The 57671-nt window shown below is 30.1% G+C and carries 61 protein-coding genes (1 of these 61 running past the window's edge); 15 read left to right on the plus strand and 46 right to left on the minus strand.

Annotated elements, in window-relative coordinates; genetic code table 11:
- Together NL43_RS06190 and NL43_RS06195 are read right to left on the minus strand one after the other, a co-directional pair.
- Positions 1-642 (minus strand): restriction endonuclease subunit S (locus tag NL43_RS06190; protein WP_198923190.1); only part of this gene is annotated, 642 nt, incomplete at its 3' end.
- Between the two features lie 14 nt (positions 643-656).
- Entirely contained in the window at positions 657-2207 is a 1551-nt protein-coding gene (locus tag NL43_RS06195; RefSeq protein WP_069593187.1) for a type I restriction-modification system subunit M, read from the minus strand.
- Positions 2208-2373: 166 nt separating this feature from the next.
- On the opposite strand from NL43_RS06195, the gene NL43_RS06200 reads away from it, so the two are divergent.
- The 5 genes from NL43_RS06200 (at position 2374) to NL43_RS06220 (ending at position 9527) form a co-directional block, all read left to right on the plus strand.
- Complete coding sequence (locus NL43_RS06200; RefSeq protein WP_069593188.1) at positions 2374-5094, plus strand: type I restriction endonuclease subunit R; 2721 nt, start codon at positions 2374-2376, stop codon at positions 5092-5094.
- 598 nt (positions 5095-5692) lie between these two features.
- Positions 5693-6025 carry a hypothetical protein gene (locus tag NL43_RS06205; RefSeq protein ID WP_069593189.1) on the plus strand — a complete coding sequence of 111 codons (333 nt, stop codon included), beginning with the start codon at positions 5693-5695 and terminating at the stop codon, positions 6023-6025.
- A gap of 790 nt (positions 6026-6815) precedes the next feature.
- Positions 6816-7856 carry a restriction endonuclease subunit S gene (locus tag NL43_RS06210; protein ID WP_256365396.1) on the plus strand — a complete coding sequence of 347 codons (1041 nt, stop codon included), beginning with the start codon at positions 6816-6818 and terminating at the stop codon, positions 7854-7856.
- A 40-nt stretch (positions 7857-7896) separates the two neighbouring features.
- Positions 7897-8934 carry a phage integrase N-terminal SAM-like domain-containing protein gene (locus NL43_RS06215; protein ID WP_069593191.1) on the plus strand — a complete coding sequence of 346 codons (1038 nt, stop codon included), beginning with the start codon at positions 7897-7899 and terminating at the stop codon, positions 8932-8934.
- Entirely contained in the window at positions 8931-9527 is a 597-nt protein-coding gene (locus tag NL43_RS06220) for a restriction endonuclease subunit S (protein WP_241776230.1), read from the plus strand. Before NL43_RS06215 ends, NL43_RS06220 begins: the two co-directional genes overlap by 4 nt.
- Before the next feature lie 2 nt (positions 9528-9529).
- Here the strand turns inward: NL43_RS06220 and NL43_RS08360 are convergent, their stop codons facing one another.
- A complete protein-coding gene (locus tag NL43_RS08360) occupies positions 9530-10135 on the minus strand; it encodes a restriction endonuclease subunit S (RefSeq protein WP_069593192.1) in 606 nt (201 codons plus the stop codon).
- 704 nt (positions 10136-10839) lie between these two features.
- Here NL43_RS08360 and NL43_RS06230 point away from each other — a divergent pair.
- Positions 10840-11595 (plus strand): SseB family protein, encoded by a 756-nt coding sequence (locus NL43_RS06230; RefSeq protein WP_069593193.1) that lies wholly within the window; start codon positions 10840-10842, stop codon positions 11593-11595.
- A 459-nt stretch (positions 11596-12054) separates the two neighbouring features.
- Here NL43_RS06230 and NL43_RS06235 read toward each other — a convergent pair whose 3' ends face one another.
- From NL43_RS06235 to NL43_RS06390, 33 genes are all read right to left on the minus strand, one after another.
- On the minus strand, positions 12055-12615 hold the full coding sequence (locus NL43_RS06235; protein ID WP_069593194.1) for a flavodoxin family protein: 561 nt from the start codon (positions 12613-12615) through the stop codon (positions 12055-12057).
- 138 nt (positions 12616-12753) lie between these two features.
- Entirely contained in the window at positions 12754-12975 is a 222-nt protein-coding gene (locus tag NL43_RS06240; protein WP_069593195.1) for a 50S ribosomal protein L14e, read from the minus strand.
- A gap of 17 nt (positions 12976-12992) precedes the next feature.
- Positions 12993-13505, minus strand: a complete 513-nt coding sequence (cmk, locus tag NL43_RS06245; protein ID WP_069593196.1) for a (d)CMP kinase — start codon at positions 13503-13505, stop codon at positions 12993-12995.
- Positions 13502-13771 (minus strand): 50S ribosomal protein L34e, encoded by a 270-nt coding sequence (locus NL43_RS06250; protein ID WP_069593197.1) that lies wholly within the window; start codon positions 13769-13771, stop codon positions 13502-13504. Before NL43_RS06250 ends, cmk begins: the two co-directional genes overlap by 4 nt.
- 94 nt (positions 13772-13865) lie before the next feature.
- The gene (locus NL43_RS06255) at positions 13866-14402 is read right to left on the minus strand and encodes a DUF106 domain-containing protein (RefSeq protein ID WP_069593198.1); all 537 of its coding nucleotides are present in this window, start codon (positions 14400-14402) and stop codon (positions 13866-13868) included.
- Positions 14403-14416: 14 nt separating this feature from the next.
- A complete protein-coding gene (locus tag NL43_RS06260) occupies positions 14417-14974 on the minus strand; it encodes an adenylate kinase (RefSeq protein ID WP_069593199.1) in 558 nt (185 codons plus the stop codon).
- A gap of 103 nt (positions 14975-15077) precedes the next feature.
- Positions 15078-16427 (minus strand): preprotein translocase subunit SecY, encoded by a 1350-nt coding sequence (secY, locus tag NL43_RS06265; protein ID WP_069593200.1) that lies wholly within the window; start codon positions 16425-16427, stop codon positions 15078-15080.
- 58 nt (positions 16428-16485) lie between these two features.
- Positions 16486-16923, minus strand: a complete 438-nt coding sequence (locus NL43_RS06270; RefSeq protein ID WP_069593201.1) for an uL15m family ribosomal protein — start codon at positions 16921-16923, stop codon at positions 16486-16488.
- Positions 16924-16940: 17 nt separating this feature from the next.
- Positions 16941-17399, minus strand: a complete 459-nt coding sequence (gene rpmD / locus NL43_RS06275) for a 50S ribosomal protein L30 (protein WP_069593202.1) — start codon at positions 17397-17399, stop codon at positions 16941-16943.
- Positions 17400-17416: 17 nt separating this feature from the next.
- Positions 17417-18100 carry a 30S ribosomal protein S5 gene (locus tag NL43_RS06280; protein ID WP_069593203.1) on the minus strand — a complete coding sequence of 228 codons (684 nt, stop codon included), beginning with the start codon at positions 18098-18100 and terminating at the stop codon, positions 17417-17419.
- Positions 18097-18678: a 50S ribosomal protein L18 gene (locus tag NL43_RS06285; protein WP_069593204.1), complete on the minus strand. Its 582-nt coding sequence runs from the start codon at positions 18676-18678 to the stop codon at positions 18097-18099. Before NL43_RS06285 ends, NL43_RS06280 begins: the two co-directional genes overlap by 4 nt.
- Positions 18679-18681: 3 nt before the next feature.
- Positions 18682-19140, minus strand: a complete 459-nt coding sequence (locus NL43_RS06290) for a 50S ribosomal protein L19e (protein ID WP_069593205.1) — start codon at positions 19138-19140, stop codon at positions 18682-18684.
- An 88-nt stretch (positions 19141-19228) separates the two neighbouring features.
- A complete protein-coding gene (locus NL43_RS06295) occupies positions 19229-19558 on the minus strand; it encodes a 50S ribosomal protein L32e (protein WP_069593206.1) in 330 nt (109 codons plus the stop codon).
- 22 nt (positions 19559-19580) lie between these two features.
- A complete protein-coding gene (locus NL43_RS06300; RefSeq protein WP_069593207.1) occupies positions 19581-20135 on the minus strand; it encodes a 50S ribosomal protein L6 in 555 nt (184 codons plus the stop codon).
- 17 nt (positions 20136-20152) lie between these two features.
- Positions 20153-20545 (minus strand): 30S ribosomal protein S8, encoded by a 393-nt coding sequence (locus NL43_RS06305; RefSeq protein ID WP_069593208.1) that lies wholly within the window; start codon positions 20543-20545, stop codon positions 20153-20155.
- A gap of 20 nt (positions 20546-20565) precedes the next feature.
- A complete protein-coding gene (locus NL43_RS08180; RefSeq protein WP_198923191.1) occupies positions 20566-20718 on the minus strand; it encodes a 30S ribosomal protein S14 in 153 nt (50 codons plus the stop codon).
- A 3-nt stretch (positions 20719-20721) separates the two neighbouring features.
- Positions 20722-21231 carry a 50S ribosomal protein L5 gene (locus NL43_RS06310; RefSeq protein WP_069593209.1) on the minus strand — a complete coding sequence of 170 codons (510 nt, stop codon included), beginning with the start codon at positions 21229-21231 and terminating at the stop codon, positions 20722-20724.
- Between the two features lie 2 nt (positions 21232-21233).
- Positions 21234-21959: a 30S ribosomal protein S4e gene (locus NL43_RS06315; protein WP_069593210.1), complete on the minus strand. Its 726-nt coding sequence runs from the start codon at positions 21957-21959 to the stop codon at positions 21234-21236.
- Positions 21960-21961: 2 nt separating this feature from the next.
- Positions 21962-22315, minus strand: coding sequence for a 50S ribosomal protein L24 (gene rplX, locus NL43_RS06320; RefSeq protein ID WP_069593211.1), 354 nt, complete (start codon positions 22313-22315; stop codon positions 21962-21964).
- A gap of 9 nt (positions 22316-22324) precedes the next feature.
- The gene (locus NL43_RS06325) at positions 22325-22723 is read right to left on the minus strand and encodes a 50S ribosomal protein L14 (protein ID WP_069593212.1); all 399 of its coding nucleotides are present in this window, start codon (positions 22721-22723) and stop codon (positions 22325-22327) included.
- A 5-nt stretch (positions 22724-22728) separates the two neighbouring features.
- Positions 22729-23049: a 30S ribosomal protein S17 gene (locus tag NL43_RS06330; protein WP_069593213.1), complete on the minus strand. Its 321-nt coding sequence runs from the start codon at positions 23047-23049 to the stop codon at positions 22729-22731.
- A gap of 4 nt (positions 23050-23053) precedes the next feature.
- Positions 23054-23335: a ribonuclease P protein component 1 gene (rnp1, locus tag NL43_RS06335; protein WP_069593214.1), complete on the minus strand. Its 282-nt coding sequence runs from the start codon at positions 23333-23335 to the stop codon at positions 23054-23056.
- Between the two features lie 92 nt (positions 23336-23427).
- A complete protein-coding gene (gene yciH / locus NL43_RS06340; RefSeq protein WP_069593215.1) occupies positions 23428-23733 on the minus strand; it encodes a stress response translation initiation inhibitor YciH in 306 nt (101 codons plus the stop codon).
- Positions 23734-23740: 7 nt separating this feature from the next.
- The gene (rpmC, locus tag NL43_RS06345) at positions 23741-23947 is read right to left on the minus strand and encodes a 50S ribosomal protein L29 (protein ID WP_069593216.1); all 207 of its coding nucleotides are present in this window, start codon (positions 23945-23947) and stop codon (positions 23741-23743) included.
- A 13-nt stretch (positions 23948-23960) separates the two neighbouring features.
- Complete coding sequence (locus NL43_RS06350; protein ID WP_069593217.1) at positions 23961-24710, minus strand: 30S ribosomal protein S3; 750 nt, start codon at positions 24708-24710, stop codon at positions 23961-23963.
- A gap of 6 nt (positions 24711-24716) precedes the next feature.
- Positions 24717-25181, minus strand: a complete 465-nt coding sequence (locus tag NL43_RS06355) for a 50S ribosomal protein L22 (protein ID WP_069593218.1) — start codon at positions 25179-25181, stop codon at positions 24717-24719.
- 18 nt (positions 25182-25199) lie between these two features.
- Positions 25200-25610 carry a 30S ribosomal protein S19 gene (gene rpsS, locus NL43_RS06360; RefSeq protein WP_069593219.1) on the minus strand — a complete coding sequence of 137 codons (411 nt, stop codon included), beginning with the start codon at positions 25608-25610 and terminating at the stop codon, positions 25200-25202.
- A gap of 14 nt (positions 25611-25624) precedes the next feature.
- Positions 25625-26350, minus strand: coding sequence for a 50S ribosomal protein L2 (locus tag NL43_RS06365; RefSeq protein WP_069593220.1), 726 nt, complete (start codon positions 26348-26350; stop codon positions 25625-25627).
- A gap of 27 nt (positions 26351-26377) precedes the next feature.
- Positions 26378-26638 carry a 50S ribosomal protein L23 gene (locus NL43_RS06370; RefSeq protein ID WP_069593221.1) on the minus strand — a complete coding sequence of 87 codons (261 nt, stop codon included), beginning with the start codon at positions 26636-26638 and terminating at the stop codon, positions 26378-26380.
- A gap of 6 nt (positions 26639-26644) precedes the next feature.
- Positions 26645-27424, minus strand: coding sequence for a 50S ribosomal protein L4 (rpl4p, locus tag NL43_RS06375; protein ID WP_069593222.1), 780 nt, complete (start codon positions 27422-27424; stop codon positions 26645-26647).
- An 18-nt stretch (positions 27425-27442) separates the two neighbouring features.
- Positions 27443-28456 carry a 50S ribosomal protein L3 gene (gene rpl3p / locus NL43_RS06380; RefSeq protein ID WP_069593223.1) on the minus strand — a complete coding sequence of 338 codons (1014 nt, stop codon included), beginning with the start codon at positions 28454-28456 and terminating at the stop codon, positions 27443-27445.
- A gap of 84 nt (positions 28457-28540) precedes the next feature.
- A complete protein-coding gene (locus NL43_RS06385) occupies positions 28541-29353 on the minus strand; it encodes a putative RNA uridine N3 methyltransferase (protein ID WP_069593224.1) in 813 nt (270 codons plus the stop codon).
- A gap of 309 nt (positions 29354-29662) precedes the next feature.
- Positions 29663-31156, minus strand: coding sequence for an acetyl-CoA carboxylase biotin carboxylase subunit (locus tag NL43_RS06390; RefSeq protein WP_069593225.1), 1494 nt, complete (start codon positions 31154-31156; stop codon positions 29663-29665).
- A 358-nt stretch (positions 31157-31514) separates the two neighbouring features.
- On the opposite strand from NL43_RS06390, the gene NL43_RS06395 reads away from it, so the two are divergent.
- The gene (locus NL43_RS06395; protein WP_069593226.1) at positions 31515-32480 is read left to right on the plus strand and encodes a biotin--[acetyl-CoA-carboxylase] ligase; all 966 of its coding nucleotides are present in this window, start codon (positions 31515-31517) and stop codon (positions 32478-32480) included.
- A 174-nt stretch (positions 32481-32654) separates the two neighbouring features.
- Here the strand turns inward: NL43_RS06395 and NL43_RS06400 are convergent, their stop codons facing one another.
- Entirely contained in the window at positions 32655-33806 is a 1152-nt protein-coding gene (locus tag NL43_RS06400; RefSeq protein WP_069593227.1) for a TIGR03576 family pyridoxal phosphate-dependent enzyme, read from the minus strand.
- Positions 33807-34128: 322 nt separating this feature from the next.
- A complete protein-coding gene (locus NL43_RS06405) occupies positions 34129-34449 on the minus strand; it encodes a hypothetical protein (RefSeq protein ID WP_069593228.1) in 321 nt (106 codons plus the stop codon).
- 233 nt (positions 34450-34682) lie between these two features.
- Here NL43_RS06405 and NL43_RS06410 point away from each other — a divergent pair, with 233 nt between their 5' ends.
- Positions 34683-36239 (plus strand): flippase, encoded by a 1557-nt coding sequence (locus NL43_RS06410; protein ID WP_069593229.1) that lies wholly within the window; start codon positions 34683-34685, stop codon positions 36237-36239.
- 185 nt (positions 36240-36424) lie between these two features.
- Here the strand turns inward: NL43_RS06410 and acs are convergent, their stop codons facing one another.
- Both acs and NL43_RS06420 read right to left on the minus strand, forming a co-directional pair.
- Positions 36425-38524 (minus strand): acetate--CoA ligase alpha subunit, encoded by a 2100-nt coding sequence (gene acs / locus NL43_RS06415; protein WP_069593230.1) that lies wholly within the window; start codon positions 38522-38524, stop codon positions 36425-36427.
- 258 nt (positions 38525-38782) lie between these two features.
- On the minus strand, positions 38783-40936 hold the full coding sequence (locus NL43_RS06420) for a Tex family protein (RefSeq protein WP_084790445.1): 2154 nt from the start codon (positions 40934-40936) through the stop codon (positions 38783-38785).
- 153 nt (positions 40937-41089) lie between these two features.
- Between NL43_RS06420 and NL43_RS06425 the strand changes: the two genes are divergently transcribed.
- Positions 41090-41869, plus strand: a complete 780-nt coding sequence (locus NL43_RS06425) for a hypothetical protein (RefSeq protein WP_069593231.1) — start codon at positions 41090-41092, stop codon at positions 41867-41869.
- A gap of 162 nt (positions 41870-42031) precedes the next feature.
- On the opposite strand, the gene NL43_RS06430 is transcribed toward NL43_RS06425, so the two are convergent.
- The 3 genes from NL43_RS06430 to NL43_RS06440 all read right to left on the minus strand — a co-directional run bounded on the left by NL43_RS06430 (position 42032) and on the right by NL43_RS06440 (position 48148).
- Complete coding sequence (locus NL43_RS06430) at positions 42032-44905, minus strand: right-handed parallel beta-helix repeat-containing protein (RefSeq protein WP_069593232.1); 2874 nt, start codon at positions 44903-44905, stop codon at positions 42032-42034.
- 501 nt (positions 44906-45406) lie between these two features.
- Positions 45407-46537: a CapA family protein gene (locus tag NL43_RS06435; protein ID WP_069593233.1), complete on the minus strand. Its 1131-nt coding sequence runs from the start codon at positions 46535-46537 to the stop codon at positions 45407-45409.
- 135 nt (positions 46538-46672) lie between these two features.
- A complete protein-coding gene (locus NL43_RS06440) occupies positions 46673-48148 on the minus strand; it encodes a sodium-dependent transporter (RefSeq protein WP_069593234.1) in 1476 nt (491 codons plus the stop codon).
- 1504 nt (positions 48149-49652) lie between these two features.
- Between NL43_RS06440 and NL43_RS06450 the strand changes: the two genes are divergently transcribed.
- The 3 genes from NL43_RS06450 (at position 49653) to NL43_RS06460 (ending at position 52960) form a co-directional block, all read left to right on the plus strand.
- Positions 49653-51344: a glutamate--tRNA ligase gene (locus tag NL43_RS06450; RefSeq protein WP_069593236.1), complete on the plus strand. Its 1692-nt coding sequence runs from the start codon at positions 49653-49655 to the stop codon at positions 51342-51344.
- Positions 51345-51376: 32 nt separating this feature from the next.
- Positions 51377-52612: an LL-diaminopimelate aminotransferase gene (locus tag NL43_RS06455; RefSeq protein ID WP_069593237.1), complete on the plus strand. Its 1236-nt coding sequence runs from the start codon at positions 51377-51379 to the stop codon at positions 52610-52612.
- A gap of 141 nt (positions 52613-52753) precedes the next feature.
- Positions 52754-52960: a histone family protein gene (locus NL43_RS06460; protein ID WP_069593238.1), complete on the plus strand. Its 207-nt coding sequence runs from the start codon at positions 52754-52756 to the stop codon at positions 52958-52960.
- Between the two features lie 186 nt (positions 52961-53146).
- On the opposite strand, the gene NL43_RS06465 is transcribed toward NL43_RS06460, so the two are convergent.
- Positions 53147-54532, minus strand: coding sequence for an MFS transporter (locus tag NL43_RS06465; protein WP_069593239.1), 1386 nt, complete (start codon positions 54530-54532; stop codon positions 53147-53149).
- A gap of 123 nt (positions 54533-54655) precedes the next feature.
- On the opposite strand from NL43_RS06465, the gene NL43_RS06470 reads away from it, so the two are divergent.
- Positions 54656-55669 (plus strand): TMEM175 family protein, encoded by a 1014-nt coding sequence (locus tag NL43_RS06470; protein WP_069593240.1) that lies wholly within the window; start codon positions 54656-54658, stop codon positions 55667-55669.
- Positions 55670-55803: 134 nt separating this feature from the next.
- Here NL43_RS06470 and NL43_RS06475 read toward each other — a convergent pair whose 3' ends face one another.
- Together NL43_RS06475 and NL43_RS06480 are read right to left on the minus strand one after the other, a co-directional pair.
- Positions 55804-56073: a hypothetical protein gene (locus NL43_RS06475; protein ID WP_069593241.1), complete on the minus strand. Its 270-nt coding sequence runs from the start codon at positions 56071-56073 to the stop codon at positions 55804-55806.
- Entirely contained in the window at positions 56066-56593 is a 528-nt protein-coding gene (locus NL43_RS06480; RefSeq protein WP_069593242.1) for a hypothetical protein, read from the minus strand. The genes NL43_RS06475 and NL43_RS06480 overlap by 8 nt, the downstream gene beginning before the upstream one ends.
- 110 nt (positions 56594-56703) lie before the next feature.
- Here NL43_RS06480 and NL43_RS06485 point away from each other — a divergent pair, with 110 nt between their 5' ends.
- Positions 56704-56961, plus strand: a complete 258-nt coding sequence (locus NL43_RS06485) for a hypothetical protein (RefSeq protein ID WP_069593243.1) — start codon at positions 56704-56706, stop codon at positions 56959-56961.
- 441 nt (positions 56962-57402) lie between these two features.
- On the plus strand, positions 57403-57671 hold the 5' portion of the coding sequence (locus NL43_RS06490; protein ID WP_069593244.1) for a hypothetical protein. Its footprint extends 16 nt past the window's final position; the window shows 269 of its 285 coding nt (coding positions 1-269); the start codon lies at positions 57403-57405; its stop codon lies off the right edge, out of view.

The following is a 57671-nucleotide window of genomic DNA, read 5'->3' on the forward strand; positions in this document are numbered from 1 at the left end:
TGAATATTTCTTTTCCATTAAACTGATTTTTTGATCTACAGCGAATAAGAAAGAAGCAATTTTTTTCTGTTCATTTAAAGAAGGTATGTTAATTCGTATAGCTCTAAGTAATTTTAAATTTAAACCGCCTCTACCTCCATCAGAACTAGATAATCTTCTTAGTTTATCATATTTTGATTCTAAATAATAAAATAAAAATTCATAATATAACTTATTTGAATCAGGAATTATTGCTGCTATTGATTGATTAGTACATAATTCTATTTTATTTATAGCTACAGTTCCTCTAGTTTTACCTTGTCCTGCTAATGCAATTAAAATGGAATTAATAGGAATCATTTTAGTACTTGAATTATCATATCCTTTTTGTGTAATGAATTTATCCGTTGTTTTAACTAGTTTTTTATGAACTTCACCAGAAGACATCCAAGGTATTGTTCCATTTAACCAATAATCTTTTATTGATGTTTTTGGAGTAGCACCGGCTACTATATTTATAACTAATTCTCCAAGTTTATATTGTAACCATTCAGAATGGTCAGACAATATTAATGAAGGAAGTCTACTATTTAATTTCTGGTTATGTACATCTTTTTTTTCTGTGTTTCTTTGGGTAGAAACATCTGTTGTGTTTATTGTCATAATGTTCTACCTTCTTAGAATATTGGTGATTGTATTCCTAGTTCATCACAATATTTTTGGATTTCTTTATCTACTTCTTTCATTTCTTCATCTATTTTTTTTAGTTCGGAAATTACTTCATCTAAGTCTATAGGTTCTTCTTCTTCAAAGGTATCTACATATCGTGGAATGTTTAAGTTGTAGTCATTTTCTTCTATTTCTTCGAGTGTTGCTTTATGTGAGTATTTGTCTATTTCTTCTCTATTTTTATATGTGTTTACTATTTTTTCTATGTCTTCTTTTCGTAGTTTGTTTTGATTTTTTACTTTTTCAAATTCTTGGGATGCGTCAATGAAGAATATATCATCTTCTTCTGTTCGACATTTCTTAAGTACCATTATGAGTGTGGGGATACTTGTTCCATAGAATATGTTTGCGGGTAGGCCTATTATTGCATCTATGTAGTTTAAATCTTTTATGAGGTGCGTTCTTATTTTTTCTTCTGCTGCTCCTCTAAATAGTGTTCCATGTGGTAGTACTACTGCCATTGTTCCATTATCATTTAGGTGGTATATCATGTGTTGAACGAAGGCATAGTCTGCTTTACTTTTTGGTGCGAGTTTTCCGTATTCGCTGAATCTTGGGTCATCATCGAATTTTTTGTCTGAGCTCCATTTTGCACTGAATGGAGGATTTGCAACTATTGCATCAAATTGTTTGTCCATGAATTCTGGATTTTCAAGGCTGTCTCCTCTTTTTATTTCAAAATCTTGGAATGATACATCGTGTAGTATCATGTTCATTCTAGCGAGGTTGTATGTTGTTTGGTTTAATTCTTGTCCGTAGAAATCTGATACGTCTGCTTCTTTGGATATTCTTAGAAGAAGTGATCCTGATCCACATGTAGGGTCGTATGCTGATTTTATTTTTGTTTTATCAAGTGTTACTATCTTAGCAAGTATTTTTGAGACTTCCTGTGGTGTGTAGAATTCTCCTGCTTTTTTTCCAGCATCTGATGCGAATTGTCCTATTAGGTATTCATATGCATCTCCTAGTATGTCTCTTTCTGTGTCTTCTAGTTTGAAGTCTATTTCAGATAGTTTAAGTATTATTTGTGAGATTATTTTGTTTTTATCTTCAGGCATTCGTCCTAATTTGGATGATTGTAGATCTACATCTTCAAATAGGTTTTCAAAGTCATCTTCACTTTCACTTCCCTGTGCTGATTCACCTATTTTTTGTAGTGCTTTGCCAAGATTGTCTAGTATGAATTCTTCTTGTTTTGCTTCAGCTACTATTGTGTTAAAGAGATATTGTGGTTCTAGGAAGTATCCTATGTTTTCTATTGCTTCTTCAGGTAATAGTTCTCTGTATTCTTCATCTGTTTCATATGCTTCTTGAAATGTTAGTCCATCTTCTTCTAATGCATTATTTAGGAAGTTTTCTATTTTTTCTGACAAATATTTGTAGAAAATAAATCCTAGAATATAATTTTTGTATTCATTTGCATCCATACTTCCTCTTAGTATATCTGCAACATCCCATAGTTTTTGTTCTAATTGTTGTTTGTGTTGTTCATCACTCATAATACCCACACCTTTTTATTAGTTCTATAACCAATTTATGTTAGTTTTTTTATTTAATTATATGGATAGACTAATAAGATTTTTTTATTTGATAATTTACTAATTAAATGTATATAATTTAAGAAATATATGTATAATTAATAAATAGTATGGAAATTTTGATATTATGGTACATCAATCTGAAGAGACTCTTGAAAATAATTTAATTAAACAATTACAATCATTAGACTATAAATACATAAAACTAGACAATATAAATGAAGTTAAAAGTAATCTTAAAGTACAACTTGAAACTCTTAATAAAACAATATTCAGTGATAAAGAATTTAATAGAATTTTCAATTACCTTGAAGAAGGTACTATTTTTAAGAAAGCTAAAAAGTTACGTGACAAGATGGAACTTACACGTGATGATGGAACAAATTTCTATGTTGAATTTCTTAATAAAAGATGGTGTAAAAATACTTTTCAAGTAGCTAATCAGATAACAATTGAAAAAGAATATACTAACAGGTATGATGTCACTATTTTAATCAATGGATTGCCTCTAGTGCAAATTGAATTAAAACGTAGGGGAATAGAGCTTAAAGAAGCATTTAATCAAACACAGAGATATCAAAGACATACATATAAAGGATTGTTTAACTATATTCAAATATTTGTAATATCCAATGGTGTAGATACGAAGTATTATGCAAATAATAAGGAATTAAATTATAAATTCACATTTTTTTGGAAAAAAGAAGATAATACTAATATAAATAATTTACAAGATTTCACAGATAAATTCCTTGAACGTTATCAATTACATAAAATGATAACAAAATATATTGTTTTAAGTGAAGCAACAGAAACAATCACAATATTAAGATCATACCAATACTATGCAGTAGAGGCAATACTTAACAATGCACTGCACTCCAAACAGAACGGGTATATATGGCATACTACAGGTAGTGGTAAAACATTAACTTCATATAAGGCAAGTCAGTTATTATCACAGAAAAAAGAGATAGATAAAGTATTATTTGTAGTTGATAGAAAAGATTTAGATAATCAGACACTTGATGAATTTAATAAATTCAGTAATAATTCAGTAGATGCAACAAATAACACTACAAAACTAGTACAACAATTAAAAGGGACTGATAAATTAATAGTAACAACCATACAAAAATTATCCAATGCTGCTAAAAAGAATAAAAAAGAATTAACCGACTATAAAGACCAAAAAATGATCTTAATGTTTGATGAGTGTCATAGATCACAGTTTGGCCAAATGCATGATGATATAACCAAATTCTTCACAAATATTCAATGTTTTGGATTTACAGGAACACCCATATTCTCAGAAAATTCAAATAAAAATAAAACAACTCATGATATCTTCGGAGACCGATTACATTCCTATTTAATAAAAAATGCAATACATGATCAAAATGTATTAGGATTTTCCGTTGAATATATAGGAAAATACAAGAACCATACTAAATATGATATAGATGTTGAAGAAATCAATATAAAAGAAGTCATGGAATCAGAAAAACGTCTTGAGAAAATAGTAGAATACATAATAGAAAATCATGATAAAAAAACATACAATCGTGAATTCACATCCATGTTTGCAGTAAGTTCCATACCTGTGCTTAACAAGTACTATGAAATATTCAAGGAAAAAAACAGTAAACTGCAAGAAGATAAAAAACTAAAAATAGCAACAATATACACCTATAATCAAAACCCTGACTTAACAGAAGAAGAAGTTCATCCACGTGAACTACTAGAAAAACAAATAGATGACTACAATCAGCAATTTGGAACAAATTTCTCAACAGACACATTTGAAATGTACTATAAAGATGTATCTAAAAAATCAAAGGAAAATAAAATAGACGTGTTACTTGTAGTGAATATGTTCCTAACCGGATTTGATAATAAATTACTAAATACACTCTATGTTGATAAAAATCTAGTATATCATACACTACTACAAGCATTCTCAAGAACAAACAGAGTATATAATGAGAAAAAAGCCTATGGAAACATAGTTTCATTCCGAAATATTAAAAAAGATACTGATGAAGCAATAAGACTCTTCTCGGATGAAAATGCACTAGAAACAGTACTCATGAAAACATACAAAGAATATGTTGAAAACTTCAATGAACAAGTAAAAACCCTACATAACACAGTAAAAGACATAAAAGAACTAGATAATCCTGAGAATATTGAAAAACAATTTGAGTTTGTTAAGGAATTTAGAGAAATACTAAGAACAATGAACAAATTAAAAACATTCACAGAATTTAGTTATAAAGACTTAGACATGCCTGAACAAGAAATAGAAGATTACACAAGTAAATACAAGGATATATACCAGACAACAGAAAATCCAGTAGAAAAAACATCAATACTTGATGACATAGACTTTGAAATAGAACTACTTAGACGTGATGATATAAATGCAACATACATAATAAAACTACTCAAAGACCTAGATCCAAAACAACCAGGGTTCTTGAAAGACAAACAATTCATATTAGATACTATGGAAAAAGACATAGAACTACAAAGTAAAAAAGAATTAATTGATAAATTCATACAAACAACCATCATAGAAACAAATGAAAATAAAGACATAGAAGAAAAACTAGAAAACTATATGAACCATGAAAAGAAAAAAGCAATTACAAACTTAATAAAAAAAGAAAACCTAAAACAAAAACTAATAGAAAACATAATAAGCGAATATGAATTCAGTGGAAAAATAAAAACCAAAGACATAAACAACTCATTCAATGAAAAACTAAAACTAAAAGAAAAAATACCAAGACGAAAATCATTAATCGAAGAAATAATACAATTAATCAAACTATTCACATGGTAATTTCATAAGTATTGTATCCATCAATGTTTTTATAAAAATAAAATCATAATAGAATTAAACATGTCAAAAAGAAGTAAGGAGGACACCCTCCATCATCTATAATCATGTATACAACATCATATTTATAATTATAATTCCAAACATAAATATATAAAACATTAATAGATAAGGAGATACGAAAATAATGAAAATAAACAAAATAGAAACAGAAAATGAAATAATATATAAAATAAAAATAATCAATGACCCCGAAAAATCACTACGACGACGAATCAAAAATAAAATAAAGAAAATTATAAAATAATTTTTTCCAATCATTTTCTTTTTTCCACATGGGTTTCCCATATATTTGTTAAAATAAGACTATAATATATTGAAATTGATTAAAATAGTAGTATCATATCTATTATCATTCTAAGAAAAGTATTTTAAGTAATTCTAGTAGTAGTATAAAAAGAAATAGTAGCAGGTAATGATTTAATTTGTGATTATGATCTAGTACATTATAATCCTGTTTTATTTTTAAACAAAAACTTAAGATATATGTTTGAATAAATAGTTTATATAAGAATAAACAAGTAATAGTGATGTTGATATTATGAAAGTAAATGAAGCACTAGATAAAATAAGACAAGAAAAAAGAGATACTCAATTAACAAAACTTCTTAAAACTGAATTGATTAGAATTACTGGTCTTGAGAAATCACAGATAATCACACAACACTACAATCTAGGTAGAGAAAGATGGTTAATACAAATAGATATTAAAAAACTATCACTCAAAGAAACAGAAGAAGTATTAAAAGACTTACAAGACTACTTTAACTTACCAGATTTACTCATTGAATCTGCAAACTCTGAAAGAATACAAATAGAATTCAGAAGATACACAGTAGAAGGAACACTAGGTCATCTACTTGAAGATGAATAAATAAATTTAAAATTCTCCACCAATCCTTTTTTTTGAATATTTTTTGAAATTAATTTAGAAATAGCATATATTAAATAGTAGAGTGTGTAAACACTCTCTACTAAATAAATATTTAGAGTCCTATTAAATAATCATAATATTTATTTAAAATTTTGTTCTAGATATATTAATTAAAAATTAAAATAAAAATAAATAGGACTCTACAATTTACTCTATATTAATTAATATATACTTTTTATCATAATAAACAATTATTCTCAAATTATTTTTAAAACAAAGATAAAATCAAAAAAGCATAAAAATAAAACAAAGAAATTCTTTAATTATAACTAAAATACATACAATAAACAAAAAAAGATATATTTGAATGATAAAAACAAAATAAAATGATAAAAATCAAAGAAAAAACTAATTTATTTTATAGAAAATATTGCAAAAACAATATAACTTTAATAAAAAATCAACAAAATAAAACAAATACGCCTAAAGAAGATTATTCAATACAATTATACTTCCATATAATATATTTTTTATAGAACATAGTGTTTCTATGCAATAAGAAATAAATTAATTAAAGATAAAAATATTTCAAAATTAACTTTTTTTTATAAATTTCTTAAATAAATAATGTAAACTAACTAAAATAAGGAATATATTATTAGTTTAATTTAAAATAACATTATACAAACAAGAAAAAATAATTTTAAGGAATATTTAAAATATCTATTCCAAATTATATAACCAGAAACTTGAACCAGAACTGAGATTCCCAGAGTTTAGTGATGAATGGATTGAAACTAAAATAGGTGATATTCTTAATATTTGTTATGGTAAAGACTATAAACATTTATCTTCTGGAACTATTCCTGTATTAGGTACTGGAGGAATAATTACATATGTGAATGATTATTTATACAACAAAGAGAGTATTTTAATAGGTCGTAAAGGAACTATCAATAAACCAAGTTATATCAACACTCCCTTTTGGACCGTAGATACTTTATTTTATACGGAAATTAATGAAAAAAATTTTGTCAAATGTATATTCTATTTGTTCAATACTATTAATTGGTTAAAATATAATGAGGCTACAGGAGTTCCTAGTTTAACATCAAATAACATTAAAAAAATAAAAATAAAAATACCTTCATTTGATGAACAAAAAAAGATTGCATCATTCTTATCAGCACTTGATAAAAAAATCAGTTTAATGGAAAAGAAAAAGAAGAAATTTGAGAATTTGAAGAATTTTTTCTTAAATCATATATTGAAAATTGAAAATGGTTCAAACGAATATCACAATAAATTTTCAATATGGGGAAAAGAATGGAAAAAAATTAAATTAAAAGAAATTTGTACTATTAATACTGGAGATTCTTCATATTCTCAAAATAATAATGGAAAATATTATATTTTAAATGGTGGAACAAAACCAACAGGTCTTACAGATAAATGGAACGTAGACCAAAATACAATAACTCTTTCAAGAGTGGGGTCTTGTGGACATATTACATATAATAAAAAACGATTTTATTGTGGGGATAGTTGTTTTTATTTAACATTAAATAGTGATGTTATATATCCTTTGTATTTGTATTATTTTTTAATAGCTAATAAAAAAGAAATTCTTCGTTTAAAATTAACTACAGGAATTCCAAGTATTAAAAAAAGTGATTTATATAAAATAAATATAGAGTTTCCAACACGGAAGGAACAAGAAAAAATTTTTTCTTTTTTAAATAATTTTGATATGGAAATTGAATATATAGAAAGAAATATTTTTGAATTAAATAAATTTAAAAAGTATCTTCTTGAAAATATGTTTTGTTAAACTGAGTAGATTGTATTATTTGTTATGCATAGTTATTAGTATGTATAATAATAAACTTTTTATTCAATTTTGTAGAGAACGCAATATTAAACAGGGCACTGCTAAGTGTTATTGTTCATCAATAGAAAATTATATTTCTTTTCATGACATGACTATTGATGAATTGATTGAGGAAGCAATCATTGATGAAGAAAATAATATCTTACTAAAGAATAGGCGAATAAAGAAACGTTTACTTGATTATCGTAGTTATTTATTAGATAGTAATCTTTCACCAAATACTGTGAAAACCTATTTTTCTAAGTTAAAAACTTTTTATTCACATTTTGAAATTGAATTACCTCAACTTCCTGATGCAAAGTTTGAAAAAACATATGAAACTAATTATCTTGATCTTCCAACACGTGAACATATAGCTAAAGCTCTTGAAATTGTTCCTTTATCATTCCAAGCACTATTATTATTTATGTCTAGCAGTGGAACTGCAAAAGCAGAAACACTATCTCTAACTGTGGATGATTTTATTAAAGCAACATATGAATATCACAATAAATATTCATTAAATGAAATACTTGATGAATTAGAACAACGTGATGATATAATACCTACTATTTATTTAAGGAGAATTAAAACAGATAAATACTATTATACTTTCTGTTCAAATGAGGCAAGTACATGTATAGTAAAGTATCTCAAAACAAGAAAAAATCTGAAAGCTAGTGATAAATTATTTCCTTTTAGTAATTCTAGTGTCATAACAATGTTTCAAAAGATAAATGATAGAATGAATTGGGGATATAAAGGAAATTATAGATTTTTTAGATCACATACACTTCGTAAATATCATGCAAGTAACTTAGAACTAGCAGCAGAATACATTGATGCACTACAAGGACGAAGTAAAAACATAGTACATGAAACATACATCAAAACAAATCCTGAAAAACTAAAAGAAAAATATAAAAAAGTAATGAAAAATGTGATAATATACCCTAAACAGAAAGAAAAAGAAGTAAAAGAAGATATACATATTACAATTAACATTTTTCTATCAGACACATCATACAATATATATTGACTACATTATACCAAACTATTAAGAAGTATTTTTCATACAATATATTTAAACATAATATTCAGTTTAATAATGACATTTCATGGAATTCAAAGAAATTAACAGATATTGTTGAAATTAATAAAGGTAAGCAGTTAAACAAAGAAAAATTTGTAGATAATGGGAAATATTATGTTTTAAATGGTGGTAAAGAGCCTTCAGGATTTACAGATACATACAATGTTAATGCTAATACTATAACCATAAGTGAAGGTGGAAACTCTTGTGGTTATGTTAATTTCAATGATAATCCCTTTTATTGTGGTGGACATTGTTATTATTTGAGTAATTTGGATAAAAATGTAAATGTTCAATTTTTATATCATTATTTGAAATATTCTGAAAATAAACTCGTGAATTTAAGATTAGGAACGGGTTTACCTAATATTCACAAAAAAGACTTGAAAAATTTTAAAATAGAAATACCTGATATAAATGAACAAGAAGAAATTGTGGAATTTCTAAACAATATGGATTTTAAAATTATTTTAACCAATGCAAAAATTAAAAGACTAAAAGAATTTAAAAAATATTTATTAAGTGTTCTTTTCTGCTAAATTCAACAGAACATATTTTGTAATAAATATTTCTTGTAATCTTTATTTATTTTTATTTTTCTTTTAATTAATTCTATTTTTTTATCTATTACTAAAAGAAAACTAGATATTTTCTTTTGTTCATCTAATAATGGTAGTTTAATAGACTCTTTAGAATAATCTTTAAAATAGATATGCGGTATTGTAGAACCAACCATATATTTTTTAAAATTGATTTGTGTTAATACATAATATAAATAAACAAGATTATTTTGATTATTTGTAGTTATATATGCCATTGTACCGATTACTGAAGAATATGGTTCACATAAATATATTTTTCCTATGGATCCGTCTTTAACTAAGCCTATATATTGTTTATCTTCTTCATAAAAATCAATATATTTAACAATACCTTCAGCACCATATAATTTAAATTTCCCATTATTATGTTCTAATTGATTAAAAGATAAATTAGAAGACACACTAAATAATACTTCATTTAATCTTTTATCAATTAAATCATTTTTAAATTCATCAAATCTTAGAAGAGGTTCTTTCTGAATACTAAGAAGATTTTTTAAAAAATACTTCTTAATAGTTTGGTATAATGAATATTTCTTTTCCATTAAAATAATCTTTTTATCTATTATTGAAAGAAAATCTGCTATTTTTTCTTGTTCACTATAAGATGGAATTGTATGTTCTGTATTAAAAAAAATCTTTCACAGGTATGTTTAATAAACCATGATTTCTAGCACCTTCTACTGCTATTTTATACATTTCTTTATACCATTTACTAGTATCAAAATAAAATTTTAAAAAAGTACTATGTATATTATTTGAAATAGTAAAACATATGTATAATGTTGAGATAGCTCCTTTATCATATAAATCTAATCTTTTAACAGTACCATAGGGATAATTTTTAGAGTAACTTTTATTATATGCAAATTCACCTTTTTTAATTAAATAATATCCTTTTAAATTATCACTAGCTACTATTTTATCAAAGAATTCTGTCTGATCTATTAAACCATATTCTGCTGATATAGTTAATGGACGTTCTGTTTCTAGATTTTTATTTTTACGAGTTATTCTATCTACTATTTCATTTAATTTTTTAGTTTGCCATTCATCAGTGAACTCTGGAAACCGTATTGATGGTTCATGTTTGTTCTGGTTATAAAGTAATAGTCTATTTAAATTTATCTCTCATTTATGTAGAATAAGATGGAATTTTAAATAATTGTTCCATTTTTATTGATAGTGGTTTTAATATTTATTTGTTACAATATAGTATTAGTGAATTAAAAATATAGGAGTATTTGTTATGGATGATAATTTAGATGTTGTTAAAAATTTGATGAAGACTAATCCTGACATGTGGAGTGATGAGGATAAGAGTTTATTGTATGATGCTTTGAAGGATTGTAATCTTTTACTTCCTGCTGTAATTACATCAAGTGATGGTGATGAAGAGTTACGTTTTAGACCTAATCTACTAACTGATACTAGTGAGAATAAGCATTTGACATTATTTACTGATAAAGAGAAAATTGAAGTTCATGGTTTTTCTGTTGATGTTGTGTCTATTGCTGTTCATGAGGTTGTGAATATTCTTAAAAATATGGATGATATTTTTAGTGTTATTATTAATCCTTTTAGTGAATTTTCATTAGGTTTTCCAGTAGCTGCATTTATTGACATGTTTGGTACTAAGACTAATTTAGATAATTATGAGAAGTTATTAGAACAGTTTAAGAATGCTCCTGAGCTTGAAGAAAATATGATTGTTTTTGTAAGGGAAGATGAGCCTAATTTGTTTAATGATATAATTGATGGTGTTACTAAGAATGTTTTAGCGCTTGAAGCTTGTATTCATGAAGATTATAATGATAAGAATATTGTTAATGAGATTTTACTTCCTAAACATACTAGAGTTATTTTCCCCTATTCTGAGGATAATGTACCAGAACATCCTATTATTATTCTTCCACCGTTTACTGTGCTAAATTTTGAATCACAAGTAGATAATAAGTATATGTGGACTTGTATTGATCAGGAGTTTTATAACCTGGATGATTAATTAAATTAAGTTAACTATATGAGAATGATTATGATTATATTTATAGACTTATTTAGTGAAAACTTTCTATTTTTAAATAGATGATGTAGATTATGTGAATTGTTTTTATTAGAAATAGGGTTAGGTTATGTTATATTGTAATTTCTTCTTTATTTATCTTATTTTATTTTTGATTTCTTATTGTTTATTTCATGTTTATTTTAAGTAAATTTATAGTTAAAAATTAGAATTATATTTATTATTTTTTTAAGGAGTTTATTATTTTTTCATGTGAATTTTATTTTTTTATATTATCTTATCTACATGTTATAGTATTATTTTATTATTTTTATTGTATTATTTCTTTTTTATTGTTTTATCTTTTTCATATTTTACTAGTTTTTATTGTTTTTTGTATTTTTCTTTATCTTATTTTATAGTAAAATAGTACTAGTTTTTATTGAATAATAAGATATGTTTCTATCTTACTATTCTGTTTCCTATTGCTGTTGCTTTGTCTAGTTGGTCTTGTTTGTCGAGTATTGCTTTTTCTTTGTTGTTTCCTATTAGTAGTTCTATGTCTTCTACTTCAAATCCTATTCCACCGAATATGTCACATGTTGTTTCGAGGTTGTTTTTGATGTATGCATACATTGGTGGTTCTATTGCGGCTTGTGTGGCGATTAGTGAGATTTTTTTAGGTTTAGCATGTAGTGTATTTGAGTGCATTATTGAGTGTAGTCTGTCTATGAATATTTTTGCGTGTGATGATATGTTTCCCATATACACTGGAGTTGCGAGTATTATTCCATCAGCGTTATCAATTGCAGTGTATATTTCTTGCATGTCATCGTCTAGTGCGCATTTACCGTTATGTTTTGTGCAGTAGTTGTCTGCTTGGCATGTTTTTATGTTCATGTTGTTCATGTTGTAGATTTCTGTATCTGCTCCTTTTTCTTGTGCGGCTTTTAGTGCGGTTTTTAGTGCTATGTTGGAGTTGCTTCCTTTTCTGGGGCTTGTGTTTATTCCTACTATTTTCATATTTTTTCACCTATTGTTATTTTATTTTATGTGTTAGGTGTTTTATAGTAGTTGTTAGTATTTAATTTATTTTTTAAAAAAAGTAAAATGGGTGGGGGGGTTAAAAAATAAGTAAGTGATAAAAGAGCTTTGTTAAACTTATAAGTTTGCTAAAGCTTCTTTTACTGCTTCTATATCATCTGATACTTCTACAGTTTCATCCACTGGTTCTAAGTGTTTGATGTTGCATCTTTTGTTTTTTACTTCGTTTCCTACGATTTCTACGAAGTTTTCATCGATTACATCTACTATTACACATTTTTTCCCAGTTTCTCTTCCTGCGATTTTAACACATACTCTTCCTTTTTCTATTGCTGGCATTTGTTTCACCTATTTATTTATTTTATACAGTTTAATATAATGTTGGCTGTTGATTCTGCGTCGAAGGTTTTTGTATTGATGATAAGATCGTATTGGCTTAAGTCATCAATGTCGATTTCATGGATTTCCATGTATCGTTTTTTTTCACTTGCTGTTCTTTCTTTGATTTCATGTTGTACAGTTTCTATGCTTTTGTCTTCTCTGTAACTGATGCGTTCTGCTCGTGTGTTATCTGGAGCCATTAGCCAGAACTTGTAATCTGCATTTACAAAGAAAGCAGAGATTCTTCCTTCTACTATTAAATCTTCAGCTTCATTTGCTATTTTTGCTTGTCTTTTATCTAAAGCTTTGTCAATTTCATCATTACCCTCAGCGAACTCACTGAATTCCAATAAAGTCATATTGTGTTCAACGGCCATCTGTCTAAATACGTCTCCTGCTGATATGTAGGGGATATTTAGTTGTTGTGATAACTTCTGGGCTGCGGTTGATGTACCTGTGCCCGCAAGTCCGCCAATAGTAATAATCATAATGATCTTGCCTCTTCTTTAATTATTTTCTTTGTACAGTTGGTACAGTACATTCCACCATAAGGTCTGTTTGGTCTTCTTTGGTTTTTGGATAATTTTCTTATTTGGTATGGTCTTCCTCTTGGAACTGCATCTAATACTTTTCCACATTTAGCACATACGTGTTTTGAAGGTTTTTTCTTCTTATAGTGTTCGAGTTTTCTTCCACCTGGAACTCTTTTCAATGATTTTTTGAATGTTCCATTTCTGAATCTTGGTGCAGACATTTACTTTTTTCCTCCTTTATAATTTTCTTTTTATTATTTTTCCTTTATATAACTGATAATTATTTATATTATCGGTTTATTTTTTTGAATGCAATTACATTGTTTGTATGTTAAATATTCTTCTGAATAGGAAACTCATAGCAAATGATGCTAGTATGTACCATCCGAAGAAGTTTATTGTTAATGGATTTGATTGGGTCCAAAATATGTTCCATATTGGAATTAGTAGTAGGTAATATTGTGATGCTGTGATATTTATTACTACATGACTTAATGCATAGTTTCCAATCATTCCATAATAGATTACTAGTATTGGAATCATTGTTATGAATGTTGGCTTCATTTGCATTTTCATTAATTCCATGTTTTTTGGCATTAGTTCTGCTTGTTTTTTCTGAACTTTTGCTAATGCTTTTGGATCTCCTGACTGGTTTGCAGCCCTCATCTCCGCTTGTAATTGCTTCATTTCAGCTTGAAGCTCATGCATCTTATCATAGTCTATTAAGACTTTCTGTAATACTACAATAAATAATGCAATTAGTGTTGCTATTATGAATATTGTGAATATTGGGTTAGATGGATTTGGATCAAGACTTATTAATGGATCTAATATAAAATCTAGATAACTCATCTTGAAATCCTCATCTAGGATAAGATATCAACAATTTCTGATACAGCTTTATCTAGGCCGTCATCATTGTTTTGAACCATTGCAACAGTACAACCTGTTAGCACTGCATAGCTCATAGCAGTTGCTCTGGACATTCTTTGATGTAAGTCTATTTCATCAGTGTATTCCATGTCACGTACTCGTGAATCATCTGTCATTCTACGGTACATGATTTCACTAGGCTTTGCTTCTATGAGTATGAACTGTGTTGGTTGTAATTCTTCTAATACCCATTGTGGTAGTCCTGGAAGAAAACCTTTTGGGGTTTTTATTGTACAGTGTGTATCAATGATTACATCATCATTTTGTGCCATTTCATGTATTCTTTCTGCTGCTTGTTTTTGAACATCTTTCTGGATATTTGGGTTTAGTTTACGCATGTCGTCACGTGTTTCTACTAATCCTTTTTCACTTGCAATGTCAAACATTACATTTCCATAGTTAATGTTAACATAGTCAACTTTTTCTAACACTTTATTTAATACTGTTGTACTACCAGTACCAGGTATACCTGCAAGTACTACTATGTTCATTATAATCACTTCAATTTATTTAACTTTATTTTTTACTTATAATTACTATAAAGTTAGTTAAGATGTATGAATTTATATCATACATTCTTATTATTATAGTAACTTATTCATCTCCTAAGAATCTTCTCATCATTGGATGTACATCCATGAGTTGTTCTTTAGCAATTTCTTCATATAACCTGTAAACTACACCTACTGTAAGAAGTACCCCTGTACCTCCTCCAAGAGCACCAGTAAGATCTGCTACAAATGCAAGTAATCCTACAAATGCTCCACCAAGTACGGTAATTGTTGGAATATATTTTTTCATGATTCTTTCAAATTGAACTTTACTACTTCTAAAACCAGGTACTTGTACTCCCATATTAGAAAGTTGTCTTGATACCTGTTTAGGTCCAATACCACTGATTTCTACCCATAGTAATGCAAATACAATTGATAAACCAATGAATACTATTGCATAGATTAGAACTTTTAATGGATCTGTAAATAAAACTGATACACTAGTAGGAGTAGTTAAGTAATAAGCTATACCACTTATTGCTTGACCTTGTGATACTTCTCCAAGAATAGGAAAACCTACTTTTTGGAATAATCCTGCAAATAATTGTACATTTAAGAATAATGCACTAACTAATATAACAGGCATGTTACTAGCATAAACAAATTTAAGAGGATATTTGGATCTTGCTCCTTTTACTCCTCCATAGGATAATGGAATTTCTACTCTCATACATTCTGCATATACAACAACAAGGAATACAACTACTGTTGCAATAACTGGTATTAGTAAACCAAAGTTTGGTTGACCAGTTATAAGTGAATATATGAATGCTGGAATCTTACCTGCTGGTTCTGATGTACCAGCTGCGGATAAGAAATTAAATGACCCTACAAGTATTTGTTGAGCAACTCCAGCAGCAATGAATAATCCTATTCCACTACCAAATCCCCATTTACTTACAACTTCATCCAAGTAAATTATTAATATACCACCAAGAACCATTTGTAATATTAGTACTAATGTATATTCACTACTAATTGGTGGAAGTGAACCTGTCACTACAAGTACTGCTCCCTCAAATAATGTGAATATTATAGCTAAAAGTTTCTGTGTTCCTTGGAATGCAGCTTTATCTTCCTGTGAAGACAAGTCAAGGTTCAAAATCTTTCCCCCGACCAATAACTGCATTACGATTGAAGCAGTTACTATTGGCCCAATACCTAATGTTAATATTGAACCAAAGCTTCCTGCCATTACTGATCTTAACTGAGCGAATTGGTCTACAGCTGTTGGACTAAGACCAAATAAAGATACTTCACTTAAAATGAAGTATAATATTAATATTATTCCTGTCCATTTCAGTTTATCTCTAAAACCTTGGCGTTTTTCAGGATTAACTACCTGAGGTAAAAGAGAGTAAAATGGTTTAATACTATCTAGTGATGACATATTTTCTCCCATGAAAAGATATAATTTCTCAATTATACCCCTAAATATTTGAAATTACTTATATAATTTCAGCTATTCCGCCAGCATCTTCAATTTTAGCGATAGCACTTTGTGAGAATTTAGGTGCTTTTATTGTCATAGCTTGGGATAAAGTTCCTTTACCTAATACTTTATTGTAACCTAACTCAGTTACATCAAGTACAATTTGACCTTCTTCTTTAACAGCAATTTCAGCATCAAGAAGTTTTTCAATTTCATTATCAATAAATGTTAAATTGATAGGTTTAAATTGTTGGATTGTTTTTTGTGGACGTTTGAAACCATATTTACCAAAGTGATTAGGATCGTTTACTACCATCCAAGTCCAGTGGTGTTTGTTTCCTCCTGCAAGTCCACGACCTCCACGGTGTCCTGCACCTCTTCTTTTCTTGGTACATCCTCCACCTACAGATCTTGAACCTCTTTGTTTTCGGATTTTTCTTGTTTTTCTAATCATATCATGACACCTTTGAATTATAACATTTTTTCAAGTAATTCATTAATATTTTCTGCTCTGTAACCAAGAGATCCGCCTTCTTTGAAGGATTTTCTTGTACCTTCATATCCTTTTCTAGGAGGGTTTAAACGGAATAATGGTTTAAGACCAGCTTCTTTAAGAGTGGTTTCACCATTGTATAAAGCTACTGCTAATGCTTCAACTGAATCATAGTCAGTGTTTTCTTTAACAAATTCATCAGTAACTCTTCTATTACCAGAAAGTCTTCCTCTTTCTGCTAATAATTTTTTGTAAGTTTCTTCTGAAATTTCTCCCCAGGTTATGTAATCTTTTGCTTTTTGTAACATACCTTTGTAACTTGGTGTTTCTGGAATTACTACTGCATGACTAATTCTTGTAAGATTAAGCATGTCAAGTGTATCTGCAATATTTCTTTTAATTCCAGTTCTTCCTCGAATTCTTATAACTGCATACATAATTTACACCTCTATGTTTAATCTATAACTCCAAGAGCTCTGAGATCTTCATCACTTGATTTTACACTGGATAATGCTTTGAGTGCTTCAAATACTGCACCTGCAAAGTTTAAAGTGGTTTGTGTTTGTCCACTGTTTCTGGACCATACATCTGAAATACCTGCTAATGAAAGAATTGTTTTTCCAACATCTCCAACTGCAAGTCCTACACCTGCTGGTGCTGGCATAAGAGTTGTTGTTACACTACTCATTTTACCTTCTACTTTGTAAGGTACTGTGTGTCTTCTTCCACAACCGCAACCCCAGTCACCACAACCTCTTCTAACTTTTATAAGGTTGTATTTTGCTTGGTCTACAGCTTTTCTTATTGCAGGACCTACTTCTTGGGATTTACCTTGACCAAGTCCTACGTATCCGTTTCTGTTTCCAACTGCTACAATTACTCTAAAGTTAACTTTTCTACCAGATTTATGCATTCTTTGAACAAGGTTAACATCCATAACTTCTTCTTCAAGATCTGGTAATAGTGCGTCAACAATTTCTAATTCCATTATTGGAAGACCTTTGTCTAATATTTGATCAATATCAGTTATTTCGCCTTCTTTAACTTTTCTTCCAAGTTCTGTTTTTGGTTCCCATGCTTCAACATTGAACTTGTTAGAATTGTTCTTGTTGTTTGATCTATTTGATCTTTTGCTCATTGTGTTGCCTCATCTATTTTATTTTTAACGCTTTCGAAGTGATCTGGTATTTCTTCAGGAGTTAATCCGCATCTTATATAGTTTGCGAATTTTGCGTTTTTCTCTTCTTCATCCATGTTACTAGCATATTCTGCTATGTGTTCTCCTCTGATTCTGGAGTCTTCTGGTAATATGGATTCATTGTGTGGTATGTATAATCCAGCGTCAAGTGCTCCTTTGAGTACTGCATAGATTTTTGTTCCTTTTATTGAAGGTTGAAGTCCTATGTCTAATAGTGTTTCATCATAGTCTGCACTTAATGCTTTTTTACCGAAGAGGTAACCTGTTAGGTAAGCTGCTGATGTGTTTTTACCATTTCCTAACCATCCATAATCTTTTAAGTTTTTGGAAGTAGCTGAAACAAGTGTTTCATCTCCATTTTCTCCAATTTTAACTAGTTGTGTTATGGTGTGGTTTGATGTGATTCTTACAACCATTCTTGTTTTATCGAGGTCTACTAATTTGTATCTTCTGTTGTAATTAGTTTTTCCTTCTCTTCTTCTTTTGAATTGTACTTTGTATGTTGCGCTTCGTGCCATGTTCTATTCCCCCGTTTCTTTAAGCATTCCATGGTCTTTAGCGTAAGTTTTCATGTATGATTTACTTCTGAATGCTCCACCTTTTGCCATGTTGTATAATTTACGGTAGGTAGTTCTATCGATTTCTTCATTTTCACGCATATCTTTAAGAACAACTCTTAAAGAACGGATTGTACTCATCCATGCTTGTTTTTTAGGAGTTCTTGCTTTTTTAGCCCCTTTTCTACTACCATGCCCTTTTCTTCTTCCTTTTGCTTTTTGTTCAGCAATTTTTTTACTTCTGTAACTGCTTTGTCCGTTAACAGGTTTTGCTTTGATAACTCCATCATTAATCAAAGCTCTAATACTGTTTCTTGTAATTGCTCTGGATACTTCTTCCATGTGATCTGGATCTATCCATACTCTGTTTACTCCTACTTTTAGGATTTTTGCAGCTAATTTTTTCTGTGTGGTAAGATTCATGAAAATCCTCCTAATAATATAAAAATTAATTAAGATATTGTAAAAGTATAATGTATTCAAATAATGAACCATTACATCAAATGCAATCTTAATTTAATACTTTTACCCCAATTTTTTGAGCTTCTGCTTCAATTAACTGTCTTTTTCTTTTTCCAACTGTTGCTCCGATTCTTGCTGCATCAGTTTTTGGATTTAAAGCTTTGATTTCTTCGACATTTTCTACGATAATGTCTTGGTAACCTGAAGGATGTAATCCTCTGGTTGCTTTTGGATTACGGTATCCTACTCTTGCCATTGCAGGTTTTCTTGCTTGGTATCTTCGTCTTTTACTGAGTTTACCTCTAGGTCTACGGTAACTGTCACCAAGTTTTTTGTATCTCCAATGTTCTTGTCTTTTGAAGGATGGTTTTTTAGTCATAATAACTTCCTCTTATTAAATTTTATTCTAATTCTTCCTGTCTTTTGTCCACTAAGTAGATTCCATCTTGGAAAATACGAGGGTCCCGACCTTTAATTTTGGTTGCTTGTTCGATGTTTGCCATTGTTTGACCAACATGTTCTTTGTTGATACCAGTGATTGTTACATCTTCACCTTTTACTGAAACTTTTACATCGTCACCAATAATTTTTGCTGTACGTGGACTTCTTTCTCCAAGGAAGTTGTCTATAGTTACAATGTTACCATTTACTTTCACAGTCATTGGAAAGTGAGCATAAACTATTTTCATTTTATAGGTAAAACCATGTTTTACACCATAAATCATATTTGTAATATGTGATCTTATAGTTCCAACCATAGCTTTATCTTTTTTGTTTGGGAATGCTACGTGAAGGGTAACATTTTCCTCATCATTAGATATGGTAATTTTATTATGGTTGAAGTTTCTCTTAAGTTCTCCACCGTCTCCTTTTACTGTTACATCATTATCTACAATAGATACTGTAACACCTTCAGGTACAGGGATTGTCTCTGTTATATTTGCTAATTTAACCATTTTAATTCACCTAAAATTTAATATACGTATACTAATAATCTTCCACCAGTTCCAAGCTCTTTAGCTTCGTGGTGAGTCATTACACCTTGTGGTGTTGTAAGGATTAGTACACCAAAGTTTTTTGCTGGTAAGTATCTTTTTTCATAAGCTTCAAATTCAGTTACTTTAACTGCGTGACGTGGTTTGATAACTCCACATTTGTTTATGTTACCAACTAATTCAACATTGAATATACCAGCTTTTCCATCATCAACTAATTCAAAATTTCCTATATAATTTTCCTTTTGCATTGTGCTTAATACATGTCCAATAAGTTTGGATGCAGGTCTGATAACACATTTATCATTACCTTGTAACTCATTGTTTCTGATGTTTGTTAATGCATCTGCTAAAGGGTCCATAAGAGACATTCTTTAAACACTCCCTTTATTTAATTGTATTTTTTAAATCCGATTTTTGGAGCTAGTTCTCTAAAACATTGACGGCATAAGTTTAAACCGTATCTTCTTACAATAGCAGAATGATCTCCGCATCGACTACATTCTCTTGCTGCTTTCCCGTATTTTTTTGCCACAATATTCACCTTCTACTCTTCTATAGTAACTTGGAATTTTTCTTTCATTAATTCCATTGACTCTTCTTTTGTAACTCTTTGTGCTTGTGGTATTTTTTTAGGTCTTAATCTTCTTTCTTTGATTCTGTGACCTGGTTTTTGGAATGTTACAGAAACATCCATACCGAAAATTCCTATATCTGGGTCGTATCTTACACCAGGAATATCAATGTGTTCTCTGATACCAAAGGATACATTTCCTTCTTGGTCAAATTGAGAAGCTTTGATTCTGTTTTCTAATCCTGCGAGTACCATGGATATAATTTTTTCAGCTTTTTCTCCTCTGAGTGTTACTTTACATGCAATTGGTTGTTTTTTCCTAATACCAAATTCAGGGTTTGTAACTTTTGAGTATGTTCTTACAGGTTTTTGATCAACAAGACTTTCGATTAAACTTTCTGCTCTTGTTAATTTTTCTCCACCTTCACCTACACCAATATTTACTGTTGCTTTTGCAATGTAAGGTTTTTCCATTACATTCATGATTAGTCATCTCCTAATAATGATATAACTGGTTTGTCTTGACCTATTACAAATACATATTTTGCAAGGGTTAAGAATGAACCTTCTTCTGTTTCAATTAATGCAGTGTTAGATTTGGAAGATTGTGTGATTGTAATTTCACTAATTTTACCTATTTCACTAATGTGTTTACCACCAGTAATAAGTCCTAATGAACCTTCTTCACATTTAATTACATCAGCAATTGTTTGTTCTGGTATGTTTAATAATAAAACATCACCTGTTTTGTAATCATCTTCGGTGATTACATTTCTTCCACCTTGAAGGTTGAGTTGTGTTTTTCCACCTTTGATTGTGGTTTTGTTTAAAACTTTTGCTAATTTGAAGGTTGAATCTTTTTCTTCAATTTCGTGAAGTACTAATCTTCCTTTGTAGTCTTGTAATACTCTGTAGTATTTGTTGATTTTAGGTATGGATATAACATCCATGAAACCTACAGGGAACCTGTGGTCTTTTCTTGCAATACCATCTACTAAAACTTCACTGTTGTTTAGGATGATTTTTGCTTCACGACTGTTTGCTGCTAAACCTAAAATATCTCTTAATACCATTACAAGAGGTATTGATTCATATAAAGCATGTGGTCCTGCACTTGTTTTGGTTGTCCAAGTTTCTTCTTTAATGTTAATAGGCCACATTTTAGGTGCTTTGAATCTTTTTAAGTGTTTTCTTGATCCCATATTTGCCATGCTTATACCTTCCTATTTAATGCTTCATTTCTTCTTTCATCATCTAAATATACTTCTGTTAGAACTAAGTTTGATGGGTGAATTGGTTGGTATAATTTTGATCCATCTTGTTTTTGACTGGAAGCACCGTCAACAAGAACACGGTAATTTTTAAGATCTACACCTTCAACTTTTCCTTCAGTTCCTTTAAAGTCACCACGTACTATTTCAACTGAGTCTCCTTTTCTTACAGGGAATGCTCTTCTGTTGAATTCCTTTTTAAGGTCATCAGAAAGGTGTACACTCATTGAGTTGTGACGTTTGTGTAGTGGTGCTGTATATAATGCTTTACGTTGTTTTCTTGGTTGTTTTGACATTTTTTCACCTTATACGATTATACTTGCAGCACTACCAATTGCAGGCCAAAGATCTGCAGCTTCTTTAGCTATAGGACCTCTGATTTCTGAACCTTTAAGTACTCCTTCTTCGGTTATGATTACAGCTGCGTTGTCTTCAAATTTAACTCTTAGACCATCTGCACGTCTGTATTCTTTTTTCTGACGTACAACTACTGCTGTTGTAACTTCTCTTCTCATGTCAGCAGTTCCTTTTTTAACTGAAACTACTACCATGTCACCTACTCCAGCTGTAGCGAGTCTTCTTCTTACTCCTTTAAATCCTTTTACGGAAATAATTTCTACTTCACGTGCTCCGGTATTGTCTATACATTTAAGGTTAGCACCGATAGGAAGTGATTTGGAGACGTTTGATGTGATTGCTTTCATTTTATCTATTCTCCTTCTTTAACTTCTACTAGCACAAAATGTTTAGTTTTACTGAGTTGTCTGCATTCTGCGATTTTTACAGAATCTCCAACTTTAACGTCAAGACAATCTGGTTTGTGTGCTTTTATTTTAGAATTTCTTTTTTCGTATCTTTCGTATTTTTTAATAAATTTGTAGAAACTTCTTTCTACTGTAATTGTACGATCTGCCTTATCACTTGTAACTGTTCCTTCTATAATTTGACCTCTTACAGAGAGTTCACCGTGAAATGGACAGTTAGGATCATGACATTCTTTTTCTGGTTGCTTTACATTAATGCCTACCATAGTTTCACCTAATTTTCTTAAATTTTTTCTTTATCCGGTCTTCAGGGCGGGCTATAATGACTTTTCCCTCGATGGAAACTTTCTTATCACCAGGTAGTGTAAGTAGTATTGTTACATTTTCTTTTGGTAATTGTTTCTCATCTAGTCCCGTATCTACTGTGATAGTGTTACGGGTTTCATCTATAATTTTCCCTTTGATTCCTATAAAATCATTATGGTTACTGTCTATGACTTCAACAGGTAACCCGATTAATTCATGTCGGAATACATTTTGTGGAGTTATCATGTTAAAACTTCACATTTAATTTAATTTTTCCCTGTTCAATAAATTAATATTGAAATATTATTTAATCTTCTCTTAAAATAGATGTTTTTTACCTATTTTATTTCTATTGTATCTGAGGAAAATCCCATTTCTGCAAGAACTTCCTTAACTTTTCTTTTATGGTCTCCTTGAAGTTCAATTTGACCTTTTTTAGCAGTTCCACCACAAGCACATTTTGATTTTAATGCTTTGGTAAGTTCACGTATATCAATATCATGTTCATCAATTCCTTCAACTATAGTCATAAGTTTACCAAATCGACGACGTACTGTAAATACTTTCACTTTTTGAACTTCTCTTGCTATTTCTTCACAGACACATAGATCTTTTGGAAGACCGCATGTTTCACAGATATTCATCTCTATATTATTCTCCCTGTTGGTTGTTTTCATTCATTATAGTAAGAACACGGGCAATAGTTCTTCTAGTTTCTCTAATTTTTCCAGGGTTGTCTACTCCAGCTACAGCTCCTTTACTAATTAATGTATCATATTCTGCATGAAGTTCATTAAGTTTAGCTTGAAGGTCTGATGGACTTAAATCCCTTAATTCTTTGCTTCTTAAAATAACCATAAGTGATTCCCCATTATTCTTCTAAAGTTTCAATATCTTCTTCTTCAGTAATTTCTTCTAATTCAGATTCTTCTGAAAGTTCTTCTAATATATCTTCACCAGTGATTTCTTCTTGAATTTCAGTTTCTACTGCTTCAACAGGTGCTGCTTCAGCTTCTACTTCAACTTCTTCAGGTTCCATGATTTCGATATTGTCTGGTAAAATTACTTCAGGAGGCATGATTCTTACATAAATTCCAAGTACACCAGGTTTTAATTGTACGGTAGCAAATCCTTCTTTAACATGTCTTGTTGATGGTTCTCCACATTTTTTAATGTATCCATCATTGAATTTTGCACATGCAGAACGGGATCCTCTGATTTTACCGGAAATTGTAACTTCTACCCCTTGTGCTCCAGCAGACATGATTCTTCTGATGATGGAGTAAGCTACTCTTCTGAATTGCATTCCTCTTTGTAACATAGCTACAATTTTATGTGCCATGATTCTTGGGTTTAATTCAGGTACTTCTACTTCTTTAACTTCCACTTGTGGGTTTTCTAAGTCAAAATTGTTTTTAAGAGTTTTTGTAATTGCTCTTACGGTTTTTCCACCTCTACCGATAACCATACCAGGTTTTTCAGCGTAAACAATAACCATAGTTCCAACAGGTGTTACTTGAATATCCATTCCACCGTATCCTGCTCTTTCGAGTTTTTCTTCAAGATATTCATCTATTCGTGTTCTTTTTAATCCTTCTTTAACGAAATCTTTTTCAATCATGTTTACTTAAGCCTCCCCTAGTACAATTTGTATGTGAGTAGTAGGTGTGTTTGAAGGGCTTGCTCTTCCGAATGCTCTTGGAGTCCAACCTCTTATGATTACTCCTCTGTTAGCAGTTGCGTGAACTAGTTTAAGGTTTTCTACATCTAATTCAGCATTTTCTGCGTTAGCTTCTGCATTTTCTAATACTTTTAGAATTGCTGCTGCTGCTTTTACAGGGTATCTACCAGATGGCCATCCTTGTAAATCTTTTCTGTGACCAACTTTTTTGTTGTGTCTTTTGAAAGGAACAACAGTTTTTTTAGCTATTACATCTTCTAAGAATGCTTTTGCATCTTCTAAGTACATGTTACGAATAGTTCTACATATTTCCACTGAGTGTTTAGGAGAAATTTTTAAACTATGACCTGAAGCTTTTGCTATTTTTTCACCAGGTTTTCCTTGGTATGAATAAGTGTTTTTCTTTGCCATAAATAACATTCTCCTTATCTATTTAAGTGGTACAAACATTGATGATCTGGTAGCTCCCATACCTGGGTCTCCGTGTTGTACTCTTCCACGTGTTTGTGAGAATTCTCCGAAGTAGCATCCAATCATTTCTGGTTTGATTGTTACTTCTACAAATTCTTTTCCATTGTATATACCAAATGTGTATCCTACCATGTTAGGAAGTACAATCATGTCACGACAGTGTGTTTTAATAACGATTGGTCTTCCATTATCTGTTTGCATGTCTTTAACTTTTTCCATTTTATCAAGAACTTTTTGTTGTCTTGGTAAAAATCCTCTTTTAAGAGATCTTCTTTGTCTTGATGGTAATAATGCTACTACTTCATCAAAGGACATTTCTTGAAGCTCTTCAAGAGTGTATCCTCTAAATTTAAAAATCTTACGAGCCAATTAAGTGCCTCCTTCTATCGTCTTTTACCTGTACGTTTAGCTGCTATGGAACCAACTTTTCTACCTGCAGGTGCATGTCTTGAGATAGTAGTAGGTCTTCCTGGGTGTTGCCTGTTACCTCCACCGTGAGGGTGGTCTACTGCGTTCATTGCAACTCCTCTAACAGTCATCATTTTCTTACCTTTTGCTTTGAGTGCGTGGTATCTGTTACCAGCTTTAAGATATGGTTTATCTTTTCTTCCTCCACCAGCTACAACACCAATAGTTGCTCTACTTCTTGGGTTGAATGCTTTGAGTTCACCTGATGGTAATTCTATCATAGATTTATCTGCATCGTGGGTGATTAAAGCTGCGTATGTTCCAGATGATCTGACGAATTTTCCACCGTCTCCAGGATTATTTTCTATGTTGAATACTGGAGTTCCTTCTGGAATTTCACTTAATGGTAATGTGTTTCCTGGTTCAATTGGTGCTGATACACCACATTCAATTTCATCATCTATTGCAATACTTTCTGGTGCAAGAACTAATTTTTCTTCACCATTTGCGAATTTAACTACTGCAACAGGTGCTGATCTTCCAGGGTCGTGAATTATATCTGTAACTATACCTTTTAAACTTCCTTCTTTTTCTAATGCATCATAGGAACGGTATGCTACTTTTCCTCTGAATCTGTGTGATGAACTACGGTATGTTGGAGTTCCTCGACCTCTTCTTTGAATAATCAATCGTTTTCCCATAATTAATCCTCCTCAATAAATTTCTACTTAGAATACACCTAATCTTACAGCAATATCTTCTGCTGCTTCAGCTTCTTCTAATTCAATTGTAGCAACTTTTTCTCCTCTAGGAGTGATGTGAGTGTTTACAGATAAAACTTTTGTTTCGTATAAATCTTGGAAAGCATCTTTGATTACTCTTTTATTTGCAGATCTACGAACTTCAAATGTGATTTTGTTTTCATCGTAAATTTGATTCATTGTTTTTTCTGATAATCGTGGTTTTATTATTACTGAATATGGATCCATAATAATCTAACTCCTATTTTGTTGGAATAAATCTGCGAGTTTTTCTACAGCAGATTTTGTGTATATTGTTAATCTTCCTGCGTGTGTTCCAGGTGCAAGTAATTCTGCGTTGATGTTATTTACTTCTACAACTTCAACTCCAGCATGGTTTCTTGCTCCTAAACTGATTCCACGGTCATTACCAACAACTACTAGAGGTCCTTTAGGTGTTCTGTATTTTCTTCCTCTTAGTTTTCCTTTACCAGATTTGATTTTTCTTCCTTTTTTAGCTCTTAAGATATCATCCATGATACCAAGATCTTTGAAGATTTCTCTGGTTTCTTTAGTTGTTTTTATTGTTTCTAATTCATCATCTACAACAAAAGGAACTTGTTCGAGATTTGCTACTGCATGACCTCTTTGTTCTACGATTTCTTTATTAGCTGTTGCTGCTATTGCAGATCTTATTGCTAATATTCTTTCTTTTTTGTTGATTTTTTCATGATAAATTGTATTTACTCGTGGAGGATGTGCTTTTCTACCACCAATTGCTTGTGGTACAAATGCTGCTTTTGATGATCCTTTTACACGAGGAACCATAGCTGCCCCTCTACCGGAACCAAATGATTCAGCTGTTGTTCTTTTACCTGCCATTGGGTTTGCTCCCCATGGTTGGATTCTTGCTGTTTGAGTTGAAATTACAGCTCTTTTAATTACATCTGGTCTGTATTCTTCTTCAAATATTTCTGGGAGCTCAATTTCCTCGGTGATGTCGCCTTTTAATGAATAAACGTTAACTTTTGCCATACTTATCACTTTCTATATTTAGACTCCCTGTTTTGAAGTTGTGCTTATGTAAGATATTTCTGGAGCTGTTGCATCTTTACTTGCATTTCTTACTCCTTTTCTTAAAACAACTAATCTTTTAGAAGGTCCTGGTAATGAACCTTTAACTAATATGTAATTGTTTTTTACAAATCCATATTTTACAAATCCACCATCTGGGTTGATTAAATCTACCTCAGATTCATCGCCTATTTTTAGGAGTTTTTTATTGTATTCTGTTCTTTTATGGTAACCCATTTGACCTTGCATTGCAACGGTCCACATTGTTCTGTTTGGAGTCCATGGTCCAATAGAACCAACGTGTCTTTCTATACCACTACGTGCTGCTTTACCATATTGGATTCTTACACCGAATCTTTTTACAGGTCCTTGAACTCCTTTTCCTTTGGTGGTTGCTATTGCATCTGCAAATTCTCCTGCGTCAAATACATCTTGTGGTGCAATTTCTTGTCCGAGGATGCTTATTGCGTAGTCGAGTTTGTCTTGTACAGTTTTTCCACCTACTCCGAATTCAAGTACTTCTGGTTTTTTCTTAGGCACACTGGTAAGTTTTGGTTTTGTGTGAACTAGAACTCTTATTTCATCGATTTCATCAATTCTACTTTTTAAGTCTTCTAGTTTTGATTCGATATCTTCGAATTTTGGAATTGATATTTTTCTTGATAATTCATCGTCTAAATTATCATTTGCGAGTACATCGGTTAAAGTTTTTAATCCGTATGTGGTTTTTGTGTAAGCTCTAATTCCCAACACTACTAAAGGTGGTGCCTCTAATATTGTAACTGGAACTGCAAGTTCCATGTTTTCTGTTGGAGAACCTTTCCTAGAGTCCAGAGCCGTCACGTGGGTCATACCCACCTTGTATCCTGCGAATGCTAGTAGCCCAGTCTCGTCTGCTTCTGGCCAGGTACTTACACGAGGTGTTTCTCTAGCCACTCTTTTACGAGGACTGAATGCAACCGATCCTTTTCTTGGTTGGTGATGTCTAGTCATGTTTTTTTCTCCTTAGATTTTATAATTTTTATTTATTTTGTTTTAATATGTGTTATTTACATGTTTAAGTAACAAAGTATCTTGCTAAAGTAATATGTTAAGTATTGATAAGGTACTAGCTAATGCTTCCTCAGTCCTAACTGTTTCAGTACCTTGTCTAGGAACTGTGTTTAATACATAATCAAGTTTGCGTTCATTTATCATGCTGTTTATTCCAGAGTAGGGTCCTCCAAATAAAATAGCTACATGATTTGCTTGCGTAATGCTGGTTTGAACCTCGTCGAGAATAGAATTAATGTTAGGAGCATATTTTGATGTTCCAATAACCAAGTCTGGTTTATTTTTCATCATGGTTATGCTTTCATAGAGGTTACTGTCACTAGTAATTGTCTTATATCCCCAATAAACATCATCTGGTTCATCAGGTTCTACTAAAATTTCTTTACCAAATTTTTCTATACGAAAACTTAGTACTTTGTTGACACTTAGTTTTTCCTTGCATAAAGCAGGTTGGCCTACACCAATATCGACCATTGTGCCTTTTCGGACACGTTTTGTTGTCAATCCTTGTCTGAAGTCGCCAACTTGGGCTTCATCAGTTGCTGGATGATGTGGTGTTCTAAGTGGTGGAAGTATTCCTACATTTTTCAGCTCCGGTGTAATCGGAAATACTTGTTTTCTCAAGTATTGAGGTGTATCCATGTAGTCTAGGATAGTTTTCATATAGAGAGCATCATCTCTACTACCTCCATCTGAATTATCATTGTAAATAACTATGTTATTAGCCCTAAATAGAGCAGCATATCTTCCTATTAGTCCAACTTTATATGTTCTAATTTTTGAATCACGGGATTCAGCTAAATAACTATTTGGTATAAATATTGATAATTTTTCCATAATAGAAATTTATGTTTCTTAAAATATATTAAAGTTTTAAGGAAGTATTTCATCAGTTGGAATACTATATTATATTTTACTTCTTAACTATATATAAACTTACCTATTAGATAGGCTATAAAAAGTCTGATAAATTGATTGGTGGTTAAACATTTTTGGATAATTGATTAATTCATAAACACTACTTTTATTACAAAATATATGACAAATACATAATTGTAATGATTATTATAGTAGAATTAATTATCCATTACTAATATTTTCTATACATCCCCTGGAATAAAAATATATGGGGGAAAATAAAAATATTTATTTTCTATTTTCTTGTTCTTGTTTGATTTGTTGCATGTATGTATTTACACCCATTGAAATTGCTGCTATCTTCTTATTTGGAAGAAATGTTGCATGTAATTTTGAAATTCTTTCTTCTTCTTCTTTAACAACTCTTTCAACTTCTGTTAATAAGTCACGACTATTTTCTTCAATGAATGCTGTGTGAAGATTTGCTTGTTTGAAGTTTTCATTTTTCATTAATGCTTTATGGAATGGTATTGTTGTTTTTACCCCTACTACTATGTATTCATTTAGAGCTCTTGCCATTCTTGCTATTGCTTCATCACGATTATTTCCATGTACAATAAGTTTTGCAATCATTGAGTCATATATTGAAGGTATAGTATAACCAGAGTATACTCCACTATCTATTCTTACTCCTATTCCTCCAGGTGATCTATATCCTAGGATTTTACCAGGGTTTGGTGTGAATTCATTTAATGGATTTTCAGCATTTATACGACATTCTATTGCATGTCCATTTACATGTACATCATCTTGATTATATTGTAGTTTTTCTCCACTTGCTACTCTTATTTGTTCTTTTACAAGGTCAATTCCGGTTATTGCCTCTGTAATTGGATGTTCTACTTGTATTCTTGTATTCATTTCTAAGAAGTAGTATTCACCATTAGAGTACATGAATTCTACTGTTCCAGCACTATTATAGTCTACACTTTTTGCTGCTTTTATTGCAGATTCTCCCATTCTTTCTCTGAGTTCCTCTGTCATTATTGGTGATGGTGCTTCTTCTATGAGTTTTTGATGTCTTCTTTGTATTGAGCATTCACGGTCACATACATGTATTGTGTTTCCATGTCCATCTGCTAGTACTTGGAATTCTATGTGTCTTGGTCTTTCAATATATTTCTCAATATATACTGTTCCATCTCCAAATGTTGCTTTTGCAAGATTTTGTGTGGATTCTATTGCACGAGCTAGTTCATCTTCTTCATAAACTACTCTCATTCCTATTCCTCCACCACCAGCAGATGATTTGATTATTACTGGAAATCCTATTTCTTTTGCACGTTTTTTTGCTACTTCCACATCATTGATTCCTTCTTTATCCCCTGGTACTGTTGGAACTCCTTTTTTAATCATGAGTTGTTTGGATGTTATTTTATCTCCCATTGCTTTTATTGCATTTTCTCTTGGACCAATGAGTGTTATTCCATTTTCATCACATCTTTGTCCAAGTACAGGGTTTTCTGATAAGAACCCATATCCAGGGTGAATTGCATCTACTCCTTTGTCTACTGCAATATCCATTATTTTATCTATATCTAGGTATGATTGTGCTAGAATATCAGAGTTTAATGATACTGCTTCATCAGCATATTTTGTAAATAATGCTTTTTCATCTGTTTTTGAGTGTATTGCCACAGTATCTATATCTAATTCTTTACATGCTCTGACTACTCTGATTGCTATTTCTCCACGATTTGCAATTAATACTTTGTCAAACATTGTTTTTCGTTTCCCCCTCTAATGTTTTAATGCTTTTTTAAGAGAATTTCTTATTAATCTATATTATAATTTTTTTTACATTATTCTAGATTCTATGTATTATTTTTAGTTAATATGTAATATACAATTTACTAAAATTGCAATAATTTATATAAAACTTGCATGTATGTGAAATTCATAAAAATAGGTAGCAAAAATACATCATAAAAACAGAAATCTACTGATTTAAAAAAAAAATATTTATAACTACAAAACATACATAGATACTAACCTAAATATTACCCACAATGTAATATTAATATAATTTAATTTAGATTATAAACCCAAAAAAAGTAGAATAATATTAATAGGTATTAAAATGATAAGAAAAGATATTTTAAAAAATATAGAAGATGAATATGTTACAGAATCTGAATTATTAAAAAAATTAGATATTACACATGAAAAACTAAAACAAAATATTAAAAATCTTAAAGAAACAGGATACACCATAAAATTTGATGAAGAAAAAGGATACAAACTCCATGAAACACCAGATACCATACAACCATTTGAAATATCAAGGGGCCTTGGAACAAAATACATAGGACACAACATCCACCTATATGAAGAAGTAAAATCAACAAATGACACTGCAAAGAAATTCGTTGATGGTGGAGCAAAAAATGGTACAATCATAGTAGCAGAAAGACAAACTGCTGGAAGAACACGAAAACATGATCAATGGATATCACCAGAAGGCGGAATCTACATGACCATGATACTAAGACCAGACATTGCACTAACAGAAGCCCCAAAACTTACCATAGTAACAGGAGTAGCAATAGCAAAAACACTACATGATGAATTCAATATAGATGTGGGAATAAAATGGCCAAATGATATACTTATAGATAATAAGAAAATCTGTGGAATACTAACAGAAGCAGTAGCAGACTATGATAAACTAGAAGCAGTACTTGTTGGAGTAGGAATAGATGTGAATATCAAAGAAGAAGATATTCCAAAAGAAATTAAAAACGTGGCAACAACAGTTAAAAAAGAATCAGATGAACCAATCAACAGGGCAGATATTATTAGAACATTCTTCCAAATATTTGAAGAATTATATGAAGAATTTGTAGATGGAAACTTCAAATACATAGTATCAGAGTGGAGAAGACTATCCTCAACAACAGGTAACCGTGTGAAAGTATACAAACATGGAAAAGCAATATATGGTGATGCAGTAGGTATTACTAATAAAGGTGCTCTTATCGTAGAATTAGATGATGGATCACTTGAAAAAATCATATCTGGAGAACTAATAATTCTTGATGATTAAAAAACTAGAAATCAATTTTTCATCTCCCCATTTTTTACTTTTCTTTTAAACACATTTTTCAAGATAAATTTTTTTTGTATAACTAATGCTTACTTATAAAAAAATGGATTATTTATGAAAAAAAGGAATTATTTAAGAAAATAGATTAAACTATCTTCCATGTTACATTATAATTTATTCATAGAGAACTGCTTCAATATTATTCTCTTTTATAACACTAACTGTTTTATCAAATACATCAACAATAGCTCTTACCATATCATCCATGCTAAGTTTATCAGCATCTTTTGCAGACCAGTCAATACGTACTGTTTTTGATGCTCCAGGCATTCCCACAGCAGGTATTGTTACAATATTATAATTATCAATTAAAAGCATTGAATAAACTGTTGCAATAACATCAGCATCAATATCTGTTTTCACACCTCTTTTTTCAACTTCTCTTTTTATTTCATCTTCTTTGAACATGAAACCGGTAGGTGTTGTTAATGGATTAAGGTTTTCATCAACGAGTTTTTGATATAATTCATCTTTTTGTTTGAATGCTTCTTTAATTCTTTCTGGTGAATACTTTTCAAGTCCTTTAATCATACCAACAACTAATGGTGGTTGTGCTTCAAGACCATACTGGTTAACAGTTAATTTTATTCTATCAATTAACTCACTACTTCCAGCCATAAGACCACCACGTGGACCTTCCATTAGTTTATCAGTACTTGTTACAGATAAATCTGCTCCCATATCTATTGCTGTTGGCTGATTATATACTGCTCTTCTAATTCTTGCACCTGATGCATCATCAACAAATACTACAATATCCTTTTCTTTTGCCATGTCTATAACTTGTCTGAAATCATCTTCACTAATTACTTCTAAATCCATTGTAGTTCCTGTTATTACAACAAGTGATGTGTTATCATCTATTTTAAAATCATCAAGATTAGTGTATTCAACATAGTCTGCTCCAACAAGACTTGCTGTACGTGGTATAGATGGATGTCCTGGCTCTTTTGCAAGGTAATGTACAATTTTAGTTCCAGGCTTTACTAGTGTTATAATTGTTGCAGCAATACCACTAGTTGTACGATTAAGTGGTAAAACCTTCTGACCACCCATATGTGCTACTCCAAGCTCCTGAATCCTATCTTCAAAAACTGCAGGACCTGCATAAGTTTCAAGTAATGATATATCCTCTGGTGTCACATCAAATCCACCAGCAAGACCCGTGAGATCTATTAAACTATCAATACCATCATTTCTCACCTTACTATTAATTATTCTCAAACCTTTTTCTCGTCTTTTTACTTCATCTAATGTTATTGACATCTACAAATTCATCTCCAATAAAATTATATAAATAAGTATAAAAAATTCTTATTTTAATTTTTCTAAAATTTTTTTTTATTCAGTTAAAATATTTGTAAATAACAAGGTATAAAATTTAATATTGTAAATTCCAAAAAAAATAGGTAGAGTCTCTCAAAAAATAGTTTTCTTAAAAATTTAGGTAACACTATTATTAAATTAAATAATTTAATATTATGTAATTAAATTAAAAAAAAAGAATTACTTTATACATTTAGTTATAGATTTATGTGTAAAAAAAAAATATGTTATGAATTGGTGGTTATAATAAAAAAAAATAATACTATTCTACATTAACATTAAAGAAGTCACCAAATAATTCAAGTACAAGTTCTAGTTGTTCATCAGTAAAGGTTATAATAGTAACATCACCATCTTCTTTGACAAAGTACTCTGCATTAAGAAGTTCTCCTTTATCATTCATGTAGACATATACACCATCTTCAACTCCTTCTTCTGAATCATTAAGATATACTTCAAACTTAACTATTGTTTCAATAGATTTAATACCTTCAAATCCAAAATCAGGATTAGTTTTCTTATCTTGTAAAGCATTGTTAAGCTCAACCATTCTTTTTCCAAGTCTATCAACATTATCAGTCATAAAATAAAAACCCCTATTATAATCTTTATAAATTATTAATTAATCTATTCTTTATTGTACTTAAATATTATTTAAATATAAATAGGGGAAATAATAAGTATATTAAAATAATATGATACATATAGCATAATATATTATGAAATATTTATTCATGAAAAGGTGGACAACACTTAAAAAAGATATTTAGAAATATTCATGAATAAAAAAAAATTTCATCTCTAGGAGGTAGATACTTGAGCGATAAAAGCAAAGAATCTAAGTTAGCCTCAGGAAGTATAATCATACTTCTAGGTTCAATAATACTTAGACTTGGTGGATTTATTTATCGATCTATATTAAGTAGACTTTTAACAACAACAGGATATGGAATAGTAGGACTAACACTACCCTTCCAGAATGCATTAATAACCGCGGCAAGTGGAGGAGTACCACCAGCTATAGCAAAATATGTATCACAATACAAGGCTGTAGATGACAAACAAATGGTACAACAAGTTATAAGAACAGCTATGAAGCTCATGATATTCATGGCAGTACTTGCAGCAATAATAATGTATATAATATCAGAACCTGTTGCAATAGGTATGTGGAACAAACCAGAAGCACTACTACCTCTAAGACTAGTAGCAGTTATAGTACCATTTAGTGTAATAGTAGGAGCACTACGAGGAGTATTTCAGGGATTCTATAAGATGACACACATCTTCTATTCCAAGTTTCTAGAACAAATATTTACACTAATCTTTGCATCAGCACTTGTACTAATTGGATGGTATGCAGCTGGTGCAGTAGTAGGTACAGCTCTTGGATTTTTAATGGCTCTTCTTGGTTCATACTACCTGTATAAGAAAGATATAAAAGACCCATACCTTAACAGTGAATTTCATGCACTGCCAGCACGGGAAGAATTTAAAGTACTTATAAAGTTATTTAAATTTGCAATACCTGTTGTAATATCAGGAATAGCAGAAATATTCATATATGATACTGGAACCTTCTTTATAGGAATGTTTTTACCAACACTATTTGCTGGATTCTATACAAATGCTAGTGCAATAGCAAGAATACCATTAATAATAGCAAACTCAGTATCTACATCAGTACTACCTGCTACAAGTGAAGCAGACAGCTTAAATGATAAGAAATTACTGAAGATGTATATACATCAATCATATCGTTACACAACACTTACAACACTACCAGTATCTGCCTTTATCATGGTATATGCTACACCAATAATGGCACTACTTTTCGGTGATAATTATATTGGAGGAGCAGGAGCATTATCCTTACTTGTTACTGGAATGTTTTTCTTCTCAGTATACTTAATTGCAAGTAGTATGTGTCAAGGACTTGGAAAACCACAATTTCCCATGTATGCATTAATTGCTGGATCTGTTGTAAATATTGTATTTAGTTTCATACTCATACCAATATATAGTATTGAGGGTGCTGCAATAGCAACAACAATAGCTACACTTACATTAATGGTTTTAACTATTGTTAAATTAACACAGCTTTCTGGAGTACATGTACCATACAGGGATGTTGTGAAAATATTTATTGCATCAATAGTTATGATTATTGTAATGTATCTTGTTCCAAAAACAATACTTGGAATGATAATTGGTGGAATTATAGGTTCTATAATATATCTAGCTGTAGTACTAGTACTTAAAGCTATTAAAAAGGAAGATGTTGTATTTATTGAACATATTGTAAATAAGATGGGACCTCTTAAGAAGTACTTAGATGTTCTTGTGAAATTTATTTATAATCATGCAGCATAACTTACAAAAACATAACCCCCCACAGTTTAACCTTCTTTAATGTAGAGTTATATTATTGAAGAAATACTAGTTTTATTTTAAAGAATATGATTTAAGAATTAACTAATTTTATATTTTTTTAAATGTTTTAGAAAAATAATAAATTTTATATAAATAAGTAAGGGAGGTTAAGAGAGATAAAAAATCTATAATTTGATTTTTATATCTAATGCACTGCATCCTTCTTCATATACAAATACAGGGTTTATATCTAACTCTTTGATTTCAGGGAAATCAAGTGTTAATTTAGTGACACGTTTTAATGTATCTTTCACAGCTTCAATATCACTTGGATTTTCTCCACGATATCCTTTAAGTAATTTACTTATTTTTGTACTGTCTATTTGATCATCAATTACTTCATCACTAATTCCAGAACCTAACTTGAAGCATACATCATTAATTAAGTTCACATAGATTCCACCCATACCAAATCCTATGATAGGACCAAATTGTGGATCACGTAGCATACCTATTAATATTTCATGTCCATTAGGCATCATTTTTTGTACTTCTACACCATCAGGTACTACATCAGGGTGTGCTTCTTTAGCACTAGCCATGATTTTCTCAAATGTAGTTTCTGCTTCTTCTTTTGATGAAATATTTACTACTACTCCACCAATATCTGTTTTGTGTAAGATTTTATCTGATGCAATTTTAAGTACAACAGGGAATCCCATTTTTTCAGCTGCTTCTCCTGCTTCTTCTTTGTTAGTTGCAAGAACTATTGGTGCTGCTGATATTCCATATGCTTCTGCTACTTGGTATGCTTCACTACCTAGTAATGCATCTCTTCCTTTTGCTTTAGCATCTTCAAGTACTTGTAATGCTTTTTCTTTGTCAACATCTGTTATTTTTTCAACACAAGATTCTTGGTCTTCTTCTTTGATTGTTGAATATCTTTCTAGTGCTTGAAGTGCTGTTACTGCTGTTTCTGGGAAGATGAATGTTGAAATACCATTGTCTCTGAGTACTTTGTTTTCTTCTTCAAAGCTTGGTCCACCCATGTTTACTACGAATAATGGTTTATCTGATTTTTCTTTTGCTTTTACAATTGCTTCTCCTACTTCTTTTGGTTGGTAGGATGCTGTTGGACATGCCATGATTATTACACTGTCAATATCTTCTTCAGCTAGTACAATATCTAGTGTGTTTTCATATCTGTCTGGTGATGCGTCTCCTAATACATCTATTGGGTTACGTACACTACCTTCTTCTGGGATAACTTCTTTAAGTTTGTCCATGGTTTCTTCAGATAGTTGTGCTAATTCAAGACCTACATCTTCAATTTTATCTGCGGTGAGTACTCCTCCTCCACCTGCATTTGTAACTACTGCTATTTTTTTACCACGTGGTAGTTCTGATTTGGAGAATGCTAATCCGAAATCAAATAAGTCTTGCATGGAGTGTGCTCTCATTACTCCACAGTTTTCAAATGCTGCATCGAATGCTGAATCATTTCCTGCTAATGCTCCTGTGTGTGAGGATACTGCTTGTGCTCCTGCTTGACTGGAACCTGATTTTATGAGTACTACTGGTTTTTTCTTGGTTACTCTTCTCATTACTTCAAGGAATCTTTCTCCATCGCTTATTCCTTCAAGATATCCGAGTATTACGTCTGTTTTTGGGTCATCAGCTAATTCTTCTATTACGTCAATTTCGGATACATCTACTTTGTTTCCTAAACTTACTACTTTACTGAAACCTATTCCTTCAGAGATACTCCAGTCAATAATTGCTACTGTCATTGCTCCACTTTGGGATACAAATGCTATGTTTCCTTGTTTTGGCATCATTTGTGAAAATGATGCATTCATTGGTGTGTGGGTATCTAGGCTTCCTAGACAGTTAGGACCTTGAATGTTCATATCGTATTTTTTAGCAATTTCTGCCATTTCTTCTTCAAGTTTTGCTCCTTCTCCACCTATTTCTTTGAAACCAGCGGTAATTGCAATGATGTTTTTAATTCCTTTTTGTCCACATTCTTCGAGTGTTGCGTTCATGAATTTTGCAGGTATTGACATTACTGCTAGGTCAATGTCTCCTGGAACATCGCTTACTGATTTATATGCTGGTAAGCCGAGTAATTCTCCGTCTGCTTTTGTGTTAATTGGGTATATGTCACCTTTAAATCCACATTCTTTGAGGTTTTCTGTGACTATATAACCTATTTTTCCTTCTTGACTTGATGCACCGATTACGGCTATAGATTTTGGATTGAATAATCCAGTAAGATCTTTCATATTACTTACTCCAATAAATTAATTTTTTTTACTAAAAATATGGAAGATAATCTTCAGGACAAATTTCAAAAAGTATATTCATTCCTGATTTATCTTCTTCAAAAAAATATTTATTCATGAATTATCATTATAAATTAATTCATGTTTTAGATGTTCATATATATGATAAGCTAAGCTATATATAGTTATTAGTAATTTTTTAAAAAATGAGGGGTGAAAAATGAAAAATATGAAAAAATAGGGGTGTGAATAATAGGATTAAATTATCATTGTTAAACTTATCCTACTTCTTTCAATATCTACACTTAATACTTTAACTTCTACTATATCTCCAACACTTACAACATCCATTGGATGTTCTATGAATGTATTTTCTTTAAGTTGTGATATATGTACTAGTCCATCATGATGAACACCTATATCTACAAATGCTCCGAAGTCTACAACATTACGTACAACGCCCTCTAATACCATTCCTTCTTTTAAATCTTCAATATCTAGTACATCTGTTCTTAGTTGTGGTGTGTCTAGTTCATCTCTTGGGTCACGTCCTGGTTTTCTTAGTTCACTTATTATATCTTTTAATGTCCATACACCAACACCTAATTCTTCAGCCATTTGTTCCATATCTTCTACTTTAATGTTTACTCCACCATTTCTAACATCTGATAAGTCATAGTTATATACTGTTAGTAAGGCTAGTACTATGTCATATGATTCTGGATGTACACATGTACTGTCTAGTACATTTTTTGGTTCATATATTCTCATAAATCCAGCACATTGTTCAAATGTTTTTGCTCCAATTCCTGGTACTTTAAGTAGTTGGTTTCTATCAACAAATGAGCCATGTTCTTCACGGTATGCTACAATATTATTTGCTATTTTCTTAGATACTCCTGCTACGTGTTGCATTAGTGCTGATGATGCTGTATTTACATCTACTCCTACATTATTCACACTTTTTTCTACTACTCCATCAAGTGATGCTCCAAGTTTTTTTGGATTCATGTCATGCTGGTATTGTCCTACACCTATTGATTTTGGGTCTATTTTCACTAGTTCTGCTAGTGGGTCTTGCAGACGTCTGGCTATTGATATTGCTCCACGTTCTGTTACATCATAATCCGGAAATTCCTCGATTGCAAGGTCACTTGCTGAGTATACTGATGCTCCAGCCTCATTTACTATTGCATATTTTACATTGGTATCTTTTATAATGTCTACTATTACTTGTTCTGATTCACGGGATGCTGTTCCATTTCCTAGTGCTATTACATCAATATTATACTTCTTAATTAAATCTCTGACTACTTGTGTTGCTTCTGCTACCTTGTTTTGTGGTTCTGTTGGATATATTACTTTTGTATCTAGTACTTTTCCATATTCATCTATTACTGCTAGTTTACATCCTGTCCGGAATGCTGGATCCCATCCTAGTACTACTTGTCCTGTTATTGGTGGTTGCATGAGTAGTTGTTCAAGGTTTTTCTTAAATACTTTGATTGATTTATCTTCTGCTACATCTGTTAGTATGGTTCTAAGTTCTCTTTCAATTGCTGGTGCTATTAATCGTTTATAGGAGTCTTGTATTGCATCTTTTATGAATTTTTCAGTGTATTTATTATATTTTAGTTCTTCTGGATTTTTTGAGTAATTTATTAGTACTTCATCTTCTAGGAAGAATTCTATATTTCTTAGTGGTGCATCTATTTTTACTTTGAGTATGCCTTCTTTTTCTCCACGATTTATTGCAAGTATTCTATGCTGAGCAATATCGGATATATTTTCTGAGTAATCATAGTACATTTCATACTCTGATGATACTTCAGCATCTTTTGGTTCTACAGTGATTTTTCCTTTTTTAATTGTTATATCTCTGATAAATCTTCTGAATGATGCTTTGTCTGATATTATATCTGCTATTATATCATTTGCTCCTTTTAATGCATCATTTACTGTTGGTACTTCATCATTAAGGTATTTTTCAGCCTCAACTTCTATGGAGTGGTCAAGTTTTTGGTCATATATTACTAGTGCTAGTGGTTCTAATCCTTTATCTCTTGCCTTACTTGCCCTTGTTGTTTTTCTTTGTTTGTATGGCCTATATAAGTCTTCAAGTTCTACTAGTGTTTCTGCATCATTGATTTCATTTTCTAATTCTAGTGTTAGTTTTCCCTGTTTTTCAATGGCATTAAGTATGTTTCTTCTACGTTCCTCTAGTTTTTGTAGATAAACTAGTCTTTCATTAAGTGCTCTTAGTACTTCATCACTTAATCCACCAGTTGCTTCTTTTCTGTATCTTGCAATAAATGGAATTGTATTATCCTCATTTAATAATGTAATTGCCGCATCAGCCTGCCATGGTTTTATATTTAATTCATTTGCTATTGTTTGTTCTATATCAATCATTAATTCACCTATTAAGAACCTGTGTAATACTTATTAAATATATGATTAATCTATAATAAATTTTAATTAAAATAAAAATAATAACTATAAACCAATATATAGGCAAAAACTGTTAATTCAATAGAGGATATGAAAATGGAGGATGCATAAATCATGCCAGATAGACGAAGATATAGTTTTGACATGAGTGATTATAGTCGTTACAAGAAAGTAATGTTAATTATTCTGATAATTATAAGTATAATAGGTAGTGTAATTCTGTTACAGTATGACTCAAATGAAAGTAGTATAACTGATACAGCAGATAGTGTTGATGAAGTAGAACGTATAGAGCCCACAACAACACTTCTTGCAAATACAAGTCGTGGAACAGTAACAGTAGAAGGACCATTTGGAGCAGCACACTCTGATACAACAGTAGCATACATTCTAGGAGTACATCCAAGAGAAAGTGGATCACATCGTATAATGGATTTAGCGCTTAGAGAAAAAAGTGATTCACTTAACTACACATACTATATATATCAGATAAATGTAACAGAAGATGCAACAGACTTTAATAAAAGTAGGACAAATGGACAACACCTAGCAAATAAATATGTAGTACCAGATATACTAAATAAAACATACAATCTTGCAATAGACGTTCATTATAGTGATGGAAGCTGGGGAGTACCAAGATTTATCTACACACCAGTAGATAATAACACACAATCCTATAATATATCCCATGAACTAGCAGACCACTTTGAATGGCTAACCTACTATGATCCAGGAGAAAATGCATCAAGTCCAATAGATGTGACAGAACCATTAAATGATGGAGGAGTACCAGCAATAATCTATGAAGCATACTCATATGACAATGAAACAACAACACGTGAACATGACAATCAACTAATAGACTACATAGATAACATGCAACTCATATAATAAAAAAAAATAAATCCTCACATATTTACCTTTTTTAGGAGATAATTACTTGAAATTTAATTACTTATTTTATAGATAAATTTTGAAAAAAATAAAACTAGTTTTATGAAAAAATAAATTAAAAAAGGGTGGTTAATTGAAGAATATTACTAAAAATATTCTTTAGTTAGGATATGCATTAGGTCCTTTAATAGCTGTATTATTTGTATATGTGTTTTTGGATTGTGTTATTGCTTTTTTGGTGAATGCTGCTCCTCCATAGTTTGCATGGTTTTTAGTGAATTTGTTTCCAATTACATTACATGTTGTTCCATCATTGTAGAGTCCTCCACCAAGGGATGCATTACCACTTATTATGTTGTTATTTGTGATGTTCATGTTCATTGCATTGAATATTGTTCCACCCATGTTTGCTTTGTTTGCTGTGAAGTTAGTGTTTTTTACTGTGAAGTTTCCTATGTTGTATATTGCTCCTCCACTTTTACTTGCTGTGCAATATGTTATCACGTCACTGTCTACTGTTACTGTGTTGTTAGAGAATATTGCTCCTCCATATATTGCTTTGTTTCCAGTCATCTTATTGGATTTAAGTGTAGCTACACCTTTGTTTGCTACTGCTCCTCCAGTTTGTGAAGCATTATTGTATCTTATCGTGTTTTTCTGGATGAGTACTACTCCTCCATTATATATTGCTCCTCCATATTTTCCACGGTTAGATTCAAATGTGTTACTGGTAATTGTTCCATTTGCATTGTTAAACATTGCTCCTCCTAGTTGACCAGCAGTGTTTAATGCAAATTTATTTGATACAACAGTGATGTTTCTTGCATTATGTACTGCTCCACTCCACTGGTTAGCAGTATTTGCTGTGAAGTTGTTGTTTTGTAGATTCATTACTCCAAAGTTGTAGATTGCTCCACCATTTTTGGTTACATGGTTTGTTGTGAAGTTATTACTGGTTATTGTTGCATTTCCACTAGAGTATATTACCCCACCAAAAGCAGCAGAATTATTAATGAATTTATTGGATTGTAAGTTAACAGTTCCCTTACTGTTTATTACTCCACCAGAGTTTACTGCGGTGTTGTTAGTTATATTACTATTTTTTATGGTGAGTTTTCCTTCGTTGAGTATTGCTCCACCATAACTTGCATGATTTTTGGTTATGTTGTTTAAGTTTAGTGTGAGTGTTCCTTTGTTATATATTGCTCCACCTGAAGATGCAGTATTATTAATAAATTTATCCCAATGTATATTCATACTACCTGTATTATATATAGCACCACCATGAGTTGCATTATTATCCATAAATTTATTAGAAGTAGTATTTAGATTACCTGTGTTATAAATAGTTCCTCCTTGATTATATGCATTATTGTTAGTAAAATTATTATCATTCAAACCAACTACATACTCTTTATTGTATAATACACAACCATATGAAGCATTATTATTCATGAAATTATTATAAATAATATTTCCTATATTACCTTTATTGTATAATACTCCTCCATGATAAGCAGAGTTACTGGTAAAATTATTATAGCTGATATATTCTATTTTACCATTATTGTATACTATACTACCATAACTTGCATTGTTGTTTGTGAAGTTATTAGCATATATTTCATGTAAATAACTATTTAGATATACTATACCACCTTCATTTGCAGTGTTATCTGTAAAATTATTCTTTTTGATAGAGAATGATTCGTAGTTTTCTTTTATTGATGACTTACATGTATAATATACTACACCACCCTTGGATGCACTATTATTCATGAAATTATTATGATAAATAGAAGTCATGTTAGCAATATTATAGAATACACCACCATAATTTGCATTATTACTAGTGAAATTATTATCCCAAACACTCCAAATTATATTACCCTTATTATATAGCACACCTGCATTATTATGTGCAATATTATTAGTAAAATTATTATAGGATATGACATTTATTTTGGCAGTATTATAGAATACACCACCATCATTGAATGCTGTATTATTAGCAAACATATTAAATTGAAAAGTACTATTACCTTTATTGTATGATACTCCACCATATGAAGCAGTATTTCCTATAAACTTGTTTTCGAATGTATTACCTGTAGCACCTGCATTATATATCACACCACCATAGGTTGCATTATTATTAGTGAAAATATTATGATAACAAGCATACTGATCATACTTGTCATGACATTCAGTGGTAGTTGTGAGATTATGTGTAATATTATAATGGCATTCATAAGAATAAACTGTGACGATTTTATCTGTATTATATATTACACCACCATAGGTTGCAGTGTTATTTATGAAATTATTATCTGTAATACTATTTACTGCAGCCTCATTGCATATTACTCCACCATATATTCCCTTGTTATTTTGGAAAATACTATTTCTACATGTGAGATTTCCCTTATTATATATTACTCCACCTTGTTTTGCTGTGTTGTTTATAAACTGGGAATTATAAATTTTTAGAAGTCCCCTGTTTAATATTATTCCATAAAATTCATCTTTCGTATGATTTACATGTATTGTATTATTAAGTGTGAGAAATCCATTAGATCCTACAATTATTCTTATATAATTAAATGTTAGATTTCCTATCAAGACTGTGTCAGTTATACTTATTGTACCTGTACCAAGGAGTACTGATTTTTGTCCATTTATTGTTATGTTTCTGTTTATTGTGAGATTACTTGTTATATTATATTTATTTGGTGTTAATTGTATAATATCAGCTGTTCCATTATTAATTTGATCTTGTAATTCCTCAGAGGTATTTACAGTTACAATACTATTTTTCAAAGTTTTATTTGTTTTGTTATAACTAGTGTTTGTTTGTATTATTTTACCAGTTACATTATCAGAAGTTACTTTGTTGATAACTGTTGAACTCTGATTTACTGTATTTGTAGTGATTGTATCATTACTTGTTATGTTATTTGCTGATACATTATTTAATCCACAGACTAGTAAAATTATTACCAATACGAACACTATGTGTGTGTTTTTATTCATAATGTTTCCTAGTTATTTTTTGTAATATAATTTATTAGAATAAGAATAAATGTAGTTGTTATTTTATTTTAATTTTTAAAATAATGAATTATTATTCTAATAACTATATAAAACTTGATTTAATTCAAATTCTATTATTATATTATTTTATTTAGCATATATAAGTAAGATGTAGATTAATGCTATAGTTATGTACTACCAGGCATTATTTATTAGAATAATTGTTATTTGAGGAGTTATTCTTTATTAGTAGTTTTTTTATTTTCTAAATTAAGTGTTATTTTATTTATTTTAACTATATTTTTATAAAAAGAGTTATTTATCCAGATAATTAATTATCATTAAATGTAATAAAAGTTATATGAAAAAAAGTAAGTGAAGATGATTATATGAAGTTTTGTAAGAAAGTTATAATGTTTAAATGAATTATATTTTTATGAATGGTCTTCTCTACAGAATATTAAAAAAAAATAATAGTTTGGGTGGTTAAGTTTGATATTCTTATTTTTCTGTGGTGTTATTTCCTAGTTTGAATGATAGTTTTCCTGTTCCTGGATTGGTTATTGTAAGCTCTGAGCATTGTGGATTTAGTTCTTCAAGTAGACTTCTACCATCACTGCTAGACATGAAGTGTGGAAGGTATCCTATTATGTCTACAGGGTATACTGTTGCTGTTACATTTTCATCAACTATGTCAAAGTTTACCATGTATGCTCTGTGTGTTGCTGTGTTACTTTGGTCAAACATGAAGTTTCCTAGGTTGTAGAATATTGGTTTTCCATTGTATACTTCTATTCCCTGGGTTACATGTGCATGTGCTCCTACTACTGCATCTGCTCCAGCATCTATTGCTTTGTGTGAGATGTTTTCTTGTGCTTCATTTGGGCTTCTGCTGTACTCATTTCCATAGTGCATGTATACTATTATTATATCAGAACCATTTGCTCTAGCCTCACTTATTTGTTGTGGTGATTCTGTGTCACTCCATGCTGAGTATCCTGGTGTTTCATCTCCTGCTACTGGCATTACTTCACTACTGTATTCTTTGAAGTTGTCACTGTCCATGTAGTTGAATATGGTTATTTTATGTCCATTTTGTTCTAGTGTTACTGGACGTGTTGCTTCTTCCTTGTTTTCTCCAGCTCCTATATGTATTATTCCTGCTTCATCAAGGTTTTTTATGGAATCTCTCATTCCCTCAACTCCATAGTCAAATACATGGTTGTTTGCATTTGCAGATATTACTGTTCCATTTGTTCCATTTACTAGGTTTATGTATTGTGGACTTGCTTTTAGTGGTACGTCTGGTTTTACTGCATTTCCACTTGTTGTGAAAGGATTTTCTGTATTTACTAGTAGTATGTCTGAGGGTCCTGTTACATTACTTACATATCTGTAGGGACTTTCTGTTGTGGAGAGTACTCCTGGCATTTTACGTCCAAACATTACATCTCCTGTTACTGTTATTGATAAGTTTCCCTTAGTTGTTGTATCTTCAGTGAATTGTTGTATTAGTGATGATGATTTGTCACTGCTAAATGGGTTTCCTAATGTTACTAGTAATCCTGCAAGAATTATGATTAATACTATTAGTATTATTATTTTCTTTTTTAGATTATCTTTTTGACTCATTTTTTATTCACTAATGTTTAGTTTTGTTAAAAATAATGTATAAAAATTACTATTGAAAGAATTTTTTTTTTGAATTAATTAATTTCTAAGAAAAAGTTTTGTTTTAAAAAAAATGGTTAAATTTGAAGAGAATATTTATGCTTCTCTTCTTGATGGTATTATGGCTAATACTATTGGTATTAGGAAGAATAATGAGATAACTATTTGTACAAGTAAATCTGTTGATGATTCTGTTGTTAGTAGTTCTATCATTCCTATAATCCACATGACTGATATTACTAATGGTAGTATGTATTTTATTACTACTACCCATGTTTTTCCTACATGCACATGTGATAACTTGTTTAGTGTTGGTAGTAGTTTTTCTACTCCATAGTACCATCCAAATATGAGTGATTGTAATACTACAGCTAGTAGTACTCCAAATTGGTTAATAAATGCATCTGCTAGTGTTAGTATGTAGTTTCCGGAACCTGTTGTGTATACTAGTGATATTATTAGTCCTACACTACATAATAGTGTCACTGCTCTTACTCTTGAAAATCCAAATTTCTTGGATAATGCTAGTGACATTGGTTCCATAAATGCTAGTGCTGATGTTACTCCTGCAAAGAATACACATATGAAGAATATTGGTGCTATTATGTATGCTACATCACCCATAACATTAAATATTCCTGGGAATACTACGAATAGTAGTCCTGAACCACTTGTTGCTATTTCATTTATTGGAAGTCCACTTGCTAGTGACATGAATCCTAGTATGTTAAATACTCCTAGTGCTGTGAATAACTCAAATCCAGAGTTTGAGCTTACAACAATAAGTACATTATCTATTAGTTTTGAATCATTTGGTAAGTAACTTGCATATGTTACTGCTATTGCTTGACCCATTGATAATGAGAAGATTATTTGTCCAAATGCTGCTAGCCATATATTTATATTAGTTAATGCTTGCCAGTCAGGATTAAATAATGCTTCTAGTCCTATCCAGTGTCCTGGTAGTGTGAATGAGTAGAATACTATTATTGCCATCATTATGAATAATAATGGTATCATTATTTTAACTACTCTTGCTATTCCTTTATCTAGTGCTTTATGTGATATATACCATAGAAATATCCATATTGCTATTGTAACAAGTAGTGTTGGTATTACTGGTGTAAGTATACTGTCAAGGTTATTTCCACCTACTATGATATTGGTAGTGTAGAATAAATCAGGATTTGATCCCCAGCCCTTAAAGAAGCTTAGTATCAGGTATATTACATCCCATCCCATTATCACAACATAATATGTTAGTACTAGAAATATTAGAAATGCTGTAAACCATCCTACTACCTCAAATTGTGGCTTCAGGTTTTTAAGTATATTTGATAATGAATCTTTAAATTTAAATCCAAGTCCATATTCCAGTATTAAAAATGGTATTCCCATGATAAATATTGCAAAGAAGTATGGTATTAGAAATGCTCCTCCACCATTAGAGTATAACACGTAACTAAAACGCCATATGTTACCTAGTCCTACTGCAGCACCTATCATTGCCATGAGAAATGAAAATGAACTATCCCATGTATGATTATGATTATTATTTTTAGTATCTGACATCTATCTCCCCCAAAAAAAATATAAAGAGTATATTCCCTATTTTATTTATTATATTTATAGAAAATAGATTATAAAAATTACTGAGACTTTTCTTATAATACAAACAACACTGTAAAAAAAATTATGTGGTTTCGATGTAGATGAAAGTTTACACTTAAAATGATTCAACTTCATTTTTTTTTCATAGAATTCGTATGAAAATTAAAGAGTGTCCGCCAAAATAAATTTTTTCATATGAACTTTTCTTTATTTTACAATTAAAGTCCAAATAGGCATTATTAAAAATCAATTTTTGAATTTTGGCGAAGACACAATTTATAAAAAATAAAAAATTTTTTGATTTAAAAAATATGAAGAAATATTTTAAGTTTTTATTTTAATCTAAAAATAAAAATAGTTTTTTAAAAGAGATTTGTTTTATTACAAAAAGGATATAAAATTTAGTAAATAAAAAGATTATTCTTTCTATTCATCATATTTATATCTACATTATACTAATATGGAAAGTGTATTATATATGTCCTATCATCTATAATTACTGTTTCCATGTTTATATTATACTTATTTGTTGTACATAAATAATATGGATAATTTGACACTGCAAAAAATTAGGTGGTTTCGATGTAGATGAAAGTTTACACTTAAAATGATTCAACTTCATTTTTTTTCATAGAATTCATATGAAAATTTTTATTATAATTATCTTATTTTATTTGAAAATTAGTTTTTAAGGTTATTTTTGTATAATATTCTTTTATAATTTACACTAGAAATAATTCTCATTTAATTTTTATTAAAATTAAAAAATAAAATAGTAGAATTAATATAAGAAGATAATATTATATTTAAACATGTATTCAACTAAACAAAGCTCATCTAATAGTATATTTGTTGATGAACAACTTAAATTTTACAATTTTTTTGAAAAATTAAATAAAAATAGTTTTTCATACACTTATTTTACAATTGATAGATCTTTTTATTATAAAAAAGTAATTCAAACATTTTATAAAGGAATTACATTATTTAAACAAGAACATGTTTTTTGTCCAGAAATGTTCATCGAAAAGTTATTAAAAAAATGGATTTACAACAAGAAATTTAATTTTATTAAATAAAGGAAAAGAAAAATGTAAAATTCAAAGATATGAATGTAAACATTGTGGTAAAACATTCAATACAGAGTTAACAGGACTTATTGATGAAAATAAAAATATAGAAAAAACAAGTAATAAAATAGAAAACATGTTCCAAAAACTATTTCCAAAACACATGAAAAGAGTAATGAAATCACAAAAAGGAATTTAAAGTAGATTCCAACTGAGAATTGATTATTGGGAAGAAAAACATGAAATAAAATAATGACCCACATAACTTTTGACAGAGACATACAAACATTTTATAGATTTTATAAACATATATAATAACATAATGACTTTCTATGAATGATTAAAAGGGAACATTATATTTATTATATTTAACAAGAAAATAGTGGAGGCTATACATGGATATTGAAGAAACAATATATAAATATGCTTTAACAAATGCAGTAGAACATGGAAATAAGTGTCAAACAGGTTCAGTTATTGGAATGGTAATGTCCAAAAACCCTGAAATGAGAAAAGACCCTAAAACTGTGTCACAACTTGCAGGAAAATTAACAGCAAAAGTAAATGGACTTAGTCCTGAAGAACAAGCAAGTGAACTTGAAAAATATGGTGGACTGGAAGAACATAAAAGAGCACCAGAAAAACCAAAAGGTTTACCAGAACTTGAAGCACCAGAAGGTAAACAAATAACACTAAGATTTGCACCAAACCCATCAGGACCACTGCATATTGGTCATGCAAGAGCTGCAATACTTAATATGTTATACCAGAAAAAATATGATGGAAAACTTATACTCAGAATAGAAGATACAGATCCAAAAAGAGTAGAAGTAGATGCATATGATTCAATACCAGCAGATATTGAATGGTTAGGTATAGAACCTGATGAAACATACATTCAAAGTGATAGAATAGAAATCTACTATGACTATGCAAGAAAAGCAATAGAAATAGGTGCAGCATACATGTGTACCTGTGATGGTGGAGATTTCAAAAAACTTAAAGATGAATGTAAACCATGTCCATGTAGAAGTCATACAGTAGAAGAAAACATGGAATTATGGGATAAATTTGGTGACATGGAAGAAGGAGAAGCAGTACTTCGTGTGAAAACAGATATTAATCATAAAAATCCTGCTATCCGTGACTGGGTTGCTATGAGAATAGTAGACCAAGAACATCCACGAATTGGAAATAAATACAGAATCTATCCAATGATGAACTTCTCTGTAACAATAGATGATCATCTACTAGGTATGACCCATGTACTAAGAGGAAAAGATCACCTTGCAAATAGTGAAAAACAAGCATACCTCTACAAACACTTCGGATGGGATATACCAGAATTTATTCATTATGGAAGACTTAAAATGGATGATGTACTTCTAAGTACATCTAAGGCACGTGAAGGAATAGCAAGTGGAAAATACACTGGATGGGATGATCCAAGACTTGGAACAATACAAGCTATTGCTAGACGTGGTATTAAGAAAGAATCATTATATGATTTAATTGAAGAAATTGGTACAAAACAGGCTGATGCAACTATTAGCTGGAAAAAGATATATGGATTAAACCGTAATATCATAGAAGAAAATACGAATCGTTACTTCTTCATACCAAATCCTGTGAAAGTAGATATAGCTAATATTCCTGAAGATAAACAAGAGTTAAGTATAAGTCGTGAATTACACTACAATCAACCAGAAAAAGGAATGAGAACTCTAAACTTTAATGGCTCAGCATACATTCCACAAGATGACTATGATAAGGCTATAAGTCAAAATAAGCCATTAAGATTAATGGATCTTGTAAATATTAATGTAGATAGTGATAGTGCAGTATATGATAGTGAAACTCTTGAAGAAGCACAATCCAAGCATGCACTTATCATCCAATGGGTTCCAACAGAAGATGCTATAAAAGCAAAAGTTGTAATGCCTGATAACACTGTAACTGAAGGTTATATTGAAGCTGATAGTAGTAGTGTTAAAGTTGATGATATGGTACAACTTGAAAGATTTGGATTTGCAAGAGTTGATAATGTAACTAGTGATGAAATAACATTCTATTACACACACAACTAATTAAATAATAAATTAAAAAAAAGGTGAAAAAAATGGCAGTAAATGTTAATGATAACTTTGGATTAATACAAAATAATTACTTATTTGTAGAAATAGCAAGAAGAGTAGAAGAATATCAAAAAGCAAACCCTGATGTGGAATTAATTAAAATGGGTATTGGTGATGTTACAAGACCACTAGCAAAAACCGTGCTTAAAGCATTCCATGATGCAGTAGATGAATTAGGTCAAGCAGATACATTCAGAGGATATGGACCAGAACAAGGATATGACTTCCTTATTGAAGATGTTATAAAAAATGATTATAATACTATTGGTGTAGAACTTAAAAACTCTGAAGTATTCATTAGTGATGGAGCAAAATGTGACACTGGAAACTTCCAAGAATTATTCTCAGCAGACAATACCATTGCTGTAACAGATCCTGTATATCCTGTATATGTAGATAGTAATGTTATGGCTGGACGTAGTGGTAAAATGGGTGATGATGGGTTCTATGAAAACATAGTATATCTTCCATGTACTGAAGAAAATGATTTTGTACCAGCTCTTCCTGAAGAAGATGTTGATATTATTTATTTATGTTATCCTAACAATCCTACAGGAACAACTCTTACTAAAGATCAACTTAAAGAATGGGTGGATTATGCACATGAACATGATGCATTAATATTATTTGATGCAGCATATGAATCATTTATTAAAACAGAAAATGTTCCTCATAGTATCTTTGAAATTGAAGGAGCAAAAGAAGTAGCTGTTGAATTTAGAAGTTATTCTAAAGTTGCAGGTTTCACTGGTACTCGTTGTGCTTATTGTGTTGTACCTGAAGAAGTTTATGTGAAAGATTCTGAAGGTAATGATGTACAACTTAACCCATTATGGAATAGAAGACAATCCACAAAATTTAATGGTGTATCATACCCAGTTCAACGTGCAGCTCAAGCAATTTACACTGAAGAAGGTAAAAAAGAAATTCAGGAAAATCTTGACTACTATGTGGAAAATGCTAAAGTTATACGTGAAGGTCTTGAAAAAATAGGATTACATGTTTATGGTGGAGTAGATTCTCCTTATATCTGGTTTAAAACTCCTAATGATATTGATTCCTGGAGTTTCTTTGATATATTATTAAATGATGCTCATGTTGTAAGTACTCCTGGAGCTGGATTTGGTCCTAGTGGAGAAGGTTATATTAGATTAACATCATTTAACACTTATGAAAATACTGTTGAAGCTATGGAAAGAATTTCTAAATTAGAATTCTAATTTCCTTATTTTTTTATTTCATAGTTTGTTAAATATTTCATAATATAGAAGAAATATTCAATTAAAAGTAGTTAATAATAAGAAACTATTAAATAATACCTACAACAAAGTTAATTTATTAAATATAGGAGATGTTAAAAAATGACAGAAATACCAAAAGCACCAGTAACAAGAATTGTTAAAAATGCAGGTGCAGAAAGAATCAGTAAAGATGCAGAAGAAAAAATCGTTGCAGCAGTAGAAGATTACGCAGCAAAATTAGCAGCTACAGTTATTGACTTAGCAAAACATGCTGACCGTAAAACTATTCAAGCAGAAGACGTAGAATTAGCATTAAAACACTTCTAATTCTTCTCCTCTTTAAAATCTTTTTTTATTAACTTAAGTTTATACCCTATTTTTTAATTAATATTTATACAAATTATTTTTACAATGAAAAGTAAACTATTTTATCTTATCATATGTATCCTTATTTTAAATATAACTTATCCTAAATTAATTAATCTATAAAAAAAATAAGGTGGATATGGGTGGTTATTGTATTATTTTATCCTTGGATTTTATTCCAATTAATGAAAGTATCATTGCTATGATACAGGAAATAGTAGCTATTATCATAGTTATCTGACTACTTTGTATTAGTAAGTTGTAGTTAGATGGATTTATTGTTACATTTCCCATGATAAATGCAAATATTAGTGTTAGTAATCCTAAACTAAATGATTGACCTATAGTTCTAACTGTTGATAGTGATGCTGATGCTGTTGCTATGTCTTTTTTAGATACTGATCCCATGATTACATTATTATTTGGTGATGAGAATATACCAAATCCTATTCCTTGTAGTGCCATTGATATTATTATCATATATAGTGGTGTTGTCTGGTTCATGAAGCATAATATGAATAATGCTATTGATACTAGTCCCATTCCTATTGCTGCTAGTATTTGTGGTTCTATTTTATCAGATAGTTTTCCTGCAAATGGTGAGCATATTGCCATTAGTAGTGGTGTTACTATTAGTATTAAACCAGTTGTCTGTGCATCTAGTCCTTCTAAGTATTGAAAGTGATAATTTAAAATATAAGTTACTACGAACGTTGCAAAATAACTAATCAAAGATGCGATATTTGATGAGGTATACTTGGAATTCCTAAATAAGTTTATGTTATATATAGGATTCGTGATTTTTAATTCATATTTTGCAAAGAATATGAGAATGATAACTCCAATAACTGCCATAATCATACCAATACTTTGATTGAATCTTGTAAAACCATATACTAAAACAACAATACCAATCACATAAAGCAGAGAACCAACTATATCTATAGATACATCATCACCTATTAACCATTCCTTACTAATTAAATGTAACAGACAATATGCAATTATTATAAGAGGAATTGTAACATAAAAAATACTGCCCCAACCAATATTTTCAGATAATATACCACCAATTGTAGGTGCAAGTGTTAAACCCATGTAAACTCCAGTTACATTTAATCCAATAGCTTGTCCACGTCTTTGTGGTGGTATTTGTGATGTGATTATTGCCATTACATTAACAAATAATATAGCTGAACCCACTGCATGAATAACTCTTGATATCATTAGAAATGTTATATTATGAGCTAGTCCTGAAAGAACTGCACCTATAATATAAATAATTATTCCAATTTTTAAAGTCTTATTTAAACCATATTTTCCACATAGTTTCCCAAAAGGTACACTAGCTGCTGCTATAATAAGTAAATATATGTTCACAACCCAGTTTTGCATGATATTAGTAATATTTAAGTCATGTGCTATTGTTGGCAGTGCTACTGACACGGCATTTGAAGTAAATGCCACGGCAAATGAACATAATACTGCTATTATAACAACATATTTATTTATTGTATCTTCATTAATCTCCATACTATATTATATTATCATACATGATTGTTAAAACCACAGTACAGATAGTTGATGATTAATTAGATAAAGTTCTAGTTAAATATTATTAAGTATAGAAGATAAAACTTAGTTGGGAAAAAAAGTATGGTTAAAGAATATGATTCTGATGAAAAGGAAATGTTTAGAAAATTCATGGAACTATATGCTCTTAAAAGAAATATTGATAGAAAAATAAGTGAATTAGAAGATGATTCTAATAAGAATTATGAGTTATTTAATGAATTTAAGAAATTTTATTTAAATGAAAATAATACTAATTTTAGTATAGCTAATAGTATTAATAAATTTAGTAAATTAGTTAATGAAGATAATGATAATACTATTTATTCATTGCCCAATCCATCTATGAATACTACTGAAGAGAAAATGTTAAATGAATGTGTGTCTAATTTTAATAATTTATCTGATGATGATAAGAATAAACTTATTGAAAAAATAAAAAGTAGTTTTCGGAAAGTTAGCTTCCTAAATCATATGTTTAATTATTTGAAATTACATTTTAATTCATTTAATAAAACTGTGGATATTGATCCTAGTCGTCTTCTTGCCTTGACTGATGGTATTTTTGGTATGGTTATAACTTTACTTGCATTTGGTATTTCAATACCGGATGTTTCCTTGACAACTTATAATGAATTTATCCAATTTTTCATATCTATTATTCCTGATATTGGTGTTGTGTTTGTTAGTTTTATTGTGGTTAGTTCTTTTTGGATTTTTCATCATGAATATATTAAGATTAAGAATATGGATGTTGTATTTTTATGGCTGAATTTGATTCATCTTGCATTTATATCTTTTATTCCATTTACTACGTCAATTATTGGTGATTATAGTTCATTTTTCCTGGCTAATGTGGCTTTTGGAATTAATGTTTTTGTGACTATTGTAACTTTCTTGTTGTTATTGTATTATGGTTGTAGGTATGATTATCTTGATAGTCATGTTATAGCAAATGTTCATTATATTACTCATACTTTTATGATTTTAATGGGATTGGTTATTGTTGTGAATTTACTTGATTTTCTTGTAGCTCCAGGATTTATGTATTTATTTTTACTTCTTCCTGTGGTTTCAGCAATTAGATCTATTGATTGATTTAAATTATTTTTTTTAATTTTTTTTATGAGTGTTGATTTCTGTTTATGTTGTGGATATTTTCTCTTTTTGTAATTTAAGTATTTTAAAAAAAAATAAGAAGTAGTTTTTAAATGGTGTGGATGATTTTAGTTTTAGAATTGATTTTCTGATGATGCTAGGTTTTCTTCTAGTACGTGTATTATGTTTCTAGCTACTTGTCTAGTCATTACTATTTGGGTGTTGCATTCTTGTATCATTTCCATGTTGTTAAATTCATCACTGGATAGTTTTTCTTCTAGGAATGCTAATCTGATTTGATCATCTGATCCTACACATACTGCACCTGATACTACTTTTGTTTCATTGTCTTTGAAAACTATTTTTGGTACTTGTCCATTGTTTAAATTGTCTAGATTATCCATAATTTATCATTTTCCCATTTTTATCGTTGTTGACAAATCCTTTTATAACAAAGTCCCTTTGAATGTCTGTTGAAGCTATTGTTTGTGGGTGTTTTGGAAGTATTATTTTTGAATTATCTAATAGTGTGTATTTGTCTTTATTTTCTATTTTTTTAAGTTCTTGGTCTATGTTTACTTCATAGTTGAAGTTGTCTAAGAAGTCATCTAGTTCTTGGTCTGTTATTTCTTTGTCTGTGTTTTTATTGTTTTCTATGTATTCTTGCATTAGTATTTCAGCTAGGTTTATTTGTGTTTTTATTAGTGTTTTTACTAGTTTTGATTCTGTGTTTATCTTGTATTTTAGTCCTTCTTTTTTTATTATGTTTAGTTCTTCTAAATTTTTAATGAATGAGTCTAGTGTTACTCTTGATATTCCAGCTCCAACTGCTATTTCTTTTTTGGAATATGTTTTTTCAGGATTTATTAGTATGTAGTTTATTACTTTGACTTGTGGGTATTTTCCAAATATTTGTTCATACATACATTATCAACTCTTATGTTTATTATTTGTACATGTTTTTTAATAAATTCATATTTATGTACAAAAATTATACATATTATTATATATTGGAAAGGTTATATTTATAGTATATGAAAAGTAGTCCTGATATTGAACGAGATATTTTATGCACATTATTTAAGCATGGCTGTATTGGAAAACATCACACCCCTGTAATAAATATTTGTAAAAATCTAAATCAATATTCAACAAAAGAAATAAAGAAAGGTATTAAATCCCTGAGAAAACAAAAATACATTAATCTCTACAAAACATATCATGGACTTGATGTACGATTAGTACCATCTAATTTACAAGAAGTAAAAAAAATAATAGACTATGAGGACTAATAACATATACTAACCAATTATTAAAAAAAATAATACATACTTTAAAATCCTTATTTTAATAAAAAACTAAAATAATTTGCCCTATTTTTTTATCAAAAAACTTGTTTAATTAATAAAACAATAATAACGAGAATTATTTATTTAACATACATTAAGAGTATAAATTTAAAATATCTTTCTAAATGATAAAAGTAATAACTTTAAATAGAACAATTACCTATATAATAGTGTAAACATTGGTAATCTAATTTACAATGTTCAGTTACATTTAACTTATTAGAGTATAAAGTTAAAATAATTTAATTAATGCTTATTTATCATGACAAATATTTAATTATAAACGAATAATAATGAAAATATTGTAACTATTCGATAAAATAAAGTATTTCTTAAAAACTCAAAAAAAAGAAATATTATTTAAAAAAAGTATAAGGTGAAAGAATGTTAGAAGAATTTTTACCATTAATATGGTTAATAATCTTTGGTAATATAGAAAACTTAATTCTTGCATCACAAGGTGTAGTAAAAGGAGCTAATCCTCTAAAACTAGCAATATTAAGTATAATTGCAGTTATTGTATGGTTAATTATTGGAACAGTAGGTACAACCATAGCTATGCCTTACGCAAATATTATAGATTTCATAGGTGGACTTGCAATAGTTATACTAGGTATTCAATCAATGGTTGAAGCAGTAAGATTCCATGAAGA

The sequence above is a fragment of the Methanosphaera sp. WGK6 genome (genome assembly GCF_001729965.1).
Classification (GTDB): Archaea; Methanobacteriota; Methanobacteria; order Methanobacteriales; family Methanobacteriaceae; genus Methanosphaera.

Excerpts from the sequence above, each read along its gene's own strand:
- NL43_RS06195 (WP_069593187.1), bottom strand. The coding sequence starts at position 2,207 with ATGAGTGATGAACAACACAAACAACAATTAGAACAAAAACTATGGGAT.
- NL43_RS06200 (WP_069593188.1), top strand. The coding sequence starts at position 2,374 with ATGGTACATCAATCTGAAGAGACTCTTGAAAATAATTTAATTAAACAA.
- NL43_RS06205 (WP_069593189.1), top strand. The coding sequence starts at position 5,693 with ATGAAAGTAAATGAAGCACTAGATAAAATAAGACAAGAAAAAAGAGAT.
- NL43_RS06215 (WP_069593191.1), top strand. The coding sequence starts at position 7,897 with ATGTATAATAATAAACTTTTTATTCAATTTTGTAGAGAACGCAATATT.
- NL43_RS08360 (WP_069593192.1), bottom strand. The coding sequence starts at position 10,135 with ATGGAAAAGAAATATTCATTATACCAAACTATTAAGAAGTATTTTTTA.
- NL43_RS06230 (WP_069593193.1), top strand. The coding sequence starts at position 10,840 with ATGGATGATAATTTAGATGTTGTTAAAAATTTGATGAAGACTAATCCT.
- NL43_RS06235 (WP_069593194.1), bottom strand. The coding sequence starts at position 12,615 with ATGAAAATAGTAGGAATAAACACAAGCCCCAGAAAAGGAAGCAACTCC.
- NL43_RS06240 (WP_069593195.1), bottom strand. The coding sequence starts at position 12,975 with ATGCCAGCAATAGAAAAAGGAAGAGTATGTGTTAAAATCGCAGGAAGA.
- cmk (WP_069593196.1), bottom strand. The coding sequence starts at position 13,505 with ATGATTATTACTATTGGCGGACTTGCGGGCACAGGTACATCAACCGCA.
- NL43_RS06250 (WP_069593197.1), bottom strand. The coding sequence starts at position 13,771 with ATGTCTGCACCAAGATTCAGAAATGGAACATTCAAAAAATCATTGAAA.
- NL43_RS06255 (WP_069593198.1), bottom strand. The coding sequence starts at position 14,402 with ATGAGTTATCTAGATTTTATATTAGATCCATTAATAAGTCTTGATCCA.
- NL43_RS06260 (WP_069593199.1), bottom strand. The coding sequence starts at position 14,974 with ATGAACATAGTAGTACTTGCAGGTATACCTGGTACTGGTAGTACAACA.
- secY (WP_069593200.1), bottom strand. The coding sequence starts at position 16,427 with ATGTCATCACTAGATAGTATTAAACCATTTTACTCTCTTTTACCTCAG.
- NL43_RS06270 (WP_069593201.1), bottom strand. The coding sequence starts at position 16,923 with ATGATTAGAAAAACAAGAAAAATCCGAAAACAAAGAGGTTCAAGATCT.
- rpmD (WP_069593202.1), bottom strand. The coding sequence starts at position 17,399 with ATGTATGCAGTTATAAGAATTCGAGGAAGAACTGGAATTAAAAGAAAT.
- NL43_RS06280 (WP_069593203.1), bottom strand. The coding sequence starts at position 18,100 with ATGAGCAAAAGATCAAATAGATCAAACAACAAGAACAATTCTAACAAG.
- NL43_RS06285 (WP_069593204.1), bottom strand. The coding sequence starts at position 18,678 with ATGGCACGAAGCGCAACATACAAAGTACAATTCAAAAGAAGAAGAGAA.
- NL43_RS06290 (WP_069593205.1), bottom strand. The coding sequence starts at position 19,140 with ATGAATCTTACCACACAGAAAAAATTAGCTGCAAAAATCCTAAAAGTA.
- NL43_RS06295 (WP_069593206.1), bottom strand. The coding sequence starts at position 19,558 with ATGACTAAAAAACCATCCTTCAAAAGACAAGAACATTGGAGATACAAA.
- NL43_RS06300 (WP_069593207.1), bottom strand. The coding sequence starts at position 20,135 with ATGGTTAAATTAGCAAATATAACAGAGACAATCCCTGTACCTGAAGGT.
- NL43_RS06305 (WP_069593208.1), bottom strand. The coding sequence starts at position 20,545 with ATGTCTCTTATGGACCCTTTAGCAGATGCATTAACAAACATCAGAAAC.
- NL43_RS06310 (WP_069593209.1), bottom strand. The coding sequence starts at position 21,231 with ATGAATGTAATGGAAAAACCTTACATTGCAAAAGCAACAGTAAATATT.
- NL43_RS06315 (WP_069593210.1), bottom strand. The coding sequence starts at position 21,959 with ATGGCAAATATGGGATCAAGAAAACACTTAAAAAGATTCAAAGCACCT.
- rplX (WP_069593211.1), bottom strand. The coding sequence starts at position 22,315 with ATGTCAAAACAACCAAGAAAACAACGTAAAGCATTATATACAGCACCA.
- NL43_RS06325 (WP_069593212.1), bottom strand. The coding sequence starts at position 22,723 with ATGAAAGCAATCACATCAAACGTCTCCAAATCACTTCCTATCGGTGCT.
- NL43_RS06330 (WP_069593213.1), bottom strand. The coding sequence starts at position 23,049 with ATGGTAGGCATTAATGTAAAGCAACCAGAAAAAGAATGTCATGATCCT.
- rnp1 (WP_069593214.1), bottom strand. The coding sequence starts at position 23,335 with ATGATAACTCCACAAAATGTATTCCGACATGAATTAATCGGGTTACCT.
- yciH (WP_069593215.1), bottom strand. The coding sequence starts at position 23,733 with ATGAATATCTGTGAAACATGCGGTCTTCCAAAAGATCTATGTGTCTGT.
- rpmC (WP_069593216.1), bottom strand. The coding sequence starts at position 23,947 with ATGGTTATTTTAAGAAGCAAAGAATTAAGGGATTTAAGTCCATCAGAC.
- NL43_RS06350 (WP_069593217.1), bottom strand. The coding sequence starts at position 24,710 with ATGATTGAAAAAGATTTCGTTAAAGAAGGATTAAAAAGAACACGAATA.
- NL43_RS06355 (WP_069593218.1), bottom strand. The coding sequence starts at position 25,181 with ATGGCAAAGAAAAACACTTATTCATACCAAGGAAAACCTGGTGAAAAA.
- NL43_RS06365 (WP_069593220.1), bottom strand. The coding sequence starts at position 26,350 with ATGGGAAAACGATTGATTATTCAAAGAAGAGGTCGAGGAACTCCAACA.
- NL43_RS06370 (WP_069593221.1), bottom strand. The coding sequence starts at position 26,638 with ATGGATCCATATTCAGTAATAATAAAACCACGATTATCAGAAAAAACA.
- rpl4p (WP_069593222.1), bottom strand. The coding sequence starts at position 27,424 with ATGGCAAAAGTTAACGTTTATTCATTAAAAGGCGACATCACCGAGGAA.
- rpl3p (WP_069593223.1), bottom strand. The coding sequence starts at position 28,456 with ATGACTAGACATCACCAACCAAGAAAAGGATCGGTTGCATTCAGTCCT.
- NL43_RS06385 (WP_069593224.1), bottom strand. The coding sequence starts at position 29,353 with ATGGAAAAATTATCAATATTTATACCAAATAGTTATTTAGCTGAATCC.
- NL43_RS06390 (WP_069593225.1), bottom strand. The coding sequence starts at position 31,156 with ATGTTTGACAAAGTATTAATTGCAAATCGTGGAGAAATAGCAATCAGA.
- NL43_RS06395 (WP_069593226.1), top strand. The coding sequence starts at position 31,515 with ATGATAAGAAAAGATATTTTAAAAAATATAGAAGATGAATATGTTACA.
- NL43_RS06400 (WP_069593227.1), bottom strand. The coding sequence starts at position 33,806 with ATGTCAATAACATTAGATGAAGTAAAAAGACGAGAAAAAGGTTTGAGA.
- NL43_RS06405 (WP_069593228.1), bottom strand. The coding sequence starts at position 34,449 with ATGACTGATAATGTTGATAGACTTGGAAAAAGAATGGTTGAGCTTAAC.
- acs (WP_069593230.1), bottom strand. The coding sequence starts at position 38,524 with ATGAAAGATCTTACTGGATTATTCAATCCAAAATCTATAGCCGTAATC.
- NL43_RS06420 (WP_084790445.1), bottom strand. The coding sequence starts at position 40,936 with ATGATTGATATAGAACAAACAATAGCAAATGAATTAAATATAAAACCA.
- NL43_RS06425 (WP_069593231.1), top strand. The coding sequence starts at position 41,090 with ATGCCAGATAGACGAAGATATAGTTTTGACATGAGTGATTATAGTCGT.
- NL43_RS06430 (WP_069593232.1), bottom strand. The coding sequence starts at position 44,905 with ATGAATAAAAACACACACATAGTGTTCGTATTGGTAATAATTTTACTA.
- NL43_RS06435 (WP_069593233.1), bottom strand. The coding sequence starts at position 46,537 with ATGAGTCAAAAAGATAATCTAAAAAAGAAAATAATAATACTAATAGTA.
- NL43_RS06440 (WP_069593234.1), bottom strand. The coding sequence starts at position 48,148 with ATGTCAGATACTAAAAATAATAATCATAATCATACATGGGATAGTTCA.
- NL43_RS06450 (WP_069593236.1), top strand. The coding sequence starts at position 49,653 with ATGGATATTGAAGAAACAATATATAAATATGCTTTAACAAATGCAGTA.
- NL43_RS06455 (WP_069593237.1), top strand. The coding sequence starts at position 51,377 with ATGGCAGTAAATGTTAATGATAACTTTGGATTAATACAAAATAATTAC.
- NL43_RS06460 (WP_069593238.1), top strand. The coding sequence starts at position 52,754 with ATGACAGAAATACCAAAAGCACCAGTAACAAGAATTGTTAAAAATGCA.
- NL43_RS06465 (WP_069593239.1), bottom strand. The coding sequence starts at position 54,532 with ATGGAGATTAATGAAGATACAATAAATAAATATGTTGTTATAATAGCA.
- NL43_RS06470 (WP_069593240.1), top strand. The coding sequence starts at position 54,656 with ATGGTTAAAGAATATGATTCTGATGAAAAGGAAATGTTTAGAAAATTC.
- NL43_RS06475 (WP_069593241.1), bottom strand. The coding sequence starts at position 56,073 with ATGGATAATCTAGACAATTTAAACAATGGACAAGTACCAAAAATAGTT.
- NL43_RS06480 (WP_069593242.1), bottom strand. The coding sequence starts at position 56,593 with ATGTATGAACAAATATTTGGAAAATACCCACAAGTCAAAGTAATAAAC.
- NL43_RS06485 (WP_069593243.1), top strand. The coding sequence starts at position 56,704 with ATGAAAAGTAGTCCTGATATTGAACGAGATATTTTATGCACATTATTT.